Raw genomic sequence first — 57,671 nt, forward strand, 5'->3', positions numbered from 1 at the left:
CGGCAATCGAGCCGGCTCCGCCAACCGAGGAAACACCAGTGGTGACGCAAGCCTCCGGCAGCATCTATCTGTATGGTGAAGCACATGGCAATGCCAAGATTATGGACAAGGAATATGAATTGTGGTCTGAACATTATCATAACGAGGGTATGAGACACTTGTTCGTCGAGCTGTCCTATTTTACCGCCGAATATTTGAACCTATGGATGCATTCGGACAATGACGAACTTCTGGAGCAGATTTATGAGGATTGGGAGGGAACCGCAGTTCATAGTCCATATACCAAGGCATTTTACCAAAAAATAAAAAGCGAGTGTCCTGAGACGATTTTCCACGGCACAGATATCGGGCATCAGTATGATTCGACCGGGAGCCGATTCTTGTCTTATCTTGAGGCAAACGATCTGACAGGATCGGAGAGCTATACTTTAACAAAAGAAGCGATTCGGCAAGGGCAGTTATTTTACAGCAAGGATGACGGCGAATATCGGGAAAACATGATGACTGAAAACTTTATCCGCGAATTTGAAAAGCTGGGCAGTGAGAGCGTCATGGGTATTTACGGCTCAGCACATACCAGCCTTGATGGAATGGACTATAGTACCCAATCCACCCCATGTATGGCCAATCAGCTACAGAAGCACTATGGTGGCAACCTTCATTCAGAGGACCTAAGCTGGATTGCTAAAGATATTGAACCTACCAGAGTAGATTCCATCACCCTACAGGGCAAGAAGTATGCGGCATCGTATTTTGGAAAGGAGGACTTGAGCGGGTTCAGGGATTACGCCTATCGGGAGTTTTGGCGGTTGGAGGATGCGTATGAAGATGTCAAAGACCTGCCACTGGAGGGAAATGTCCTTCCTTACGATCAATACCCGATGCTGATTGAGACAGGCCAGGTCTTTGTGATCAGCTACACCAGAACAGACGGTTCAGTGGAGAGAGAATACCATCTGTCTAACGGCAAGGTTTGGGAAGGCATGCATTCAACACAACAATTCATTGCAGACTGAGCAGTTAGGAAGCATTTCCATAAACATTGTTTTCATAAAATATTAGATAAATCTTAAAATTTATATTCAATAGTGATACACTAAGATCAGAATTGATCCCAAGCAGGTGTGTGGCCAAGTTATGCGTGCCAGAGCAGGAGTGCCTGCATCCTTCCTGCAAATCGTAGGGTAGAAGGACGGTAGAATATGAGCAACCAACAGACCAAAACAGACGTGATTTTAATTGGTGCCGGAATCATGAGTGCAACACTGGGTTCACTGCTTAAGGAATTAGTGCCTGATTGGAGAATCACTGTGTTTGAGCGGCGTGCAGGTGCCGGGGAGGAGAGCTCCAATGAATGGAACAATGCGGGAACGGGGCATTCTTCATTGTGCGAGCTTAACTACACCACGGAGCAGCCGGATGGATCTATCGACATTAGCAAGGCTATCAAGGTGAATGAGGAGTTTCAGTTCTCGAAGCAATTCTGGTCTTATCTGGTGAACAGCAGACGCATACAAGATCCGCAGGAATTTATCGTACCCGTACCACATATGAGCTTTGTAGAAGGACAGACGGACGTAACCTTTTTACAAAAAAGATTTGAAGCGCTTTCAGGGCACCCGCTGTTTCAAGGCATGGAATTCTCCAATGATCCGGTGCAGCTGATGAAATGGATTCCGCTGATGATGAAGAACCGGACACTAGGCCAGCCTGTGGCGGCAACCCGGATGGAGTCGGGAACGGATGTTAACTTCGGCGCGCTGACACGCATCCTGTTCGGCCACTTGCAGAGCAACAACGTCGATATCCGGTTCAACCATCAGGTTGAGGACCTTAAGCGCACGAAGGACGGCTCTTGGGAGCTTAAGGTGCGGAATGCCGGCAATGGCGCTGCTGAGCGGCATACGGCGAAATTCGTCTTCATCGGGGGCGGGGGAGGAAGCCTGCATCTGCTGCAGAAATCCGGTATCCCGGAGGGCAAAGGGATTGGCGGATTTCCGGTAAGCGGACAGTTTATGGTGTGCCGGAAGCCGGAGATTGTGGCACAGCATCATGCCAAGGTATACGGTAAAGCAGCGGTTGGTGCGCCTCCAATGTCTGTTCCGCATCTGGATACAAGGGTGATCGACAAGCAAGAATCGTTGTTCTTCGGACCGTTTGCCGGCTTTTCGCCCAAGTTTCTGAAGTACGGTTCGATGTTTGATCTGGTCACCTCCGTTAAGCCGGGTAATCTCGTCACGATGCTGGCGGCGGGCGCCAAGAATATGCAATTGACCAAATATTTGATCGGGCAAGTCATGCTGTCGAAAGAGCAGCGGATGGAAGCCTTGCGGGAATTCGTCCCGAACGCCAAAAGCGGGGATTGGGATCTGGTGGTGGCGGGCCAGCGTGTGCAGATTATTAAAGATACAGCTGCCGGCAAAGGTACGCTTCAATTCGGTACGGAGGTGATCAGCAGCGCCGATGGCTCGATAGCCGCATTGCTTGGTGCTTCTCCTGGGGCCTCTACTGCTGTTTCTGTCATGCTGGAGGTCATCAGCAAATGCTTCCCGCAGCATATTGAAGCCTGGGAGCCGAAGATCAAACGAATGATCCCTTCCTACGGCCTGTCTCTGCAGGGCAACACAGAGCTCTTGAACAAAATCCATACTTTAGCAGCAGAGTCGCTAGGTCTGACGAATGGACCAGGGGAGCCTGTGCAGCAGATTAAGGTAAAGCATTCATAGAGCAGGTGAGAACTTTCCCGGTGCGGAAGGTTCTTTTTTTGTGCGCGGAATTATTCCCTCGAAGCGTTGAAGGGTTTTTCTATTATTTATGGAAATATGTGAGTGCCTGGAATCAAGGTATTGAGGGAAAGAGGGAATGTAGCTGATGTCCAAGATTCAGTTAGGCCGTACCCGGTTAGCAGGAGCGGATGGCATTCGTGCGATCGCCTGCCTGTCCGTCATCCTGCATCATCTGTCACAAAAGCTGGCGATGCCCGCACAAAAGCCCTGGCTTCAAGAAGTGCAGTCGGTTCTCTTGCTTGGAAACAGCGGGGTCAGCTTGTTTTTCCTGTTAAGCGGATTTTTGCTGTCGTTCCCCTTTTGGAGCGCTTACCTGGAAAATAAGCCGTACCCGTCCATCCGGACGTATGCTGTACGCCGCGCTGCAAGAATTATGCCCGGCTTCTATGTATCATTCCTGGTTTGTCTGTTGCTCGTATGGAGGCTGGACATTCCTACGGAGTTCTTGTGGCGGCGAATCCTAACGGGGTTCACGTTTACGTCAGGCTTCCACTATACAACCTTTTTCCCGTCTGACTTGAATGGGCCGTTCTGGTCGATCAGCTTCGAGGTGTTTAGCTACTTGCTTATGCCTTTGTTTATGGCTGTATTGTTTGTGCTCGGCAAGCGGCGTTCGTTCGGAAAAGCGATCTTGTTCTGGGTGGTCACGTTTGGGTTGGTGCTTGCCATAAACTCCCTCGTCCATCAGTGGTTTACGCCAAGCGGGCAGGGCCGGGGCTGGGATTATGGCCAGATTGGCGGTGCGAAATACTGGATGCCGAATTACAATCCGGTTGGATTCTTCGGCCACTTCGCTATTGGTATCCTGGCCGCTGGTATAACGACCGTGTTCATGCAGCTTGGTGCTAAGGTGGAGCGGCTATGCAAGCTTGGGGTGTTCGACGCAGCCGGAGCCGCCGCTTTGGGTCTTGCCGGTCTACTGATCTGGCGTATGCGCCACCAGGGCGAATTTGACTTCAGCCTCCAGCACCAGCCTTATTACTTCCCGGCTTATGCCATTTTGTTCGGAATCGTGCTGTTGTCAGCACCGTTCAGCGTGATCGTAGGGCGTTTACTGGATAACCGCTTTTTCCGGTTTACCGCGCAGATTTCGTTCGGCCTGTATATTTGGCACTACTTGTTCATCACGCTACTCGAGAAGTATGGCATAGCGGATTATCACTATTCCGGGGTTAGGGATGTGTGGCGCTGGCTCGGCATCAGTGTAACCGTCCTCGTCATCTCGTATGCGGCGGCGGCAGTCTCTTATTATGTCATAGAGCGGCCGTTCATCCATTGGTCGAAAGGCAAGCCGTTCTTCCGGCGCAAGCGCAAGGATGCACCATCGGTTAGTGCCGCATAAGTTTGCTCTCATGCTGTGCTGCTTATTGTGCCCGTTGACTTTTGCCAAAGTCTCGTGATACATTGTGTATATACGGAATACACAATTTATTGAGGAGGTAGGGTATGCTGGCATTAGATATTCGAAATTTAAATAAAAAATATCCGCACTTTCAGATCAAGGATGTATCTTTTCAATTGGAGAAGGGCTACATTATGGGGTTCATCGGGGCCAATGGCGCCGGTAAAACGACCACGATCAAATCAATCTTGAACATGGTTCATGTGGATAGCGGCGAGATATATATTCTTGGCAAGAATATCGCTGATCACGAGATTGAATTGAAGCAAGAAATCGGATGCGCATTCGGTGATATCGATTTCTATACACGCAGCAAGATCAAGACACTGACCGATATTACCAAGAAGTTCTATAAGAATTGGAATGATGAAACTTACTACAATTATCTCAAGCGATTCAAGCTGGATGAGAACAAAAAAATAGCGGAGCTGTCCCGAGGGATGAAGGTAAAGTACAGCTTGGCCCTTGCTTTATCGCATGGCGCAAAGCTGCTCATCCTGGATGAGCCGACCAGCGGACTCGATCCTGTCTCCAGAGATGATCTGCTCGATATCTTTCAGGAGCTCATCATCGGCGGCGAGATCAGCATTCTTTTCTCTACTCATATTACCTCCGACTTAGAACGATGTGCGGATTATATAACCTTCATTGAACAAGGGCAAGTTATTGCCAGCTCCGAGAAAAACGAATTAAAGGAGTCTTACCGTTTGCTCAGCGGCAGCGAAGCCCAATTAAGCGAAGTGAAGGAGCAGTTGATTTCCTACAAAATCAACTCGTTCGGTTTTACCGGACTGATTCATACCAAAGACATTGATCCATCCTCCAGCCTGAGGGCAACCACGCCGAGTCTTGATGAAATCATGATCTACTTTGCGAAAAAGGAGAATGTATATGTATAATTTGGTGATGAAGGATTTGAAATTAGGCGTAAATCCCTGGTTCTTCGCTTTACCCTTTATTTTAGGCGGCTTAATGCTTATCCCCGGCTGGGTCTATTTTCTCGTGCCGCTGTATTTCTGCTTCTTAACGGTACCGAACATGTTTGGCGGATTCAAGAGTCAGAATGATCTGATGTTCAGCACGATGATGCCAGTGACCAAAACAGACATCGTAAAGTCCCGGATAACCGTTGTTGTTATTCTTGAGCTTATGCATCTTGTCATCGCGATGATCTTCAGCATATTTACGTTCCGCTTGTATCCTCATCTGACTTACATTTTCTATCCGCCGCATATGGGTTTTTGGGGATTATGTTTCATCATGCTGGCGATCTTCAACATCCTATTTATATCCATGTATTACAAGACGGCGTATAAGTATGGAGCGGCAACGACCGCATCCACTACAGGCGCTATCCTTTTTGCCGGAGTGGCCCAATGGGCCGGAATCCAACGGCCTTGGGTAAACGACATTTTCTATGGCTCAGGGACGGATAATACGGCACTGCAGCTTTCCATCCTGATCGCAGGTATCGTGATTTTTATACTATTTACCCTAGCTGCCTATCGGATTGCCGTAAAGAGATTTCTGAAAGTGGAGATATTATGAATGTAACAATTTCGAACACATCGGAGAAACCGATTTATCAGCAGCTGTACGAACAGATTAGCGCGCAAATTCTGAAGGGAGAGCTGGAAAGCGGCTATTGTCTGCCGCCCATCCGGCAGGCAGCCCTGGAGCTGCATGTTAGTGTCATCACCGTTAAGAAGGCTTGGGAGGAACTTGAGCGGAGCGGTTTGATCAACACGGTAACAGGTAAAGGATGCTTTGTAGCCGAATTCTCGCGGGGTGAGATGCTGCGGATACGCAACGAGATGGTCCTGAAGCAAATGGAGAACGACACCTCCTACTACAAGTCCTTTGGCCTCACCCTGGATGAAGTGATTGGGCTGCTGAAGAAGATTTATTGACAGCTTAGGCCGGTATAAGCAAACGCACAAGCCATTCGCTTGTGCGTTTTGCTGTAGCATGGCTGGACTGTAGCGCTTAATCTATGATTAAGGGTAGCAGGCTGGAGCTATTATAACGGAGGTGAATTCATGAGCTTCAAAAAACTTCTTCTTATACGCAGTGCCGCGATAGTATTGATTGTGGCGGCAGGGTACGTCTCTACCGATAGGTATTACAGGGCGAAATATGATATTTTTAAGGAGCATTCACAGTTGTTTGAGATATTGTGTATTGCGAGAGTCGCGATATACTCGTAAATGATTATGACAGTGATGCTACTGATTACGTGCTGGATAAGCTGAAGGGTAACTGGTATGGGATGGCGCTGAAATAGCAGGCTGCTCATTGCTTCAAGCAGACATCATTCATGGATTTTGACATTGTCCAGTATAGTATTTCCCCAAACAGGTAGCAGGCCAGCCTCTCCCGTAAAGCGGCTTCCGGCTACCGAGCCGTCCTGAAAGAAAGCTCCATCAAAGCTGCATTCCTCGAACCGGCAACACAACAATAAGGCACCGCGAAAATTAGCGTTGGCAAAATGGCAGCGTGTAAAGGATACATCGTTCGCTATCACTTTACTTAAGTTGCAGCCTGTAAAATCGCAATTGTTAAACTCCTTGCTGATCCTGGCATTATTCAGCTTGGCTCCCCGGAAAGAACAGTGGCTGAAGGTATGAGTCACATATCTGCTATCCAGTTTAACCCCGTCAAAGCAACAATTTGTAAAGGTTGAAGTGTTCAAGCTTGCAGAGTCATCGAAACGTGCATAAGACAGATCGGCACCCTGTACTGTAAGGTATTGTATGGTCTCAGTCAGGGTAACTCCCCGGTAATCCTCAAGCCCAGCCTCATTTTGTCCATAGGGGGAGGATGGAAAAGAGCGGTCTTTTTGATGCAGGTTAGGTTTGCCTGTAACAGCGGCGAGTAGCCGGTTCACTTCATTAAGCTGGTCATCGTTCCATCTTGCAATGAGTGATTTCTTGTTCAACATAGATCCTCCTCTGATGCATAGCTCTTATGACGATTATATGTAATAATGCCGCCTTTGCCAAAAAAGGTGAAAAGAGCTCCATACAGTTTATATAATTAGTATGACTGTAGCCAGAGGCGCGAATCTTACCTGTGGCTGGAAGGAGATTATCTATGAAGGATGCGTTAATGAAGCGATTGGAAGTTTTTCTCCACCGGGAGGATAACAGATCATTACTAGGTATTCCGGCGAGCCCAGAGGAAATCGTTAAAGCACAGCAGCAGCTGAATGTAAGCTTTCATGAGGACTACATAGACTTTATCAAAATGTTTGGGGGAGCATATGCAGGTCTTGCAATACATGCATTTTCGAATGGCTCTAGCCTCGGGAACGAAACCGTTGTTGATTTGACGCTGGGGTTCCGGGAGCAATTCGAGAACCATCCTTTTGCAGAGCTTCTAGCAACCTGTTATGTTATTTCCATGGATGGCTCCGGCGATCCGATACTCATTGATCCGGCAGGAAAGGTTACTATCTGTTATCACGATAGCGGGGAGAGCAAGCTATTAGCAGACTCTTTCGAGGAATTGATCGAGGATAATTTCTATGAATGGTGATAACCAAGCTCGTCCTCCTGCCGGTTCGCTTAGAGAAGCTGGCCGTTATCCCATCGACCTGACAGGCCCGCGCAGTCACACTCTCGCCATTCAGCCCGGTGTGGGCAGTCTTTCCATCGGACCTGCGGAATTGGGGAAGAAGGCCGAGCTTCATGTTGAGCCTGACGCGCAGATTGATTGGACTGTATTCGATGCCTTCGCCACGCCGGCCGGCTCGCCCTGGCCGCGATTTCTACACTATACAGGAGATAATACGGGCTTCTTTGACTGGGCGCAGGAACGTCCCGTTGAAGAGCTGACATGGAATCCAATCCTGTCTGAAGACATGGCAGCAGACGCCAGCAAGTCCTCTATTCACGGCTTGCATATCGTGCTGAAACCGTCCGGGGGGCACCTGAGCCTGCGGCTTCCGGAGCGGGATTTCCGCCTGAGTGTGTCCGGTAATCTATCACACTTGTCGGCCACGGGCGGTGTACCATCTTCTCTGACACTGGCGCCACGCACTAGCCGGCGCAAGAATGATGCTCCGTTCTTGCTGCCCGGCCTGGGTGAATTGCACCAAGTGACAAGCCTGACGCTACAGAATGCGCCGCTGGGACAGCCCATTTCGCTGGAGTGTCTGAACCGGTTCCCGAGCCTTGACTCACTGAGTTTGTGGGGGAACTTCTGCGGCCTGGACCTGTTGGCCCGTCATGTCCGGTTAAGAAATCTGGAGCTGCGTTTCATGCCGGATTTGGGGGATTTGCCTCCCTTGAATGCCTGGCCGCAGCTGGGCAGGTTTATCGCCTACAATGTGGAAGAGCTTGCGGGCAAGCGCCTCAAGCAGCAAATGAAAGCACGCGCTAACACCCGCCCGTGGACCGAACATGCTTCGGTGAGCCAATTGCGAAAGCCGGAGTGGTGGACGGCCGAGTATGGCCGCCCATTCTCATCCTGGCCTAAACGTCTGGCCAAGCTGGCTAACGAAGCTTACAGCGCTGCCCAGGCAGCGTTGGCCCAGGCCCGCAGCTTCCACGATGCAGAGGCTGCCATTACTGCTTTTACCGTACGCTTCAATACCCTCAAGGGCATCGAAACCACAGAACGCGAAGATCTTAGCGAAGCGGTATGGCAACTCAGCCAGTCTGAACATCTAATTGGCCAGCCTATCACAGAGGAGATGGCCCAGCGCTGGTTCGATGCAGCGCGCGATTACTGAACAGATGAGGAAATGAAGGAGGGGTTCACCCCGTGGGGAGATCATTTGCAAATTTGCATATCAAGTCGAACAATCTTGAGAAGACTGTTGAGGCACTAAGAGGGCTAAGCGAAGGGCATGCTTCAGCATTAGGCAAGTCAAATGACGAGGCTCCAGAGAGCAAAGTTGCCATGTATGTAAGCAAAAGCAACGAGAACTGGATTAGCGTGCTCCATGACTATTTTGTATGGGGTACGGTGAAGGAGATCGGCAGAACCTTGTCCAGGCTTACCCGCGAGCCGGTGATGACCGCCGGATATATAAATGAGGAGATATTCGAGTTGTCATTGTTCGAGTATGGGGACATTCAGGCTGAAAGAATCTTTTGTGAGCAGTGGACGAGGGATGATTATGAACAACTCCAGGAAGAGCGCATCGATGATGACTACTTGCAGAGGGCGCTGGATATCCGCAATGAGGATTTTGACGGCTTTATTGGGATAACCAGCCCGGAACAAGCCGTAGATAAGCTGTCAGAGCTCGTAGGCATGTCTTTATGGTGCGATTGGGAGTGGGTCCCGTACGAAGAAACGCTCGGAGAACGCTTCAAGAAATATGAATTTTGAAGGAGTGACGGTGAATCAGAAATGGACAAATTAAAGCATAGCGGATTTTATAAATAGGAGGATTCACGTGTGCGGAAAATATGGAAAAAACGGATTCTGATCAATAATCCGGCTACGCTGGACCGGATACAGATGGAGCAGGATTTGCGCAGCGGCAACCAGGTTATTGTTCAGTTCTCACACCCCGAGTTCTATGGCTCTATATTGGAAGAAATGGATGAGCTTTGTGCGCGCTGGGATGAGAATTTCGGAGTTCGTTTCTATGCCCACTATTCGCTGTCTTTTGATTGTCATACGCTCTTGCGGGTCCCTAATGTCAAAATGCTGCACCTCGATAGCCTTACTCAGGCCCATCACACCGATGCCTTGGACCACTTGGAGCACCTGCGCAGTCTAAGTATAGGCATATACGAGCTGGAGAACCCGGAAATTCTGGGGCTTGATACGTTGCGCACTCTGAATAAATTAACCGTTATGTCGGATAAAAAGACGCTCAACCTCCAACATTTCAAAGAGTACTCCGATCTGGAGGAGCTTCATGTAGGGGGCAAGGTTAAAAACCTTGAGGCTATAGGTGATCTGGAGGACTTGAATTATCTCGCGCTGCATTCGGTCAGCAAGCTGCCCTTGCATTTCGTTAACCGGCTGAGGAAGCTGGAGCATTTGCGCATTCTGCTTGGAGGCCGGGAGAATATTCAGGAAATTGAAGAGAATACCATCGCGAACCTGGAGATCACCCGGGTCCGGGGCTTTCATGATCTGACTAATATTACGGCCTTTCAAGGACTGAAGAGACTTGTGATTGAGGATCAAATTCAGCTGCAGACAATCAGCTTTGACCAGCAAATGAATGAACTGGAGGAGCTGTCGATCAGGAATTGTAAAGGCTTAACCCGTTTGACGGGAATGGACCAGCTGCCTTCGCTGCACACCCTTCGCATTCTCGGAACAGCAATCGATTATGATTCCTTTATCCAACAGAAACTTCCGAATTTTTTATCTTCAGTGGAGTTTGCAACGTTCAAAAGTAAAACAGACCGGGAAATACAACAATCCTTAGCGGCACTGGGTTATCAATAAAAGGGGGAGTATTTATGTACATCGTATCCCGGCCAAAACCGCTGTCTGAGGGCCAGAACCTGGTGCTTGCTAAGGGAGCTGCCACTGTGTATCCACCAGCCTACCTTCAGTTCTTGCAGCGATTCGGTGAAGGGACTTATAGAGGGTGGATGAATGTCCAGTTTCCGGATGCGGAGGTGCTTAAGCCTTTTGCGGAGTACGGGTTATGGGAGCATGACGAAGAGAGCCCCATTACTGAAGAGCAGATCGGCGAGTGTATTGTTATAGGCACAACGGTGGACGGTGATTTTCTGGCCGTGCATCCCCGGATGGCCGGTCTGCTCTGGCTGCCCCGGCATGCGGAGCGCGTAGAGGCGATTTCCCTGCAGGCACGGGAGCCGGATGACGAAGCGATGTACGCCTTGGTGCTGGACGAAATATATCGTCAGGTGTATGGGAGAAGCCAGGAGGAGCCCGTCTATTATGAACCGTGGACGGGTACCCGGAGCCATCTCTTTTTGCGTTTGCCCCAAGGGCAGGGACTGCTTACGCTGCCCGGACTGGCCGAATTATGCCAAAAGGAATTTCCGCCGGATTTGTCCATTGAGAATGCCTATGCCTGCTTCCTGTTCTACCGGCAGCTAGGCGGCTATGTACGATTAAATTATGCCTACCAGCAAGAGGTGGCCGTCTTCTATGAACAGGATGCAGAGCAGGCGTTTGCCGTTATGGAGCAGTGGCTCTTGTTGAATGGGTGCGAAGCGGTTTCAGATAATAACTGATAATCTGGGTGCTGCCCGGCTAACGGAAAGGAGAGTCATGTCATGAAGCCGATGCAAGAAATGGAGTCGCTGGCGTTAGCGATTGCCGATGCTGCCAGAACGTCTTTTCGGACTCTTTTTGAAAATGGTGAACGTTACTATTACTGTACGCTATATACTACCGGCGAGGGACATGCGCCAAGCCTCTCCGCCTGGTCATGGGAGGCTTTGGAGCGGGAAGCAGCCAGACAAGGAGAAGAAAGCGGTGCGCCGGAAGCAACGATTGCCGAGTTCATCAAATGGTCCTACGCCGATTCACCCTATTGTAGCTACGGGGATGAGAACTTTGGCGGCGTCAAACAATTGTTTATGGAGCGCCCTTCCATCTGGGAGCTTGAAGAGGACGAAGGTAACCGCGAGTTTGATATGAGGCTGAAGGCGATGGAGCTGGCTATGAAAATGCTCGATGATCAAGGTGTGTTTACCTTGAATCAACCGCGGGAGTCCATATGCGTCCTTGTCGAGGTCATGCCGCCGGATAAGATCAATACTGAAATCGCCCTGCGCTTGAACCATGCGGATTCTCCGGCTATGCAAGCCTGGCTGGCGGAAGCGGCGGAGTAGCAGCATCCGCTTCCGGCAACTCTAACCGACCCCAAAGGAGGAAACGTAATATGAGCCAAAAGCATGGAATAGACATGCTTGAGGAGCTGCGCTCTGAACTAACCGGATATTGTTACCGGATGATGGGGTCCATCTTTGAAGCAGAGGATGCTGTGCAGGATACCTTGCTCCGCGCCTGGCAGAGCTGGGATCAGATCCGGCAGGATTCTTCCCGTAAGGCATGGGTGTACCGGATAGCCACTAATGTTTGTTTGGACAGGCTGAGGAATGCCAAGCGGCGGGCACTTCCGATGGATCTCTCTGAACCCGCGGCTATTATTATGGAGCCCAGTGACAGCTTGCCCCGGAATTCTTGGATATGGCCGGCCCCCGATAACGCTATCGACCCGGCCAACATCGTGGTCAACAGAGAAACCGTCCGGTTATCTTTTATTGCGATCCTGCAAATACTGCCGCCCCGGCAACGCGCTGTACTGATCCTGCTTGATGTCTTCCGGTGGTCGGCTAACGAGGCAGCACATGCGATGGGAATGACCACAGCAGCCGTCAACAGTGCTGTGCAACGGGCCCGGTCGGGTATCGCCCGGTCCAATCTCCGGTCCGAGGAGTTACAAGGGGGAGATGCCCAGGCAGATCAACAAGTGCTTGCAAGTTATATGGAAGCCTTCGAACAGTATGATATTGATGCCTTGTTGGCCTTATTCCACGAGAACGGCAGCTTGTCGATGCCGCCATTTACGATGTGGGTTCGCGGCAGCTCTAATCTGTCGTCATTCTACACTATTACACGCAGCCATTGTTTGGGCTCCAGATTGCTGCCGGTTCGGGCTAACGGGGATTGCCCCGCTTTAGCCCAGTATGTCCCCGCCGGACCGGATGGACGGCTGGTTCCGTGGAGCATTCATATTCCAGAGCTGGAAGTGGGGAAGATCGCTCATATCCATCATTTCATTGATCCTGAGTTATTTGTACGATTTGGATTGCCGGCAGATTTGGACGCGAGGCAGAATTTTTCAATAGACCGATGAGTTTGCGGCGGCCGGATCGTCTATACTAATGAATCACAAATGCGGGTTCAATCCAAACTCAAGGAGGAACAATCTTATGACGGTAAAACTTACCCCTTACATTACTTTGGAGGGCCGGGTAAAGGAAGCCATTCAGTTCTATGAACAAGCCATCGGCGCACAAACCCTCTCTATGATGACTTACGGTGACATGCCGGAGATGCCGGGCACATTCACGGACGATCTGAGGAGTCTTGTAGCACACGCCAAGCTAAAGGTTGGAGGTACGGAGCTTATGTTATCCGATGCTCCAGGCGGTTCGCCTGCTGGAAACGGGAAACGGGTTACTATCTGCATTACAACGAATGATGTAGAAGAATCCAAGCGGATCTATGAAGCCTTGCGGCAGGAGGGTCAGGTCAATATGCCGTTTAAAGAAGAACCCTTCAGCCCCGGGTTTGGTGATGTAACGGACAAATTCGGCGTGACCTTTCAAATATATACGGAGCTTGAAGACTAATTTACGGATAATGAGCTGCACCCGATGAGGGTGCGGCTCTTTTTTGATAGTTGTGGGGTTATTTTGTGTGAAGTCTGAATTTACGTCAGGCGCATGTACACTGGGCATCCGCCCAAGCGCCTTCTCCGCGAATGCATATGATGATTATGCCTACTCACTTGAAAGGAGCGATCATATATGGGATTTTTTCCAACACCGGGAACCGGCGGCGGATTTCCGGGGATTCCGGGAGGACCAGGAGGACCTGGGTTTCCAGGTGGAGGTCCCGGCGGATTTCCGGGGACTCCGGGACCTCCGGGAGGCGGACCGGGAGGCGTTCAGGCGCCGACGTCCCCTCCGCCGCAATTCGTGCCGCAAATGCCGATTACCACATTCGCCATCGACCCCGGAGGAATTAGACGCTGCCTGTTCCGCAACACATACATTTGGCTGAACAATGGCGAGCAATTCTGGTTCTTCCCGATATTCGTCGGGCGCAGTTCAATTGCAGGGTTCCGATGGACCGGTTTCTTCTGGACGTATTTCGGCATTGATCTGAACCGGGTCAGCTCGTTCACCTGCTTCTGAGGCAGACCGCGGAAGAGAACAGCATAAGGGCTGTTCTCTTTGTTGCGGTACTTATATAATTGGCATATATATCTATAGCAGCAATGACCAGGAGGACGGTATGCAATTTCAACCCATGTATGAGGACGGGGAATTATTCCTGCCGAAGATCGAATTCAATATGACACCGGGCCAGCCGGTTGGCATTATAACGGACTTGAAGCGGAAGCAGCTTGTAATGAATCAATTAGCGGATCATGCCCATTATTATTTATATCGGGCCGGGCAACACGAGTATATGCGTTTAACAGTGGAGGAGCTAATCACATTTTTAATTCATGTGTCGGAGAGGAAGGAGCATACCGCTTCGCTCATGGAGTATTTTGCATTAAAAGAAGAACGGAAGGTAAAAATCAAGGATCTCAGCTCGTCCAAAAGGATGTATGTAACCTTGCTGCGTGTCTTTTTTGCGTATCAGCCTGCACTTGTTCTGGAGGAGCCCTACTTTTACCTGGAAGAACAGGACCGCCGTCAATTGAAACGGATTCTGGATGACTTGTCGGGAGAAAAGCAGCTTTTAATTCTAACTTCGAATTTAGAGGATGCCCTGATTTCCTGTGATGTCATTTACCGGTTGAACGAGTCCGGATTCCATCCGCTCGATATCCGGGACTCCGAAGAGGACAAGCAGGACGTACATAAACAGGAGGAGCCCAATATCACCTTGCAGAAGATCTCTACCAAACGAAATGACAAGGTGATTTTATTTAATCCGCCTGAAATCGATTTTATAGAAAGTGTAGAGGGTTCGATTCTTGTTCACGTGGGCGGGGAGAATTATGACTGTGCGCTGACGCTGACCGAGCTGGAGCAGAGGTTATTGAATTTCGGGTTCTTCAGGTGTCACCGCTCCTACATCGTTAATCTGCAGAAAGTAAGAGAGATTATTACCTGGACGAAGAATAGCTACAGCCTGCGGTTAAACACAAGCCAGGATGCCGTGGTTCCGTTATCCCGTTCCAAATTGCAGGAATTAAAGGCACTTCTGGGCATTTAATGGGTACCATTCAGCCGGTTACAGCTACATTTCGGCGGGTTTTGATGGCAGGAAGCGGGTATTCCTTATATATTTATGCCATCAACGCTAAGGATGTGGAGTTAATGGAGGTTATCCAGGTAGAACGTGTCCGCAAGAGCTTTGGACAGAAGGACGCGTTAGCAGATGTGTCTTTTTCCATTCCTAAGGGGGAAATTTTTGGGTTCCTCGGTCCGAGTGGCGCAGGCAAAACGACATTAATCAAGATTCTTACGGCGCAGCTAAATCCGACTAGCGGACAGGCAAGTGTATTTAACCAGCCGGCGGAGAAGATGCAGCAGTCTGCCCAGAAGATGCGCTTTGGCATTCTGACGGATAACAGCGGCCTCTATGAGCGGTTATCGGTTGAGGAGAATCTGGAGCTGTACCGTAAGTTATATGATCTTCCCAAAGCTGCGGTCGATAAGGTGCTGCAGTTTGTGAACTTAAGCGGGGAGCGCAAAAAGAAAGTCAATCTCTTATCGAAGGGGATGCGTCAGCGTGTTATGCTGGCCTGCGCGATTATCCATGAGCCGGAATTATTATTCTTAGATGAGCCTACCTCGGCTTTGGACCCGGTGAACTCCGCACATATTTATAAAGGCTTGCGTTACCTGAATGAGAAAGGGACAACGATTTTTCTGACTACGCATGATATGGCGGAAGCAGAATTGATGTGCAACCGTGTAGCCATTCTGTATCAGGGACAAATTCAGGCCATTGGCTCACCGAAGGAGCTTAAACGGCAGCACCGGAAGAATGCAGTTAGTGTTGACTTAACCAATGGGGAAGCCTATGAGCTTCCAATCGGTGAGGAGACGGCGGATCAAATCGCGGATTGGATGAAGCGGGGGCTCATTGACCGGATCGAGACGAAAGAGCCCAGCCTCGGTGATATTTTTATTAAAATGACAGGAAGTGAGCTGCTATGAGTATCTCATTGAAACGTGCCCGGGCGATATTTGTGAAGGATTACAAAGAGTTCTCGCGCAATTATGCGGTCTCCATTATGCTGATTTTTCCTATTATTATCGCTCTGTTTTTCAGGGGTGCAGGGGCGTCTTTGCCCGGAGCCAGCGGTTTTCTTTTTAATAGTTCGTTTGTGCTGCTAACCTGTTTCGCACAAGCCTGCCTGATTGCAGAAGAGAAGGAGCGTAACACTTTACGGTCATTAATGATGACTCCGGCTACGACCCTGGATGTACTCATCGGTAAAAGCAGTTTAGTCTTTGTCATGTCTGCTGTTGTTCTCGCTATTTCCACATTATTATTCGGCTATGAGCCAGCTAATATTTGGACGTTTGTGGCCGCAATCTTCCTGTCGATTATTCTGTACACAGCAGCCGGGACGATCTGCGGGTTATTCTCCAAGACGTTGCTTGAAGCCTCATTATCTATACTCCCTGTGGCGTTTATATTTATGGGTGCCCCGTGGGGCGCAGTACTAGTGAAGGATTATCCGGTCTTCAAAGTGCTGGATTACATGCCAAGCAGCCAGCTTGTGCATTTGCTGGGTCTAAGCGATACAGGATATACGACGGGCGATGTCTTGAAACCCCTTCTCATTATTTTGGCATGGACGGTTGTATTGACGATTGTGTCGGTTGTTCTGTATATGCGGCGGCTGAAGGACGAGTAGGGGACTGGACGGGAGGGACTTTAGCCAGCCTCCGGTGGGTCTTTGGTAGGGCCGAAACAAGCGGCCGGCTGAGACTATAAGACGATTATTGTCCAATCGCAGCTCTGATGTTGTCATAACGGGGCCTGCGGGGTAATAAAGATGATTAGAACTTACGAATTTGGCTGAATTTGGAGCGGGAGCCAAGGAAACGGAGGAAAGATCATGGCGGCACAGACAGTATCAGGCATCAGCTCCGTACAGCCCATAGCGGCCTATGGCGGTACACAGAGTGATGTCAGTTCCCTGGAGAAACAGCGCAATCAGCTGATGATGGAACTGGATAAAGTGAATGCGGCACAGGGAAGTCAGATGCAGACTCCGTACCGGCGGGAGCAGCTGCAGCGGCAAATCCGGCTGCTGGAGTCCCAGCTCGTACTGAAGAGCGGAAGCAGCACCCCTGCCAATTTCGTACCGGCATCTCCGCTTCAGGATCACCTCCCCCTTTGGCGAAATGAAGGAACGGGAGGCTTCAAGGGTATCGGTCTCACCGATCCCCGGACGGCGACGGTAGACTCGGAAGGGCATTTCAACGCATTAATTTAAGTTAGAGAGTGAAGGTGCGGCGAGCGTCTGGTGATGAACCGGGCTTGTCGCACCTTTTTTGTGTGAAGAGGCGGCAGAGTAGCGTTTGATAGGGCTATAGGAATGGGAAAAAAGAGCGCAATAGACCGCGCTTCCTTGGCGGAGACGTCAGCCTGCCAGCGGCAACCGGATGAAGCTCTTCATACGTGGTGAGGGATTTACTGCCGGGCTTCTGCATCGTTTCCAGCGTTGCGGATAATTGCTTAATCATTACACGCATATCCTCAAGTTCAGCACGCTGCTGGAGCAACTGAATCGAAACTACCTCGTTTGCTTTCTGATCCAGTGCGTGTTCAATATACCCGATCCGGGACCATATTTTATTCATAGGGTCACCGTCTGTATCTGGGCTTAGATTCTCTTGCAGCGGGCTCGCTGGCAGGTTGCCATTCGTGAGATACAGATCTATGCCTTCCAGTGCTTCGCCCTGATTAATGCGGTCTTTAATATGATTGAGCTGGCTGATTTGCCGCTCCGAGAAGGTATAATGTCCAAGACGGTCCTTTGGAAAGAAATCAGGGAACATGGCCGCCCAGCGTTTGATCGTAGTCTGGCTAACGGACAGCAGCTCCGCAGCTTCCTTGGTTTTCAGAATTTCCATTTCAATCCCTCCAGTTTAGTAGTCCTTCTATGAGTAATTCGTTGTTCTTTGGCGGCTCCCTGCACAGGTGACAAAGGAAGTGCTGATTCGCTAAGCAAAGTGTTATTACGACTTTTCCTGCTCTACAGAGAGCAGTGTATTTCATACAGCACAGTATAATTGTATCCCTGGAGAGTGGGCCTGCCACGCTCCTTTCTTCATGGACCAGGATTATAGTAAGGAATAACTCCGTATGTGAGGTTGTGAAGGAGCCAATATGGATCTAGAGGAGGTATTTATGCTTACGAGAAAAGTAATAAGTCTTCTACTAGCGCTTGCAGTCACATTCACAGGTTTCATCCCGCAGACAGCCGGTGCGGCCGAAAGCCCTGCCAACTACGGGGTGTCTTCAGCGGATACCGCAGAGGCGGCTGATCCTGCATCTATGCCGCAGGCAGCGGCCGGACCCGCGGTCATACAGAACTACCCGATGCCCTCGATCTATACCGCATCCAGCGCCTTTTCACTGAAAGTCAATAATGAAGCGGTTCCCGTCATTAACTATCAGTCTGAATACGATTACGCCGAGTTCTCGTTTGACGGAACAGTCAGTATTGAAGTTACGATGCTGGGCAATAAGCCGATTGAATCGTATTCGATCAGCCCGCTGGCCAAGAACATCCAGGGGACCGTCAACGGGAGTAAGAACAAGCTGACCTTTACCCTGTCTGCCTCGACCTATGTCATTGTAGATATCAATGAAGACCCTAATGAAAATTACGATGAAACCGACCGGACGAAGCATCGGAAAAGACTCGTCATCGCTGCCGATCCGCTGGAGACGAATATTCCCGCGTCCTCCGGTCCGGGAATCTACAATGTAACTGCTGCACCGTACAATGCAGACAAAACGGGGGCAACGATAACCTCGAATGCGATCCAGCGGGCGATTGACGACGCCAATCAAGCCGGGGGCGGTACGGTGTATATTCCGGCGGGCGTGTATAAGAGCAGCAATCTGACCCTGAAAAGCAATGTTACCTTCTACCTGGCTGGCGGAGCTGTCATTGTCGGCACGGGCAGGGGCGAGGATTACCGGAATGACTTCCGCAAGGATACGATCTCCGATGGAACGTATTTCATCACCACGGCGGTGAATTCCAGCAATATTACGATGCGCGGACGCGGCACCATTGACGGGAAAGGGATCGAGATGCGCAATCGCAAGATGGTGAATCCGCCGAGGAAGGAGGGCTTGCCGGAGGAGCGGCAGCACAAGAACGGTGAAGTGTTCATCAATAATCTGCTGGTACCGATGCAGACCAGCAACTTCACCTTCGACGGATTAATTCTGCGCGATGGCGGCTTCTGGGCGTTCATGGTCGTTCGCTCGGACCATGTGAAGATCACCAACTACAAGGGATTCCAGAGCGTGTATGGCCATATTGAGGAAGATGCTATGGATATCAATGAAAGTCAGGATGTGCTGGTGAAGCATGCCATTGCCATCTCCAACGACGATACGTATTCCACCAAAACCTGGCCGCAGAAAGGAATGTCCAAGGATTGGCCGGGAGCGATTGAGCAACTGGAAAGGGTGACCTTTGACGACAGTCTGGCCTGGACCCGCGCTGCGGCATTCAAGATCGGCATGGGCGTATGTACACCGCAGATCGGTGTAACCTTCCGTAATTCGTACGTGTATAATAGCGCCCGGGCTTTCTTCGTGGATCATGGCTATTCCCTAAATACACTTCCGGTGGAGGGCTATGCCAAGGATATTACGTATGAGAATATTGATATCGAACGGGTCCGTAGCATGCAATTCGGCAATTTCTGGCTCTATGTCTCCACTGTCACTGCCGGCGATGTGAGCAATGTCTTGTTCAAGAATATTAATGTCCGGGAAACAGGAACGCAGACGTCGTTTTTGCGGGGACAGCCCCTCAAGGGCGGAATGGTGAGCGGGGTGACGTTTACGGATGTCGTGGTCAAAGGCAAGCTGGCGCAGAATATGAGCGACCTGAAGGCAACCATCCGCAATGATTATGTGAGCGGCGTAGTCTTTGCGAACTCTGAGCAGCCGCTGTTTAGCGATAACTTTACAGATGGGGATATTTCGGATTGGACGACCCATTCAGGCACAACCAGCTGGGCGGTGACAGCGGACGGAGGGAATCAGGTTCTGTCTACCAGCAAGACGCAGACGGCGCTCATTACCGCGAATGCCGGTGCTCCCTGGACGGATTACACGTATGAAGCCAGAACACGGTTACCCTTCAATAACACAAGTGAGAACGCAGGCATTGTCTTCCGGGTGAAGGATCAGGAGAATTTCTATATGTACCGGATCGATGCAAGCAAGAGCCAGCTGCAGCTGTACAAAGTTATAGCTGGAACGCTGACACTTGTATCCGAGACTTCTTTTACCCCTGTGAAGAATCAATGGTATACGCTAAAGGTAACGGTGCAGGGGAATACGGTCAAAGGGTATGTGGACGGACAATTAAAGACTACATGGAGTAATCCGAACACTGAACTCACCTCCGGGGGAGTCGGCTTCCGCACCACCTCTGCCGGTATCTGGTTTGACGATGCCAAGGTGACAGAGATTCATAATCCGCCAACCGATATTGCGCTGAGTGCTACCCGTGTTGCGGAGCTTACCACTCCGGGAGGCGTAGTCGGAACCTTCGCTACAACCGATCCTGATTTGGGAGATACCTTTACTTACGCACTTACTCCGGGAGAAGGGGATGCCGATAACAGCAGCTTCTCCATCCCTCCGCTGGGGAACACGCTGATTCTCCGGACCACGCCGGATTATGAAGTCCAGAGCAGCTACAAGATCCGGGTGAAGAGCGTTGACGCAAGCGGACTGTCTGTGGCGAAGAGCTTCACGCTACAGGTTACAGATGTGGATGAAACGCCTATCGATTCTAATCCGAATTCTGTCCGGTTCAGCGACAACTTTGAAGATGGGGATACCGCAGGGTGGACGGCTGCTGCGGGTAACTGGAATGTGGCAACAGACGGTAACACGAAGGTGCTGATCCAGACGAAGGGGAATACTACGGCGCTCAATACAGCCGGGGATTCGTGGAAGGATGTTGCGGTGGAAGCCAAAGTGAAGGTTCCCATCGCGAATGCCAATGCGGGCATTCTCTTCCGGGTGCAGGATGCCAATAACTATTATATGTACCGGATTAATGTGAACGACAAGAAGCTGGAGCTGTTCAAGGCGGTAGACGGAACGCTGACTTCTGTGTCCAGCACGATGTTCGCCGATGCGGCCGCGAATCAGTGGTATACCCTTAAAGCGGTCATCAAAGGAAACCGGATCATAGGGTATGTGGACGGCCAGTTAAAGCTCGAATGGACGAACCCGCTAACGGAATTAACCGCTGGGAGAATCGGCTTCAGAACAACATCCCAGAATGCTGTGTTTGATAATGCCCGCGTTACAGGTATACAGAAGGTGCAATCCGCTGCGAACAAGACGGTGACCCAGGACGTATATACGGCGGTCAGCGCTGAAGGAAATAGCCTTAGTGTCAGTCCAAGCAGTGCAGTGGCGGGGCAGACGATTATTCTGACAGCGGAGGGCTATAATCAGAGCAACATCCCGCCAATCATCGGCGACGAGCGGTATCAACCGTTAGCGTGGAGCTCCACGGAGGCGGGCAAGTCGGGAACGTTTACCGTTACTGATGTGGTATATGAGGCCGAGTACCTTCCCTCTGTGACAGGTGATTTCAAGATAACGGTGACCTATCTGAAGCAGATATGGGACGGAACGTCCTGGACGGATACCGCTATAACGGATGCCCTGACTGTAGACATTACTGTAAGTCTGGCACCTGAAGCCAGTGAGGAGGATGACACGCTTACGCTGAACGCGGAATGATTATCTTTTAATTTGCTCTAAAGAGGCTACAACCTATAGATAACTTCACAATCCTGGACAGTAAGAAGCTTATCACTTCTTATATGCCAGGATTTTTTATGAGAGAATTATAGTATACGTGCAACCCATTCTACGAACTGTCTACTATATAGATAAGAGCTTTTATAAGGAGAATAGCAGATGGAAGATCAGGGAATAGTCCACCTATACTTACAGCGTTCACAGCAGGCCATTGTAGAGACCAAGAATAAATACGGGGCTTACTGCAGAGTGATTGCCAGAAACATCATTTCCAATCTCTCAGATATTGATGAATGTGAGAATGATACATACTTGGCAGCGTGGAATGCAATTCCGCCAACGATGCCCAGGAAGCTATCTGTATTTCTAGGGAGAATTACACGTAATATAGTGCTCGATAGATATAGCTATAATACAGCCAAGAAACGCAACCGTCAGTTTGATGCCATTCTAACCGAACTGGAAGGATGCATAGCTTCCCCGGATACGGTAGAAGGAGAATATGAAGCGGGTGAAACCGCAAGCTTGATCAATGAATTTCTATATGGCATAGAGGAGCAAGCCAGAAATATATTTATTAGGCGGTACTGGTATTCAGATTCTATAGAGGAACTTGCTATGAGATTTCAGATGAGCAGCAGTAAGGTGAAGTCCATTCTTTTCAGGACAAGACATAAGCTCAGAGCTCATTTAGCCAAGGGGGGAGTTCACCTGTGAAAAGAGAAGAGTTATACCGCGAGATCGGACTCATTGATGAAGATTTAATCGAAGCAGCCGGATCGAGCGGAGCGGAGAAAAGGAAAAAAGGCTTTTCTAAAAAGTGGGTGGCTCTGGTTGCCTGTCTTGTACTCTATAGTTCAACCGCTTCCGCTTTATTAGCAACCGAATATTATAAGAATCAGAACGCAGAGCCGTATATCCGTTATCTGAGAGCTGAAGACATGGAGTTACTGCCCGTTCCTAAGTATGATGGGATGAAATTTCTGCAGGCCCTCAAAAGTGACAATGAAGAACATGTATATATTGCTATTAACCGGCTGGTGGAAGGCTTCAATGATCCAAGCTTAAGAGCAAAGGCATTGAATAAACTTCAGCCGTTTGCACGAAATGAGAATCCCAAAATCGCCGATGCGGCTGCTTTTGCTATAGATATTCTGTCCCAAAGTTACCGGAGTCCGTATATTGTTAAACTGGCAGACGGCAGTATGTTATTTACGTTATTTAATAATTATTCGGATTATGGAAGTCAGAATGTCCTATGGAGGATCAAAGACAATAAGCTGGAGGAATATTCAAGCTTCTCTGCACCCTCTATGTATATAACAGATATGATTCCTTCACCCGATAAGAAGTTAGTTGCGGTCGTCACCTGCTCTAATAAAAGTGAATTTGTGCAGATTATTAATGTGGAAGCAGGAAGAACCAGTCCGGAATTAATAGAATCCGCAAGAGTCAAATATGGGGCGGAGCAAGAAATAGACACATGGATCCGCCCGGATTATGAAAATTATAGTGATGCCAGTAACATCGTCTGGAAGGACAATGATACCTTGGAGTTCGAGGGTTCCCTGGCCTATCAGGATACGGAGATTATAGAGAATGTCAGTGTAACTTACCAGTTTAGCAGCAAGGTAATGGAAGTGACCAAACTTAACTAGTCTGCGCAATGCACAGAATATAAGAGAGCCGTGAGCCGCCTGTAAGGGCGGCCTTATATTTATCTATTTAAGGCGGCGGGTTAATGCCCAGAATAGCAGAGCCAGGGCACTGACGATTGCGCCTAACAAGCATACTCCGTTCCAGCCTGAGTGGGCATAGATGCTGGTAGATGCGATTGACCCGGTGGCGCTGCCTATGGAATAGAAAATCATGTAACCGGCAGTAAGCCTGCTGCGTGCCTCCGGGTGCAAATTAAGAATCATGCTCTGGTTGGTGACATGTACAGCTTGTACTGCCAGATCAAGAAGGATAATGCCGGCGATTAATGCGGGAAGTGAATGCTGAGTATAACTTATGGGCAGCCATGACAGAAGCAACAGAATCAATGCCGCGCCAGTAGTTCTCTGCCCTAAACCCCGGTCGGCAAGACGGCCTGCCCGCGCTGCTGCCAATGCTCCAGCCACTCCGGCGAGTCCAAACGCGCCAATCGCAGAATGTGAAAGAGACAGCGGCGGGGCGCTGAGCGGCAGCACCAGGGAAGTCCATAATATACTGAACGCGGTAAAAATCAGCAGAGCCAGTACAGCGCGGATGCGCAGAATTCGCTCCTGTGCGAATAACGTGAACAGCGAACGCAGCAGCTGCAGGTAGGATAAGGATTCTCTTGAGGGCTCATCCTTGGGCAGCACCCGAAACAATACGCCAGCCATGATTAGCGTTAATCCCGCAGAGACCAGGTAGACAGAGCGCCAACCGGCTATATCCGTCAATACACCGGCGAACGTCCGTGCGAGCAGAATTCCAATAACGATTCCGCTGGTTACCACGCCCACGGTACGTCCGCGCTCAGCCGGGTCTGCCAAAGTTGCCGCGAAGGCAACCAGTGTCTGTGTTACTACGGCAAGCAATCCAACCGCAGCTATGCTTATGAATAACACCTTGCTGGTATGGGCTGTACCAACCACAATCAGAGCCAGGACGGATATTAGCATCTGTCCGGCGATCAGCCAGCGCCGGTTCAACAAATCTCCGAGGGGCACCAGCAATATCAGTCCAAACGCGTAACAAACTTGAGTAATGGTAATAACAAGGCCAACGGAGGAATGAGTAATCCCGAATTCGTGTGAAATAGCATCCAGCAGGGGCTGCGCATAATAGATATTGGCGACTGCCAGTCCGCAGGCGATGGCAAATAAGAGTGCAACACTCCGGGACATTGGGGATGCCGGAGCGGATTCGGATGCTATAAGCGGTTGTTCGACTACCTTTTCCAAAGAGACGCCTCCTTAAATGAATGTATAACGGATCGCACAATAATATACTGAACGGTATGAAATATGACCTGATAAATATAACTATAAACAAAGATAACTGTCAATACATTGACATGACAGCCTGTTAAACATAAAATTATAATATACTGAACGATATGAAAAGAGGGGTTATATTGGCCCGGCTACGTGAATTTGATGAAGACAAGGTGTTGGATGCAGCGATGCAGCTATTCTGGGAGAAAGGATTCGAAGCTACCTCTTTGAGCGATTTGACTTCAAGAATGGGCATTCAGCGCCCCAGCCTATACTCCGCCTTTGGAGATAAAAAAGGACTATTTGAAGCTGCGCTTCGCAAATATACGAGTGCTCACGCTGCCTCTATCCGGGGCAAACTCCAGACTAATTCTTCTGTTAAAGAGGCATTCCGCAGTTTTTTTGAGAATCTAGTGGTAAAGGAATATGGGAAAGGCCCGAACTGGGGATGCTTTTGCCTCAACTCGATGGTGGAGCTTGCCCCTCATGATGAGAAATTTGCAATCCTGACCAGAGAACATCAGATGTATCTCTCGGTAATCTTCCAGGAAACGGTTGAACGGGGGTTGCATTCAGGTGAGCTTGATCCCGGCATTAACGCAAAGAGTCTGGCGCAGACACTGGTCATATCATTAATCGGACTGACTGTGTTCATGAAATCCCGGCCCGAGCGGGCCTTTGTTGATAATTCTGTCAGAGAAATATTGACATTGTTGAGATAGAATCATGAATAGGGGAATCTGATTAGAGGGGTTGGCTTAGAATGCTGCTGACGACTGAGGACCAATTAATTGGGGAGATCGCAGGCTGGCTGAAGAAGCATTTTGAGGCTGAGCTGCTGTCTGCCGGGCGTGTGAATCGCGGGCTGATGAACGAGAAGTGGATTATCGGGACGAATAAGGGGCGGCTGTTCGTCAAAAGCTATCACCCCGGGCGGTTCAAGATGGAGGATCCGGAGTTTCGCGGCAAGATTGAGAATGCGCTGCAGCTGCAGCTCCTGTGGTATCAGTCGGGAGGACCGTGTCCTGAGCCGTTAACGCTGGAAGGGCGCTGCATGCACATCCTGCCCTGCGGAAGATACATGACCGTCATGACATGCTGTCCGGGTGCTATGGTGCCTGCCGGTATGATCGGTGAGCAGGCGATGCATTCACTCGGACGGGCTGCCGCGGATATGCATACTGTCTGGGATTCCGCAGCGGCATCAGGATTGGGAGCAGCAGTGCCGGCGGGTGAACCGGCCTGGCAGTTGTCGCGCGAGGAGATGGAGCTCGCCTGGGAGGTAAGCTGGGAGGCAGCCCGCAGCTCGTCCGGGCGTGTCCGGAACGCGCTGCAATTACAGAAGGCGGTTGCTGATTCACTTGGAGATAAGGACTTTACGCCTCTGACAGCTGGCTGGGCCCACCTTGATCTGTGGGCAGACAACCTGCTATTCGAAGGGGACGCGCTGGCAGCCATCGTTGACTTCGACCGGGCACGCTACTCGTTTCCGGCGCTGGACCTCGGGCGGGCAGTCCTTTCCGGCACACTCAGCGGGAGCGGATTCCACAGGGATGCGGTTGCTGCTTTCGCTGAAGGCTACCGTAGTGTACACCCGCTGCCGCCGGGCACTCTTTTGCGGGCAGTCAAGTATGTCTGGTGCATCGAGTCGCTTTGGTGGATCAAGCCGCCGCTCGATTCGTCGAGCAGGGTCCCTGCCCGTTTTGCCGAAGAAATGATTCATACTGCGGAGCATTGGGATCAGCTTGATGCACTTCTTGGGGATATTTAGCTGGATGCAGGTTAACCCGGTAGGATTAACCTACACCGTCACTTTCCAACAAGGAATAGAAATTATCGCGGTCCTCGTCATCAAATTGGCCAAGCGTCCGTACCCGGACAAGCTCGTGACCCCCATACAAATCTAATTCCTCACCAAAATTATTGTAGAGTGCAATCATATGGCCCTCATGATTCAGCTCCATGTATCCGTAACATTCATGCTCAGGCTTTTGACCGTAAAGGACCACAAATCTGATTATATCCACGCTGTTCATGCACAGCACTTCCTTTCTATGGTACATAATTAGGCTTGTAGCAAATTTTACGTGAAGCCGGACGAATAGGAAAAAGCAGTCACGGTCCTCATACCCGCAAATTCATTCATACTTGCTAAGTTTAGGGGGGCATACCCCGCAATGCGGCTCCCACACAAATTATTTCTTGACAGGATGGGATTAGGGGATTAATATATCGTGCCAGTTCACTCTGTTACTCTGCTATGGCTAAACACATAAAAAAGCTTTCCACAATCCCCTTCCGGGCGATTATGAAAAGCTGCTGTGCAAACAGTGTTTATTACGCTCCCTAGAATTTCTCCGGGAACTGCTTGATAATGCCCATTGTCAGAACATCCGCTAAATGAATCATATGGACCTCATTCTTGTCGGTTGCGGCAATATCTGCTGCCCAGTCTCCCTTGAGGCAGCTCAGCACAATGTCTGTAACTAACTGAAGGTGCTCATACAGCATCTCTTGCACCACTTTAAACGGCCAGTTCGGATTCAGTGCGCTCAAAAAAGTTGCAATCTCATCGGCATTCTTATGCCAATCGGCCTGCAGCTTCTTCAGATCAGCCTGATTGCCCGCTTTGGCGGCTGCTACAATCTTGCCTGCAATCCCAATATGCTCTTTCAACAGCTCCGCCAGCTTATTGCCGGCAGCCTCCCCGTAATACGGTTTGAATACATCGCCTATGTCCTGCTGGTTTCTCAGCAGCCGGTTCAGCACATCCTTCTGGTCCGGGTTATTAGAGATGGCACTGACAATATAGCTTCGCGTCCATATGGTATGGTCAATCCATACCTTCTGCATATCGCTTTTCAGCTGAACCATCTTGGGGCTGAAGCAAACCGCTTCTTGCTTGCCGCCAGCCTGTGCCTGTAGGGGTCCTGCTGCTTGCGTCAAGGTGAGCATGAGCACCAATGTTAACGCCAGCAGCCATTTGTTTTTCAAATTCATCTGCTCCTTTATGTGTGCGTATGAAATGGCTTGTATTATTATGGCTGAAGCGGGAGGTTATATGCAGAATAGGACATTGTGGTTTTGTCGTTCTTCTACTTTTCTTCCATTTGTTGTTGCCTAATCCTCTATTTGCAAATATCATAGATTCATAATACTCCATGACATTACATCAGTATTCGAACTATTATTTGTAATCATATGAGGAGGAACGGTAGCGATGTTCAGGAAAAGCATTATGAAACGAAGCTTTGCTCTATTAGTAGCTCTAGTATTGGTATTATCATTCATTCCGCTCAAGCCTGCCCTGGCTCAAGAGAACTCAACGGGCGGCCAGCAAGAAACGGTCTACACGGGAGAGGGTTACGAGGTAATCTACACTATTTCTTCTAAGTGGGAGGGGGCATTCAATGCGGATGTCACCATCAGGAATACGGGCGACCGGACGATTGAGAATTGGACACTGGGCTTTAACCAGCCCTATGAGATCACTAATATCTGGAACGGGATTGTGCAGGCCTATGTGAATGGTGCTTATGTAATCAAGAATGCAGGGAGCAACCAGGACATTCCTGCGGGCAGCAGTGTGAACTTTGGCTTCACGGCGAAGTATGACGGGGAACTGGTCCTTCCGTCAGCGTTTGATATGCAAGGCAGCGAACAGATTGTGCCGGCAGGAGACTATGAAACAAGCTTCACAGTGACGAGTGATTGGGGAAGCGCTTTTAACGGTGAAATTGCCATTAAGAATCTATCGCAGACCACCATTGAGGACTGGAAGCTGAGTTTTGATTATGAGGGGAATCTGGAACGGTTCTGGACGGCCGAAATCACCGGGCATACCGGTAATCATTACGTCATACATAATGCAGGCTACAACGCCAATATTCAGCCGGGGGAGACGCTGACACTCGGGTTCTCCGGGAATCCGGGAAATGTAGTCAATGAACCTGCGGGCTATGAGCTGACGCAGATTGCGGCCCGGCAAGAAGTACCTGAACTGGAGGAAGTCTCCGTGCAGCTGGATACGTACGGTTTAGAACTTCAGAATAGCGCAGACGGTGACTATTACTTCCTGAGAACGAAGCTGGACAAGCTGTCGGGAACACTGGGAGGGACATCGCGCATCAAGACCTTTACCTATCAGACTTCTGATAAAAATAAAACGGTCTTGCAGCAAGGAGCTATTCCTGTAAATGAGGTCTGGTCCGTGGAAGGCATAGGGCTGGGTGTCGGCTATAATCTGCTGAAGCTAAGTGCGCAATTAAGCGATGGTTCTGAGGTTGCCAAAGAGTATATCATTGTGAATTTCGACGAGAATAATCTGGATAACTTAGGGATTGACCGGGAGCAGGACAGCGACGGCGACGGAATTAGCGATTATTACGAAGAACATTATGGCCTTTCCGTTACCAGTAAAGATACTGATGGAGACGGATTAAGCGACCGGGATGAGATTATCGTATTGAAGCTGAATCCGCTGGAACAGGATAGTGATCAGGACGGGATTCTGGATGGTGACGAAGACAGCGATAACGACGGATTAACCAACCTGGAAGAGTTGTCCTATCAGACGAGCCTGATCAGCGCGGATACGGACGGCGATGGTCTTTCGGATGGCGAAGAGGTGCAGAAGTACCAGACGGACCCCCTGAAGACGGACACCGATGGCGACGGGCTGTCGGATGCCTGGGAGGTGAAGATCGGAAGCAATCCGCTCGTAATGGAGGCGAAGTTCTCAAGGACGGTTGTGGTTGAAGCTGCGGATGCCAAGGTAGTTCCCAGCGTTACCGTTGAAGGGGTCAGCGCGGAACAGGTGGGCAGTTTATCTGTAGATCCTGTTCAGGACGGCATTCTTAATGATACAACGATCCCCGGCTATATCGATCAAGGCTACAATTTCTCAATAAACGGAGCCTTTGAGAAGGCGACGATTTCCTTCGAACTTGATGATAGCTTGTTGAATACAGCGAACTTCGTCCCGCGGATCTACTATTTCAATGAAGCAGCTCAGTTATTTGAAGAGCTACCTAATCAGAAGGTTACGGGTAATGTGGTTTCGGTTGAGACTGCACACTTCTCAAAATATATTTTATTAAACAAAACCGTATACGATACTGTATGGCAGTATAAGTTCCTGTATGATGAGGGAGAAGAGCAATATTCGGGGATGGACATTGTCTTCGTCATCGACTCCTCGGGCAGCATGTCGAGCAATGATGGAAGCAATGTGAGAACCAGCGTAACCAGACAGTTCATCAACCTGCTGACAGGAAGTGACCGGGGCGCTATTGTTGATTTTGACGACACCGCCAAGGTATTATCCGCGTTCACCTCTGATAAGGCAGCTTTGAATACAGCCGCAGGGAAGATTGACAGTAACGGCGGAACGAGCCTGACTAGCGGAATTGCAAGTGCGCTTAATTTGTTCACCGCCAGCGGCAGAACAGATGTCCTGAAGTATATTATTATGCTTACAGATGGAGACGGCACTTACAATACATCGCTGACCAAGCAGGCCGCTGATAATCAAATCGTTATTTATACGGTAGGGCTCGGCAGCAGTGTATCGACGAGTGTCCTGACAAACATGGCGCAAGGCACCGGCGGCAGCTACTATCATGCGAGCAACGCCGATCATTTATACGGGATCTTCGATACGATCGCCGAGACCTCGGACTTATACAAAGATACAGACATGGACGGCATTAGTGACTATCACGAGAAAGAAATGCAGGCAGGCCGATTGCGTCTAGGTACAGGCGGTGCGGTGGTTAGAGTGAACTACCTGGATACGGACAGCGATGACGACGGGCTCAAGGATGGTGAAGAGGTCCGCATTCTGAAAGCCGGCGATAAGGTCTATGCCTATATGTATTCTAATCCTAATCTGACAGACACGGACGACGATGGTCTGAACGATGCGGTGGATCCCAGAAGGCTGACTCCAGATGTTAATGAAGCATTGATCCTTCAGTCAGATCACAGAGAGGGAGTACTCAAGGATGCTCCGCGAGGAGATTATACCGTATCGGATGACCTGACGTTCAATGACTACACCTATAGTGAATTATTCAAGCTGGGCCCGGTGTTCTCTGTGGCCAAGATTACGCCGGAAGCCATGATCTGGGGCGAAATGGCATTCCTGTTCTCCGTCGGCAAAAGCGGTGCGAGTGACGATATGAGCTCCGTTCTGAGCGATTTGATCTCAACGTTCAGATACAATAACCGCAGTAATGAAGGTACATCGGTTTCCGACGGTGACACCTTCAACACGGACAAATATATCAAGTATCATAACAGCAAGCTGGATAATGCAGTCATAAGTGACTCCAGCACCCAGAATTATGTACAATTAATCCGTGATTTCGTTGTCCAGGAGCTGCGCAATAGTAATGGTGACCTGTCTAAGCTGGAGTATGACCCAAGTGCGAACAAGGAAGTTGTTTATGATTACGTGGGCGGATTCTCACACAGCCCGTATCCGGTGTTTACGGAGAAGACCAATCTGGCGTTATCTCTGGCGATTCACGCGTTCCATGGCAATAATATTACCATTAAGGATTTCAAGATTGCCGGAGACCAGTTCAGCGGGAAGCTGGTGTTCCATTTCTATGATCATTTCGGCCTGGACGCAGATGATGAGATTAATTGGCCGGGATTTGTCGATTGGTTCACGCTGCAGCACTACGACCGTTTCAACGGCAAATATGTGCCGTTTATTACAACGATTGATTACGAGCTGTATTTCAGCGGTTCTGTTAACTAATTCAAAGCGTCTCATTCTGAAAGGGTCAGGCAGGTGGAGCAATGGGCCGCACTAGAATCGTCTTTATAGGCATTGCAGCTGCAGTGATAATTGTGGCGTTAGGGGTGATCATTAACTATAATCATTCCAGCGCGAAATATAATATTTACAGGGATCATCGCGAGCTGTTTGAGGCTGTGAGGGATGAGACCGAGCTTCTTATGACCAGCCTGGATAACCGGAGTGATATAGGAAATACCTTTATCTACTCCAATAACGGAAATGCTGTGGGCCATCAGTTCCTGGATGGTGTAGATACGGGCCTGCAGGGCAATGTACAGCAGATTATTGCGGTATCAGAAGACAAGTTGAACTTTCTTAGGTACAGCAGACAGAACGGGAAGAGCCTCCTAAGGTTCGTGTTTGACTGGGAAGGCGAGAACGGCAACACCTATCATATCGTGTATTGTGACAGTCAGGATCTGGTCGAGAAGGCTTATAGTGAGGAGCCTGTTAAATACAAGCTGGATACCCTGGCGGACGGCTGGTACGGGATAGAGATCGAGTGATCTGAGCGATGGCTGCATAACGGAGCAGGCCCTGTCCCTTAAGGGACGGGGATTTTTATGGGGTAGGGTTAAATCCGGACCTGTCAAAATCAACCTCTTCAATAAATTCGATAATTTCCCCGTTAGGGCTGTGAATGAGTGCGTTCTTCACCAGCAGCGGCGGTTCGCCAAGTGACAGGGTATCCGGTTCTACGAAAGTCCTTGCTCCGTGAGCAAGGGCTTTTTGATATATTTCCTCCACATTATCTACATAAAAGGCAAAATGCAATAACGCTCCGTGGGCTATCTCTTCTTCGGATGAAGCTTTCTTTCCCTGAGCAGGAATCACGGCATCGTTATCAAAAATTTCAAGGCAGGTTCTGCCGTCCGGTGAAATCAGCATCGAAGCTTCCTGGATGTGAAATGAGGGCAGACTCCAGTGATGGCCCCGCTTAAACCCCAGAACTTCGGTATAAAATGCAATAGTCGCTGTATAATCTCTAGCTTGGATCGCTACATGTGCCAGACCTTTTACGCCCATCTAATTACCGCCCCCTTATCTGATATAGGTTAATTATAGGTATAACAAAGGTTGAAATACATGTGAATAACAAGGGATTTATAGTAATATAGGCTTATATTATGAGGTATTTCAGATAATTTGGTTTATTAACTAAGGGGGTGCTCTGGATAGATAATCCTATGGATGACATTGATACAAAAATCATGACCTTACTGCAGTACAACGCACGAATGTCAGTAGCTCAAATCAGTAAAGAGGTGGCCATGTCGCAACCTTCGGTGAAAGAAAGAATGATGAAGCTGGAGGAAAAGAATATCATTTCCGGCTATGTCACTACGTTTAGTCTGCGGGAGCTGAACCGGGGGACGACAACTTTTATCCTATTAAAGACGGAACATTGCCACGAGCTCACTGACTTTTGCCGGGAGGCTATTGAAGTAACGGACTTATTCCGTATCAGCGGAGAATATAATTATCTCATGAAGGTGCAGACTGCATCGATTGAAGAGCTTGCAGAATTTCAGGATTCGCTTATTAAGTTCGGTCCTTCCAAGTCGCATATTAGTCTGAAAAATATACTGGAGAACAGGGTTTTGCTGTGAGAATTATTAATATTTCCGGATAAAACGAAAAGGTGGGATTATGGCATGAGGATGAAATTAGAGGGGATTACTGTATTGGCGCTGGATGTTGCCGTATTAACCGGCTTTTATCGGGATGTGCTGGGGTTTAAGATTGTTGTAGAAGAGGAGCATTATGCTGAGTTTGAGAATGACGGAGTTCGTCTGGCGGTCTTCTCGGCACCCTTAATGGCAGACAACACGAATGGCCATCCTTCTTTCTTGGAAGAGCGTAAGGGACAAGCCTTCGAGCTGAATTTCGAATGTGATTCTCCTGAGACGGTCCGCGTAAAGTATGATGAATTTGTTGCAAAAGGGGCTACAGGGATAACTGCACCGAAGGTGATGTCCTGGGGGCACACTACGGGATTCTTTGCAGATCCGGAAGGCAATATTCATTCCCTCTTTGCGGTTAACCCCGTTACAGCAGAGAATACCTGAGAGACTCGGCTTGGAGAACCATAGCAAAGCAGACCGCTAATGACGGACTCGCTTTTGATCACGGGAAAATCATTGCCCGCGCCATCGAACGGCTGCGCCAAGAAACGGAGCAGACCGGCATCGCGCTGCACTTAATGCCCAAGCTGTTTACCTTAACGGAGCTGCAGCAGGTGTACGGGGTAATTCTGGACAAAGAACTGCCGGAGGCTGTCTTCCGGGACAAGCTTGCGGGTCTGGTGGCTGAGACTGACCACTATACGGAGAATACGCTGCAGCATGCTTCCCGCTTGTACCGCAGGAATTGGGAAGAGGACTATTCGTTGTGATCACAATCCCGGTTACAGCAGAGGATCTTCCTTGCTGACTACATTCGCTTTTTTATCGGGCAGCAGCTTGCTCTTCACCGGCATGAATAAGGTGATTACAAACGCGGCGGCAGCTAGAATCATCATGAAGTAATAGGCGTCACTTGCCCCCAGCATCGAGGCCAGGGATTTAAGGTGCTCGGCTGTAGTAGAAGGGTTGCTGTGCATGACTGTTGCTGCATGACTTGTTGCCTGCACGGTGTAGATCGTAATGACGACAGCTGTACCAATGGCTCCGGCGATCTGGCGCACGGTATTATTCACGGCGGTGCCATGCGTACCCAGCTGCCTTGGCAGTGCGTTGAGTCCGGCCGTATTGAGCGGCATGGTAATGAAGCTTAGGCCAATCCGCAGGCCAATGGTACGAATCATCAGATACGTATAAGTTGTAGATTCCGACAAATCGGTTACCGCCCACATTGCCGGAATAATAAACAGTAAACCAATGATGAACAGCGGCTTCGCGCCGAACCGGTCATATAATTTGCCGGTAACGGGGGACATGAACGCATTGACAAGCGCGCCCGGCAATAATAACAGTCCTGCATCAAAGGGGGTGAAGCCGCGTCCCTTCTGCAGATAAATCGGCAACAGGATCATATCCGCGTACATCATCATGGTGATTAATACGTTAATCAGGGAGGTTAAGGTGAAGACTTTATTCTTGAAGACGGCCAGGTTCAGCAGCGGATCATCCGACTTGATTTGCCGGACACAGAATAGGGCCGTTACAGCGACTCCAACCGCCAAAGTCAGGATTACCACCGCATCGCCCCAGCCTTTACTGCCTGCGCTGCTGAAGCCGTATAGAATAAGGCCGAACCCGATCGTTGATAAAAGAACACTTACTACGTCAAGCTTCGACTTGGCCGTATCGGATACATTCACCAGATACTTGAAGGCCAGTACGATAACAATGAGGACAAGCGGGATAAGACCGATAAATAACCAGCGCCAGGAGTGATATTCTACAACAAATCCCGAGAGCGTCGGACCAATCGCAGGAGCGAAGATCATCGCCAGCCCGAGCAGTCCCATCGCACTGCCGCGCTTCTCAACCGGGAAGATGGCGAGCACAACACTCATCAGGAGCGGCATGATAATCCCTGCACCGGCTGCCTGAATCATCCGCCCGATCAGGAGCACACTGAAGCTTGGTGCTGCTGCACAAGTTATAGAGCCCATCAGCAGAAACAACATGGCACTCAGAAATAACTGCCGCGTTGTGAAACGTTTCATTAAATAGGCGGTGACCGGAATCAATATCCCGTTGACCAGCATGAAGCCTGTTGAAATCCATTGTACGGTGGTTGCCGTGACATCGAATACATCCATCAGACTGCTTAAAGCGACATTCAATAACGTCTGATTAAGGGTAGATAAGAAACAGCCAAAGATTAAGATGGTCAGTAAGATCCCTTTATTTATGGTCTTGGATTCTTCTTGCATAACGTAGGCCTCTCTTCATTGCTTTTTCAACACAGTGTCAATAAAATGAATCATATCAGGATTTAGGCGTTAATCCTATTTGCAGTTTCCACGGAAATGTCGACTAATCGACAGTCTGGGCGAATGCGTTGATGAAGTGCCAAATAAACAAGTTAGAGGGATGAAATGCCAGAACACAAAAGGGTTGATCCAAGAACCATCCGTTCGAAAAAGATGCTGAAGGATGCTGTTTTTTCATTGTTGGCCGATAAGGTGGAGATATCTCAATTGACTGTCAAAAGAATTGCCAGCCGCGCCGAATTGAACCGGGCAACGTTTTATTTGCATTATGAGGATATTAATGATCTGCTGCGCCAGCTGGTTCATGAGATCTTTGATGAGCTGTCCAAGAAGGTGGAGCCGTTATTACAGGTGAAAGGCAGCAACGAACAGCAGCAGCTGGTTATCTTTTTGAATTATTTCTATGAGTACCGGAAGGTTCTTGCTGTATTAGTGGAGCATAAGGGCTTCGCGGACCACTTGAGCAGCCTGCTCAAGAATACGATCGAGAAACGGCGGAACGCCAGAAATATAAGCACCGCCAGGGAAGTGGCTTCGGTTGATATTATTACAGCTTCCTTGCTGGGGATTATAATGTGGTGGATTAAGGAGGGTACAGAGTATAGCGCGGAGTACATAGCGGGGCAGATTACTCTGGTGTATAAGAGAAGGTACATTTGACGGGCGGCTGGCGGCTAAAAAGGGGATTAAATCAGGCAACCCTAATTCTCTTAAGGAGAATCAGGGTCGCTTGGTTGCTTGATTTGTGAAATGCTCAGGGTCACCTTCCCTCCGCCGGAGGGGGATACATTATCCAGACTAAGGCTGCCCCTGTGCTGCTCGGCCACAGACCGGGCAATGTAGAGCCCCATCCCGTGATGGTTGCCGGGGCTTCGGCTCTGGTCGCCCCTGTAGAACTGATGGGTTGCTTCTTTCAGATCGGCCTGCGAGAAGCCGCGGCCTGTATCGGTGATAACGAAATGAACAGCATCAGCACCGCCTTCTACGAGCAGACCGATACTTCCCTGCGGAGGTGTATGCTCTGCCGCATTCGCGAGCACGTTAACAATCCCCCGCAGCAGCAGTTCTTTATGGATGAAGAGGAACTCAGGCAGGTTCTTCTTCTGGACAGAGGCATGCAGGTTCTTCCCGGAGGAGAGGGCCTTCAGCTGCAGCTCCAAGGCTTCAAGAATTTCCGCTGCAGGGACAAGGGATTCCCGGCGGGCCGAGCCAGCCTGCAGGCTGGACAGATCAATAACCTCCTGTACGAAGGCTTCGATGTCCCCGGCGCTGCGGAGAATATAACTGTTATACTCCCGCTGGGCATCATCCTGTGAGGTCTCCTGCAGCAGCTCTGCGTTTCCCCGGATGATGGTGAGCGGTGTCTTAATGTCGTGGGCCAGCGCGGAAATCTGTTCTCTGCGGGAACGTTCCAGCTCCCACTGCCGCTTAAGCGAGGTATTCAGGGCTTCCTTCATCCGGTCCAGGGAGGCCAGCACCTCATCGATCTCGCGGATTCCGCAGGGCTTAATGGTGAACTCCAGATTCTCACGCTGGATGTGCCCGGTCGCTTCCTGCAGCCCGGCCATTTTCTTCGACAGTCTGCTGCCGAACAGAGCGGCGAGCAGGGCGGCCTGGAGCAAAACACCGAAGATGAAGAGCAGGATGGCCAGCAGCTGAGGATTCGGCAGATAGCTGCGCAGCAGGGAAGAGGCGTACTGCGGCGTTAAGCTATACCGGAATATCCAGATTTCCTGCCCGTGCCGGGCGGTTGTATAGAAATGAGAGCCCTGATTATCCCCATGCTGCACGATCTCCCAGGCATGTATTGCTTCCTGGCGTTTCAGATTACCGGCGAGCAGCTCTCCATCCCCGGTGAACACGGTATAATCCACCCTGTCCGGAACCATCTGCGGCGTTACTGCTTCGCTTGAGGCAAGCCGTTCCTTGAACGCTGCAATCTCCTTCTCGGCATAGTTTGCGGGCAGCACGGCATCCCAGGCAAAAGCCAGCGTGAACAGGCCGAGCAGCACGCCCAGCAGCAAGATCGTTCCCAGGCTTAAGAACAGAAGGTATTGCAGAAAAAAGGTGCGAAGGCGTACGGTTTTGGTTAATTTTACAGCTTCCACTTATATCCGATCCCCCAGATGGTCTCAATGACATCCATTCCATATTTGCTTAGCTTGGCACGGATATTCTTAATATGCTCCGTAATAGCGCTGCTGTCGCTTTCCCCGTCATACCCGAAGACTGCTTCATAGATATGTTCCTTCGAGAAGACCTGTCCGCGGCTGCGGGCCAGGAATTCGCAGATTTCATATTCGCTTTTGGTCAGAGGCACCTTGTCCGCTTGAACGAACAGCTCTTTGCCGGAGAGGTTGAAATGTACGTTCTCCAGATACAGAACCTTCCGCTTCTCCCTGCCCTCCCGCCTGAGGTGGGCATCAATCCGCGCCCGCAGCGCCCCTATACCAAAGGGCTTTACAATATAATCATCTGCCCCGAGGCCCAGGCCGTACATCAGATCGCTTTCCTGTGTTTTGGCCGTTAAAAAAAGAATGGGGCAGTCCACTGCCGCGCGGATCTCCCGGCAAAGGGTAAAGCCGTCCACCCCCGGCATCATGACATCCAGCATAATAAGATCATACGCGCCAAGGTCGGACTGGCGTACCTGGGTGGAATCAGAGATCACCGTCACCAGGTGCTGATCCGTACGGAGTGCATTGCGAATCAGCGACAGGATGGCGGGCTCATCGTCTACTACGAGTATTTTGGCCATATTCATTCCCTCAATGTATAAGTTGTAGGTCTAATTCTCCGTTGATCGTCCTTCCCAGCGCCTGAACCATAAGAGGCATAGCAGGGAAGCGGTGATTGTTCCCGGTATGCAGACCGCAATTCCGGTATTCAGGCCGGATACGGCAGGGGATAACGTGATACCGGAAGCGTGGATTGTCCATAAAGAGATGAAGCGGACACCCCAGGCGAAGGGGATATAGGGCCAGATCGAATCGCCCAGTCCGGTGAGCATTAAGGCGGACACCAGACTTCCCGCCAGCCCCGTTCCAATAGAAGCCCCCCGGCCAAATTGCAGGCTGGCTGTCAGGTGAAGCAGGTAAAGAAATATATTGCTCCCGAACAGAATAACTGCCCCGGTGAGGTAAAAGGGTAATCCCAGTCTGTCCTGCTGCAAAATCCTGCTAAAGCCCAGACCAAAGAGGCTGTAAGCAAACAGGACGGCTCCGAGGCCAAAACACAACAGGAGCAGCAGCTTACTTATATAGGTTGTGATTCTGGCCGCAGGCATAGCAAGCATTCCTTGATACTGTCCTGCATTCGCTTCCTGTTCCGCCGCCATGGAGCAGACGAGCCCGATCAGGGCAGGAAGGGCACAGCCCAGAGACTGCATGAACGCCAATGCCTTGTCTGAGGCGCTCCATGGGGAGTAAGAATAGTAGGCCAGGAACACAGCAGCTCCGGTTAAGGGGGCCAGCAGATGAATCAGCAGAAACGGTGTGTGCCGGGTTTTGAGCAGATCCGCCCGCAGCAATCCCAGTAGTGTGGCCATGTTACTTCGCCTCCTGCTTATGGAACCATAGTGCAGTAAGCAGGAACAGTAATCCGAACCAGACCAGGGAGACCAGCACATCTGCCAGGATCATGTCTGTGCTTCTCAGCGGACTGTCCGCCGGTACCGGAAGGCCATTCGGCAGGATGGACAGCACCGGGCACATGAGTCTGAAAGTAATCGTATACGGGATGTAATCCCACAGTCCTCCGGTATCGAAGGTAACCACACCCACGACAGTACCGAACATATTAAGCAGAACAGCGGCGAATAATCCGAGCCGTGCGGCCAGGAACAGACACAGTGGAATCTGCCACAGAAACGTAATGAAGATCAGCGCGCTGCCGGCCAGGCTGTTCAGCAATGGAATGGTCTGGCCAAATAGCATTCCCCCTGCTGTAATGCCAATCAGGAACAGGAGAAGAGCAGCGGACAGCCACTGCGCACAGGCGATGATTTTCCCGGCCCAGAGGATCTTCGGATCTACGGGAAGTGCCAGCAGTCCGCGGTATTTCATCTTGGCATCCTTATGCAGAGCCAGTGAACAAGTGAGTGTCAACGCCCCCGGCAAGAGCATGGTGTACCACCAGTTATAAGCCCCGGTCTGAAAATAGCGTCCGCCCATTAGAATGGCACACAGCAGCATCGTGAATACAGGGGCGATCCAGACCAGACTGGGGATGAAGGTGCGCCGCCATTTTAAACGTTCAGCCCTAATATGATTAAGCATGCGGCGCAACCTCCCTCCGGCCTGCTGCTGCCACCTGCATGAACAAGGCTTCCAGCTCTTGGCCGTGAGGAATGGCACCCTGATATCCCAGCACTCCGCCGGCGATAATTCCGATCTGATCCGCTACCTGTTCGACCTCGGAGAGCATATGACTTGAGAGAATGACAGTGATTCCCTGCCCGGGGAAGGAACGGATCAGCTCCCGCAGCTCCTGAATCCCGATAGGGTCAAGCCCGTTGGTCGGTTCGTCCAGAATGAGCAGCTCCGGCTGGTTCAGGAGTGCAATCGCGATGCCGAGCCGCTGCTTCATCCCCATGGAGAACTGTCCGGCACGTTTCTTCCCCGTCCGGGCCAAATCCACGGTGGTGAGCACCTCTTCGATCCGGGACTGCGGCAATCCGAGGGCAAGTGTGCGCACCTTGAGATTCTCCCGGGCGGTCAGGTTCTCATATAGCGGCGGCGCCTCAATCAGTACGCCAATTCTGCGTAAGTCCTTCCGGGTCCAATCATGCCCTTGAATGCGGATGCTGCCCGAATCGGGGCGCAGCATGCCTGCGAACATTTTGAGTGTTGTTGATTTGCCGGCGCCATTCGGACCAAGCAGTCCATAGATAGAGTTGCGCGGTACAGCAAGTGATACATTGCTCACGACGGTTTGGTGCTTGAAGCTTTTACATAGATTCTCGGTTTCCAGAATAATGTCCCGCATATTATATCATCCTTTCTATCTCCACAGTCTAAGAGGAGATTCTAAGGATTCTATAAGGATAACGGAGGATTCCCCGGCAGAATGAAGGTTTATGCATGACAGAGACCCTCCCCGGTACTGCAGGAGGGTCTCTGTCTGGAGGTTGAAGCTAGAGCCGGCGGGATTCTAACGTTTCCGGAATGCGCCCCCGCGGGCCAGTGCAAAGAATATCAGTAAGGCGATAATTGAACCAACAATGGCTGGAATGATATGGAATCCTCCAACAACGGGACCCCTCGGCCCCAGCAGCTCGGTACCCAGCCAGGAGCCGACAAAGCCGGCAATGATATTTCCCAGCACGCCCCCTGGAACGTCGCGTCCAATCAGATTGCCGCTTAGCCAGCCGATAATTCCGCCGATAATCAACACCCAGAGCAGATACATTGATTTGTCCCCTTTCCAGTGGTTTATTCAAGGTATGTTAGGAAAGGGAATAGGTGAACTGCTCATTGAATAATTTTTGAAAAGCCTGCTAATCCAGCGCCCTTACCGTCTCCCCCTCAATCAGCACAGGCTGATAATAGGTGCTGTTCCGCAAATCCTTCTTCCCCTGCAGCTTTTTAATAACCCATTCAGCGGCATCACGGCCCATCTGCTCCTGCGGATGGGTTAAGGTCGTGAGCTTGATGCCCGCATTCTTGGCGATATAAGAATTATCCTGGCCAATAATTGATAAATCCTCCGGAATCGAAATCTCCAGCTGTCTGCACACATTTACGACTTCCAGGCCAACCTCATCGTTATAGCAGACAATAGCTGTTAATACCTCTCTGTTATCGGTCAGGAACTGCTTCAGGTTCTCTGACAGGGCTTGCTTCGACTCGGTATCGAAGGACAGCACCTGCTCGGGGTGAAAGCGTAATTTGGCTTCTCCAAGCGCTTTGATATAACCCTTCATGCGGTATTTGCCTTGCAGGTCATCCATTTTGGCAATAATACCGATCTGGGTATGGCCCTTGGAGATCAGCTCTCTGGTCGCCAGGTAACTGGACTGCACATCATCAAGGCAGAAGAAAGGCACCTCCAGTTCTTCATAATAAGCATTAATCATGATAAACGGGACATCCTGTTCTTTGAACGACAGATAGTAGGCGATATTGGGGTTGTACAGATTGCTCTTCGTAGGCTCAATAATCAGACCTTCGACGCCAAAGGACAGCATCATTTCCAGCGCCTTCTTCTCCTGGGCGACATCATTATTGGTACTGGCGAGCAGCAGCGAATAATTATCCTCATTCAGTCTACTCTCAATCCCGCGGATGATGGAAGGGAAGATGTAATCTGAGAGGTAAGTCGTGATGACACCGATGGTTTTATTGCTCTGATTGCCCCCCGATTTGGACCGGAACTGGTTGCTTACATAGGTGCCCGAGCCTTTCTCGCTCCTTAGGAAGCCCTCATTGGATAGCTCCAGGATAGCCTTCCGGACGGTTTGCCGGCTCACACCATAGGTGTCCTGCAAGGCTAATTCTGTAGGAATCTGCTCGCCCACACTATAGGTTCCTGACAGTATATTGCTTTTTATATCATCAAAAATAATCTGGTATTTGGTTTTCACCCGGCTCACTTCTTTCGTGGTTGTTCATATACGAATCGGTATATCCGCAATAGTTGTACGTACACATTATAGTATGAATATATCGTTATTATAATCCGATGTCTACTATGTATAAGCGTTTTAAGGGAAATGCGGATTTCTCACTGTAAAATTTGTATGTATATCTTGTGTGTAATGTTGACAAATGTACGAACAAAAAATATACTAAGTCTGTTAATAAAGGAAGCGCCTTCTTTCCATTTCTATTATAACAGTTAGGTTCAGAGAGGAGTAACGTGGGCATGGATCAGAACATCGGGCAAGCGGTACTTAAGGGAGAAACTTCACTGGGTATCGAATTTGGATCCACACGTATCAAGGCAGTACTGATTGATCAGCGGTTTGAGACCATCGCATCCGGAAGCTTCGAGTGGGAAAATCTGCTTGAGGGCGGGTACTGGACGTATCATTTGACAGACATTATCAAGGGCCTGCAGGAGGCTTACCGTGAACTGAAGCAGGTAGTCCAGCAGAAGTACGGTGTTACGCTTACGACCGTCGGTTCTATCGGGTTCTCGGCAATGATGCACGGATATATGGCTTTTGACAGCGCAGGCGGGCTGCTGGTTCCGTTCCGGACCTGGCGTAATGCAACAACCGGTGCTGCGGCCAAAGAATTAACGGATGTCTTCCAGTTCAACATCCCTGAACGCTGGACCATAGCGCACCTGTATCAGGCGATACTGAACGGGGAAGAGCATGTGCCTCAGGCGGAGTTCGTAACAACGCTGGGCGGGTATATTCACTGGCTGCTGACCGGCAGCAAGGCGATCGGGATCGGCGATGCTTCGGGGGTTTTCCCGATAGATGAGGCTACGCAGGATTACAATGCAGCGATGGTTGCACAGTTTGATGAACTCATTGCAGACAAGGGCTATCCTTGGAAGCTGAAAGATATTCTTCCTAAAGTCTATACTGCGGGCGAGCAGGCTGGGTTGTTAACGGAAGCGGGTGCGTTAATTCTCGATGCGTCCGGGGATCTGCAGCCGGGTATTCCGCTGTGTCCCCCGGAAGGTGACGCCGGAACAGGAATGGTCGCTACGAACAGTGTGCGCAAACGGACCGGTAACATCTCCGTAGGCACTTCCGTGTTTGCAATGATCGTGCTGGAGAAGGATCTTACAGCCGTATATCCGGAGATTGATATGGTAACGACTCCAGACGGCAGTCCGGTCGGCATGGTTCATGCCAACAACTGTTCCAGTGATCTCAACGCCTGGATCGGCTTGTTCCGTGAATTCTCGGAGGCGATGGGCTTTAAGTCTGACCCCGGCCAGCTGTTCAGTGTCCTGTTCAATAAGGCACTGGAGGCGGATGCCGATGGCGGCGGTCTGCTGAGCTACGGGTATTTCTCCGGGGAGAATATTACCGGGATTGAGAAAGGCCGGCCGCTGTTTGTACGCTCACCGGAGAGCCGGTTCAATCTGGCCAACTTCATGCGGACGCATTTATTCTCCGCTTTTGGCGCGCTGAAGATCGGAATGGATATTCTGACCAAGCAGGAGCAAGTGTCGATCGACAGTATTCTGGCTCACGGCGGATTATTCAAAACTCCTGTTGTCGGGCAAAAAATCGTTGCCGCTGCAATGAACGTCCCTGTCTCTGTCATGGCAACAGCCGGAGAAGGCGGCGCATGGGGGATGGCGATTCTGGCCTCCTACATGCAGAACAAAGCACAGCAGGAGCGTCTTGATGACTTCCTTGACCACAAGGTATTTAAGGATGTGGAAGGACAAGTCATCCATCCGGATGCGGCTGATGTGAAGGGCTTTGAGCTGTTCATGGAACGTTACACTGCAGGGATCGCGATCGAGCAGGCTGCTGTAGATCATCTGGTAGAAAACGGGAGGGGTTAACCTATGTTGGAGCAACTGAAAGAAGAGGTATTCGAGGCCAATCTGGACCTGCCTAAGCATGGACTCGTCAAATACACCTGGGGCAATGTGAGCGCAGTTGATCGTGAGAAAGGCGTATTCGTCATCAAACCAAGCGGCGTCAGCTATGACAAAATGAAACCGAGTGATATGGTCGTAGTGGATTTCGACGGTAACGTGGTTGAAGGGGAGATGAGACCTTCCTCGGATACACCGACACATGCCGTACTCTACAAGCATTATGCAGAAATCGGCGGCATCGTGCACACGCATTCGACCTGGGCGACCATCTGGGCGCAGGCCGGGCTTGATGTTGCTGTAATGGGAACGACACATGCGGACACCTTCTATGGCGCGGTACCCTGCGCCCGCTTCCTGACGCAGGAGGAGGTTGACCGCGGCTATGAAGCGGAGACCGGACGCGTGATCATTGAGACTTTTGAACAGCGGGGCCTTAATATTATGGCAGTTCCCGGCGTCTTGCTGAAAGGTCATGGCCCCTTCACCTGGGGGAAGAATGCCCATGATGCAGTGATGAACAGCGTGGTGCTGGAGGAAGTGTCCAAGCTGAACCATTTTGCCCGCGAGCTGAACCATTTCGCTGAAGAATTGCCGCAGCGGATTCTGGATAAACACTATCTGCGCAAGCATGGTAAAGGCGCTTATTACGGTCAGAAATAATCTGATTTATATATTATCCAAGAGAAGAGGATGAAAGAATATGTCAACAGTAAGTGCTAAGCAATTCTGGTTTGTTGTAGGATCACAGCATCTGTACGGAGAAGAAGCCCTCGGTGAAGTTAAAGCTCATGCACAGGAGATGACGGATGCCCTCAATAACAGCGGTGTGCTGCCTTATCCGCTGGTGCTGCAGGATCTGGCGGTCAGCGCAGACAAAATCACTTCGATCATGAAAGAAGTCAACTACCGTGACGAGGTTGCCGGTGTAATCACCTGGATGCATACCTTCTCCCCGGCCAAAATGTGGATCCGCGGCACGAAGCTGCTGCAGAAGCCGCTTCTGCACCTGGCTACGCAGTACAATGAGAGCATTCCTTGGGCCACACTGGATATGGACTTCATGAACCTGAACCAGGCTGCCCATGGCGACCGTGAATACGGGTTCATCAATGCCCGCCTGAAGAAACAGAACAAAGTGGTAGTAGGGTACTGGGAACGCGCCGAAGTCCAGAAGCAAATTGCCGAATGGATGGACGTTGCCGTTGCGTATAACGAAAGCTTCAACATCAAAGTGGCCCGCTTCGGCGACAACATGCGTAACGTGGGCGTTACCGAAGGCGACAAGGTAGAAGCCCAGATTCAGTTCGGCTGGACCGTGGATTACTTCGGGATCGGCGACCTGGTTGCGTATGTAAACGAAGTGAAGGAAGAAGAAATTGATGCGCTGTTCGCTGAATATGCAGAGCAGTATGATTTCGATTACGGTTCATACAGCAAAGAAGCATGGGAAGCCAGCGTGAAGGTACAGGCCAGCTATGAAATTGCCCTCAAACGCTTCCTGGATGCCGGAAACTACAATGCGTTCACTTCGAACTTCGAAGACCTGCACGGCATGAAGCAGCTTCCGGGTCTTGCCGTTCAGCGTCTGATGGCACAAGGCTACGGCTTCGCCGGCGAAGGGGACTGGAAGACAGCAGCCCTGGACCGCCTGATGAAGGTGATGAGCCACAACCTGAACACCGGATTCATGGAAGATTACACCTACGAAATGGCTGCCGGCCAGGAAGCGATTCTGCAGTCCCACATGCTTGAGGTTGACCCGAGCCTGGCCAGCAACAAGCCGAAGGTGCTTGTGTCTCCGCTGGGTATCGGCGACCGCGAAGATCCGGCCCGTCTCGTATTCGACGGCAAGGCTGGCGAAGGCGTCGTGGTATCGATGGCTGACTTCGGCACGCATTACAAGCTGCTGATCAATGAAGTTACTGCCTTCGAGCCGACGGTTCCGGCTCCGAATCTTCCAGTGGCCCGTGTACTCTGGCAGGTGAAGCCTAACTTCCAGGATGGAATAAAAGCCTGGATCGAGAACGGCGGCGGCCACCATACTGTGGTGTCGCTCAACTTGACTACAGATCAGATCGTAACCTACGCCAAGCTGGTTGGCCTGGATTATGTAATTATTAAGTAAATAGTGGAATATTCTTGGATCAAATGAGCGGATGGGCTATTGCCTGTCTGCTTTTTTTTAATGCAGAGCCAAGGTATTACCGGCAAACTCATCCTCCGTGCCCGTGACTTTCTAAAATCCTGTACAAAATACAACTTTCGCTTCATTAAATTGGACTAAATCGAAAATTGTTGTACAAAAGGCAGCATTTCTCCTCCTGCATGCGGTTTAGCGTGGAAATTCTTGTATTTCATACAACAATCCATCAGAATAACCGGGTATCTGCGCATCCAAGTTGCAAAACGTACAACATTTATGCCGCTGCAGTGCAGGAGCGCACCCTAGAGATCTAGCCATAGGTAGGAGACTTTTATCACTGTTCAATACTCACATGCCGAGTAATATGTTAGAATATCAGAATGCATTAACGCTTCACCAATTTAATACATCACACGGGCTATGATTGCTATGGATCACACTATAGCAGGAGCAGCTTCTGGAGAGACTGCGGGAGACCGCAGCGCCGAAGGGTTCACAATCTCAGGCAAAAGGACAGAAGAGTACGGAATTTGTATTTGTTATGCTGATTAATTACGGTCAGCAGCGCAGGTAGCTTATTTTGATATTCTTATGAACCGGGAGATTGGATGATATCCAATCTCTTTTTGTTTTGGGGTCCCCGCAAAGTACCTGAGTAATCATCGAAGCTGAATCTCCACTTTGTGGGGGTATTTAGTATTGTTTCAGCAGCATAGCGTTTACACATTAAGGGGGAAAAAGGCAATGGCACAGACAGAATTAAAGAGAGATTTGGCGAACCGGCATGTACAGCTGATCGCTATCGGCGGCACGATTGGTACAGGGTTATTCCTGGGATCAGGCAGAGCGATTCAGCAGGCCGGCCCGTCCATTATGATCACGTATTTACTCGTGGGGATTGCCGTGTTTTTTGTGATGAGGGCGCTGGGTGAGCTGCTGCTCTCCAAAGCGGGATATCAATCTTTTACGGACATTGCTGAAGACTATCTGGGGCCGCGGGCTGCGTTCATTACAGGCTGGACCTACTGGTTCTGCTGGATTATGACGGCGATGGCGGATGTGATTGCAGTGGGCGTCTATGTGCAGTACTGGTTCGATATCCCGCAGTGGGTACCGGCCGTCATCTGCCTGATTATTCTGTTAGGACTCAATCTGCTGACGGTCAAAAGCTTCGGCGAACTCGAATTCTGGTTTGCTCTCATCAAAGTCGTCACGATTCTTGCCTTAATCGGCCTGGGAATCATTCTGCTGGTCATCGGGTTCAAGACGGATGCGGGATCGGTGACGGTCCGCAATCTCTGGGAGCACGGGGGCGTGTTCCCGAACGGTGTCAAGGGCTTCTTATTTTCCTTCCAGATGGTTGTGTTCGCTTATGTCGGTGTGGAGCTTGTCGGTGTATCAGCCGCAGAAACAGCAGATCCGGAGAAAAATATCCCCTCGGCGATTAACAAGATTCCTCTGCGGATTCTCTTCTTCTATGTGGGCGCGCTCTTCGTCCTGCTGTGCATTAACCCGTGGACCCAGCTCAGTGCGGCTGAAAGTCCTTTTGTGCGAACCTTCAGTTTGGTCGGGATTCCAGTTGCTGCGGGTATTATCAATTTCGTCGTCTTAACCTCAGCGGCTTCCGCCTGCAACAGCGGGATGTTCTCGACCAGCCGGATTTTGTATAATCTGAGCAGAAGGAATCAGGCATCCCCGCAGCTCGGCAAGCTGAACCGAAATCATGTGCCTGCTAACTCTTTATTTATTTCTACAATAGTTATATCGGCCGGGGCGCTGCTCAGCAAGCTTATTCCGGGTCAGGCTTTCGGCATTGTCACTACAATCAGCGCCATTTGCTTCATCTGGGTGTGGGGCGTTGTGCTCGTATGTCATATCAAATATAAGAGGAACCGCCCGGACTTACATGCCTCGTCCAAATTCAAAGCACCGTTCACGCCGGTCATCAATTATGCGGTATTAACGTTGTTTGCTGCTATTCTGATCATTATGCTGTTCGCAGATGATACCCGTCCGGCGCTGCTGTTTACGCCCCTATGGTTCATTCTGTTGTTCGTCCTGTACTCCATGCGGAGCAAGAAGGAGAAAAGTGATGCGGATGTTAGTATAATCAATACATGAGTGCAAGAATGTTCAAACGCTACTGACACGTTGTCAGTAGCGTTATAAGGAGGAATCCGAAACATGAAGCATAGATTACTCCAATATATGACCCGGCTGACCTCCCTCAGTGGAGAGCAGCAGCAGGCCATTCTGGATGAGATTCTTGTTGAGGAATACAGCAAGGGAGCCACGCTGCTTAGGCAGGGGGAGGTTCCCGGTCATTGCTATTTCGTGTTAAAAGGATGTGTGCGGCAGCATAGTGTTGATGTTACAGGCCGCGACATCACCTCCAACTTCTACACAGAGGAGCAGGCGATCGCTATCTTCAATGCGCATAAAGAGGAGGCCTCGTCGGAATACAGACTGACTTGTCTGGAGGACTGCGTACTGGTTGTCGGTGCGCTGAATACCGAGAGGGAAATGTACGCCAGACACACGCAGCTGGAGCTGATGACACGCCAGATGATCGAGGAGAATTTCGGACAGGTGCAGGCGGAATTCGCCGCCTTCATTGCGGCATCCCCCGAAGACCGCCTCAAGGCACTGCTGCATCGGAGGCCCGGACTGATCAGCCGCGTCCCCCAGCATCAGCTGGCCAGCTATCTCGGGATGACACCGGAGTCGCTCAGCCGGATTAAGAAGCGGCTTGAGCGCGAACACGCGCAGCCGGGACTTTGAACAGCAGCCAGATGCCAAGCCCCAGCTCCCCTGCGGTCATCGGCAGAATGAACACCCATTTGATGATTTGGAGGAATTCTCTATACCCTGGCACAAGTGTGCCGCACAGATGAACCACAATATAGCCGAAGCCTGCCAGCAGCAGCAGCACACTGATGGGCTTCGGAATATTCTCCGACCATACCGCCAGCACACCAATAATCAGCAGATGCCCCCCGAACAGAATTAAACCAGCCGACCATACCGCTTCAAAAGCATGAAGATTAAGCATGACCTCGGCCTGCAGCTCCCCTCGTGTGAAGCCGGAAAGCGCAACCTCCCTGTTACCGGTAAGAAGTGATACCACGATCAGACTGGAGACAGCAACCCCCAACACTGCCGTATAAGCCAGGCGCAGCCATGCTCCCAGCAGGGACAGGCCCGGATGCACAGGCTTCAGCACCAGATATAAGGCCCAGGCAGCTGCCACATCACAGGCCATGATGAGTACCCAGCCCAGAATCCCGGCCCTGAACAGCGACGGAGAGGCCTGAAGATTGGCGAAGGTCCGAGCGGCATCTCCATCCACTACCAGACTCCCATGGACATATCCGTACGAGAGCGCGGCGGCAACCGCCATTACAATGAGCGATATTCCCCCGGTTCGAGCCACTGCAGCAGACATTAGCATAACCCCCTGATTGATTATTGATTGTGGTTATATTGTACTAAGGCGTCTGCAGGGCTTCATTGACTTAAGTTAAGAGGGCATGATTAAATTTTAAATATTGAGTTTTTGAATAAAGGATAGTCATTGGAAAATGTCGAACCTTAATCTAGATATTTCTGTACTGTGTAATGAAGCGAGTCAATAAAGGAGAACCCACATCCATGAAGAACATTATCCGCTCCCTTGAAGATATAGTGAACCTGGCGCCGATCCTGAAAGCTGCTTTTCCCTATGATGTATCTATTGCTGTCTGTGATGTGGAGAAGTTCATCGCTTATTTCCCTGGTACGTCCATTGATCTGGGAATTCGGGCAGGGCAGATAATTCTCGCGGACGAACCTCTGTACCATGCGCTGAGAAATGATGAATTCTCGAAAGCTAATGTCCCTAAGGAGTACTATGGGTATGAATTCGTCGGTACGGTTCTTCCGGTACACGGAGAGGATGGAAGCGTCTGCGGGGCGGTCTGTATCCAGGTCCGCAGACAGACCGAGCTGCGCGAAATCGCTGATCAGATCTCGGTCTCCCTAAATCAGGCTAACGTCCGGATTGGGCATGTGGCAGAGGGCTCGGGACTGCTTGCCGATTTTTCGCAGAAGCTGCTGCTCCAGTCAGAAACGACCGCCGAAAGTGTCAAAAAAAGCGATGAAGTGCTGGCTGTCCTCAGAAAGGTCGCCGACCAGACGAATCTGCTCGGGATTAATGCAGCCATTGAGGCTGCCCACGCAGGAGAGAAGGGGCGGGGATTCGATGTTGTAGCGAAAGAAATCCGCAAATTCTCGAAGGAAACCGAGCAGTCTGCGCAGCGGATCCGGGATACCCTGGGGGAGATCCAAGCCGCGATGAAGCAGATCAGCCAATCCATCCATCAGATTGCGTCAGTCGGGCAGGAGCAGGCTGCTTCAACGAATGAAATCTCCAGCTTCATTGAGGAGATCCGGACGATGTCCGAGCAGCTGAACCAGTTCGCGCAGAAGCTGTGAGGGAAGAGCGGCCATTCTCATAATTACAGATTCGCCAGAATAACGGCAAGCAGAGCAATGAAGGCCGGGAGGCCCTGAACCAATAGAATGGATTTCTTGGCCGTGATGCCGCCATAGACGGCTGCAACCGCAACACAGATCAGGAAGAACAATTGAAGCTGAACACTGAAGGTATCGTTCGGATGCAGCAGGCTCCAGACTAGACCGGCCGCCAGAAAGCCGTTATACAATCCCTGATTGGCCGCCAGCGATTTCGTTTCGCGGGCGAACTGCGGAGTGGTGCCGAACGATTTTTGCGCCCGCGGGGTAGTCCACAGGAACATTTCCAGCACTAGAATATACACATGCTCTAGTGCAACTAATGCCACGAGTATTAAACTCACCATCATCATAGTAAATCCCTCTTTTCATAATTATGTAAGATTGATTGACGGAAAAATTAAATTGCTTAAAATATAATTTTACACTGTCTAAATATAGCCAAATTCTTCAATTTTGTCAATTTGGAATCCATAAATTTCCTTGAGGAGGCAAAACCGTTGTACCTAAGAATGCTGACATCTGAGGATGCGAAGGTTTACCGCGGGCTTCGGCTACAGTCGCTGCGGCTGCATCCGGAAGCCTATCTCAGCACCTATGAATCGGAAAAGAAGCTGTCTATAGTCACCACCCGCATCAGGCTGGAGCCCTCGGAGAATAATTTCACGCTGGGAGCTTTTGATGGTGAAGAGAAGCTGGTGGGCATCGTCACTTTCTTTCGGGAGAGCCGGCCCAAAATTGATCATAAAGCTAATATATATTCAGTATATGTGGATTCGGATGTCCGTAAACAAGGAGTGGGCCGCCGCTTGATGGTGGAGCTGATTGCCCGGGCGAGGCTATTACCGGGGCTCGAAATTCTGAATTTAACGGTAACCTCGAATAATGTAGCTGCCAAAAGACTATACGAATCTCTTGGATTCATCTGCTATGGCACAGAGCCGAAGGCGATGAAGCTTGGGGATGAATATCTGGATGAGGATCTGATGATTCTGATGCTGTAACTCTATCGTTGACAGCGTTCCCAGTAAGAGTAAAATTAGGAATGGTTGAAAAAGGATAATTACTAACTGGGGGCGTTGTTTTGAAGAAGTGGCCGGTTTTATGTATGGTGATGATTATGATATTTAGTCTGGGAGTTCTTCCTGTCTCAGCGGCGGGAAAGGGAGCTCACATTTTTGTGGACGGGCAGCCCCTTCCATCGAGAGCAGTATCGAAGAATAATGTATCGTTTGTCCCTTTCCGGGAATTATTTGAGAAGCTTAAGATGAATATTGATTATAACGCCAAGCTGAAGCAAGTGACAGGTACGAAGGGCGGGCTTAAAATCTCGTTTACTATCGGCAGTAAAACGGCTTATGTAAATGGCGTGAAGAAAAGCCTGCAGGCGGCGCCTTTTTCCCAGAACGGTACGACATTCATTCCGGTCCGTATTGTAGGGGAAGCGACGGGGAATGCTGTCTATTTCTCGCCGGAGGTGAACGTCATTCAAATTAATAGCCCTTCCTTCACAGGGGCATCTTACGATATTGACGGGACTTATATTGCATTTAATGCCGATGGGACTGTTTCGCTCGCAGCAAGCCCGGAATCGGAGGAACTGCGGGAATTGGCAGAAATTCAGGCCATTAAGAACTCCGTAGACAACTTTCCTAAGGTGCGCGTGGTTGGCGTGCCTCCGACAGCGGAGCAAGCTAAGGATCCCGGATTCAAGGGATACCCGGATTACTTTGATGAGAATTATGTGATAGCTGCAGGAAACAATGAGAAGCTGCCGCCGCTGATGAGTGAAGGCTGGATTTCATTGTCGATGCTCTCGGAGATTGAAGGGGTTAACAGCCTTGGCAGCAGTGAGCCTAACACGATAGCGATAGGCAAATATGCTGGAGTAGAATTTATAAGAGTTAGTATTGTTCTGACGGATGAGTATAAAAAAGCCAAAGAAGGCGATTTCCTGCTGAGTGATATTCACGTCAAGAAGTACAAAGGGTTGATGTACCTCAGTATTGAAGATTTGCAAGCGACCGGACTTATTGGGGAGTAGCGAATCATAGAAATGCCAAAAAGCACAAGCCGCTGGCTTGTGCTTTTTGAGCTGATTATAGCTGGCGGGAAATTGGAATGTTCCGGGTATTATTGATTCGTAGCAGCCCGTTAGTATTGAAGATTTGCAAGCGACCGGACTTATTGGGGAGTAGCGAATCATAGAAATGCCAAAAAGCACAAGCCGCTGGCTTGTGCTTTTTGAGCTGATTATAGCTGGCGGGAAATTGGAATGTTCCGGGTATTATTGATTCGTAGCAGCCCGTTTCAGGATCTCCTGAACCTGGCTGACCATAGCGGCCGCGTCTGTACGGGTGATTCCAGCCTGCGGATTGAACTTGCCGTCAGCATCCAGCTTCACGATCTTCAAGGCAATGGCCGTCTGAATGGCTCCCGAGTTCAGGATATTGATCTTGTCAATTATCCTTGATCTCTACCGGAATCAGATTCAGCAGCGGCAGCTGGCCGCTGGTCTGGAGGGTATGCACCAGCAGGTAGGTGAATGATTCGCGGGTCATGCTGGCTGCCGGATCAATCTTGATCTGCAGATCAGCCTTCTCCTTGATCTCTACCGGAATCAGATTCAGCAGCGGCAGCTGGCCGCTGGTCTGGAGGGTATGCACCAGCAGGTAGGTGAATGATTCGCGGGTCATGCTGGCTGCCGGATCAATCTTGATCTGCAGATCAGCCTTCGGTCCTGCGGCTTCCTTGATCAACTGAACGGCTTGCTCAGCCGTGAGAACTTCGCTCTCTGCTGCGGGTGCATGATGAGCCTTCAAGTATTCCACCGCTTTGTTCACGATATCCGTACCGGCGGTGCGTGTAATATCACCCTTCGGATTGAAATTGCCGGACTCATCCAGTGTAATGAAGCCAAGGGCCAGTGCTGTTTGAATAGCGCCCGAATTGGAGATATCCATCTGACTCTCATCTGCCACTTCAACCGGAATAAGCTTGATCATCGGCAGCTGGCCGCTGGTCTGGAGGGTATGCACCAGCAGGTAGGTGAATGATTCGCGGGACATGCTGGCAGCCGGGTTGATCTTGATCTGCAGGTCTGCTTCTCTGCCACTTCAACCGGAATAAGCTTGATCATCGGCAGCTGGCCGCTGGTCTGGAGGGTATGCACCAGCAGGTAGGTGAATGATTCGCGGGACATGCTGGCAGCCGGGTTGATCTTGATCTGCAGGTCTGCTTCCGGACCTACAGCCTCCTTAATCAATTGAACGGCCTCTTCGGCAGTAAGCGTCTCACTCAGCGCGGCCGGTGCCGGATGTGCCTTCAGATACGCCAGCGCATTGCTAATCGCTACAGCTGCTTCAGCGCGGGTGATTTCCTGCTTAGGGTTAAGCTTGCCATTGGCATCCAGCTTCAGGACACCGTAGTTCAGGGCGCGCTGGATCGAACCGGAATACTCTGCCTTAACTTGATCCTGGTCCTTATATTCAAGAACAACCGGCTTGATCATCGGCAGCTGGCCGCTGGCTTCGATCGCATCAATGAGCTGATGCGTGAATTCTTCACGCGTTAACTTCTGGTTTGGCTTCAGGTCAGCGGGCAGATCCAGTCCGTGGACACCGGCAATAATGAGCGCTTCAGCGTACCAGGCGGAATCATTGGCATTCTTGAAATAGTCGGAAGCGTGCGGCTCCTTCACAAACCGGATCAGGTCCAGGTTCAGGTCAAGTGCATTTACGATCATCTGTACTCCTTCAGCCTCCGAGATACTGATATTCGGGCCGAACAGATCTTGGCTGATCCCTTTGATCAGGCCGCTATTCTGCAGTGCGATGATCTTATCTTTATCCTGCACATTATTAATATCCTTGAAGGCTGCTGCGGAAGCGAACTGTTGTCCCGCGAAGCTGAGCGCCAGTGCAGCAGCTGCAGATATAGTAATGATCTTGAATGTATTCTTCATTGTCAGTCACCTCATAGAGTAGTTTGTGGTTTATTTGTGATCTTAGACGTGCCGCCCTGCAAAAAGGTTACAGCAGGATTTATTTCGTCTGAAATTCCTGACGTGACAATACATAAGCCACCCGGTTTCGTGAGCCGGGTGGCTTATTTGCATTCGCTATCTTTTCACGGAAACAATCTGATTGCGGCCCTGATGCTTGGCTGCGTACAAGGCTTTGTCTGCCGATCTGAACAAATCGTTCAAGTAAGTCGTTGTGCTCATGGGCGGGGAGACCTTGAATTCCCCGATGCTAAGCAGTCCTATGCTGATGGTGATGGATATAGGCTCGTCTATATTATCAATTCTGATTTGGTTGGACTCAATGCTTGATTTAAGCTGCTCTGCCAGCACATACGCCTCATCCTCTTCCGTATCGGGCAGGTAGATAAGGAACTCCTCGCCGCCATAACGGGACAGAATATCGGAGTGGCGCAGATTACGCTGCAGGACCTCCACCGTACTGCAAATGACCTCATCTCCGGCCAGGTGGCCGTAGCGGTCATTGACCATTTTGAAATAATCGATGTCGATCAGTATAATGGTCGAAGGGACCCTGGCATCCCGGTCCTTCATTAATTCATTCTCCAGCTGCTGCATGAGATAATGGCGGTTGTAGCAGCCGGTCAGGCTGTCGGTGATGGCCATCTTCCGGAGCTTGGCGTTCGTCTGGAACAGCTCTTCCTGGACTTTGATTAAGGCGGAGTTGCGCTCCTGCAGAATGGTGTTCTGCTGGTTCGTCTCATCAATGAGGCGCCGAAGCTCGGTTATATTCTGGAAGGTGACAATCCGGCCCACCCTCACACCGCTCACCATAATCGGTGCAGCATGAATGCTGATGTACATTTGGAGTGCGGGATACATTAGTTCTGTCTCGGTTACCTCAAGCGGATGGTCACGGTAGGTTTGCAGGAACTGTTCAGTCTTCACGATATTGCCGCCGGGCAGGTGGCGGGCCATATCGAACCTCTGCCCGGGATTCAGCCGGATCTGGGGAAGCAGAGCCTGGTTGATTTCGACCACCTGTTCTTGATCGTCGAGGACAAGAATTCCGTATTCCATCGTATTGATAATATCCTGGTGGGCGATAGTTACAATATCAAACACTTTGTCCTGGTGAATGGTAATCACGAAGAAGGTAGCTGACACCACAATGCCGAGCGAAGTAAAGCCCGGAATGACCGGCAGGTAATCGTCCAGCACTACGTTCAGGAACACATCGATCATCAGGAAGACACAGACGGCAACGATCCCTTTTAGCATATACATGATCTGATTCTTGATTCGCGGTGCCTGATCGGACACCAGAGCTACATAAATGATGTACAGCGACACGATGGCATGAAGAATAAGAATAGACATGTTGATCCAGAAAATAGGTCCGTAGATCCGCTCAACATATCCGCCGTTTACCGGGAGAACAAACCAACCGTTCGGATTCAGCACCACACCCAGCGACGACAGGAATGCCGGAACAAGCAGGGCGATTAATATTTTGCGGTTAAGAAATTGTGATTGGCCAGAGAGCAGAATGGTGAAGAAGATCCAGCCCGTAGTCAGCAGGGAGGCATCGATAAAGGCAAGCTTCACATAGAATAGCTGATAGATTGGATCATCAACGGTTCGGATGGCAAACTGGCAGTAAGGCCAGATCATCATGGAGAAATGAAAACCCAGGTAGACTTTGTGCAAATTGGTTATCGTACCCACAGAAGCAAATATGTATATAAACAAAAGGAACAAGACAAAGCACATCGTCAGATCAATCCAAGACTCCAAGGCCAATATACTACACCTTCTTGATATATTTAGTGTTTTATTGAATTTTCTGGGTCAAAGGTCTTATATATTGATTTTAATATATAATTAGCGTGTGCAGATTACAAGATTTTTAAGTGATTCTATCGGAAGAAAATGGTTGGGAGGAGAATAATATGAAATCTATCACCGTTCAGAATCTTACGGACAAGTTTCATTTGGAAGTGCTGGCAGGGGCAGAGCGCATGGACCGCGTCATTACCCGTCCACGGACGCACAGACCCGGGCTTGAGTTCGTCGGTTATTTCGATTTCTTTCCGATGGCGCGGGTGCAGGTACTCGGCCGCAAGGAGATCAACTATTTATTAACGCTGAGTGTAGAGGAACGTATGCTGCACATCGGCAATATCGTCAAATATCATCCGCCTTGTTTCATTGTAACGAGCGGCCAGCAAGAGATCCCTTATCTTACCTTATACTGTAATCAGGAGGGCATTCCGCTGCTGCGGACACCAGAGGTGACTACGGAGTTTATTGCCAAGCTGGACAGCTATCTGGTAAAAACGCTGGCGCCGGAGCTGTCGATTCACGGGGTATGTGTCAATGTGTCGGGCATCGGGATTCTGCTTCGGGGCAAGTCCGGGATCGGTAAAAGCGAAACGGCGCATACGCTCATCCGGCGGGGCCACCGGTTCGTGGCCGATGATATTGTAGTGCTCAAGAAGCTGGGGCCGGCAACGCTGCTCGGGACGCATAATGAGACGACCCGCGAATTCCTGGCGCTGCGCAGCATCGGCCTGATCAATGTCGTACGCCAGTACGGGCGCAGGGCCTTCCAGGATGAGACGCGGATTGTATTAGACATTGAGCTGGCACCGTGGCAGGAGAATTCACTCAACAACGACCTGGAACTGGTTCCCCAGTTCACGGAATATCTCGGCGTTCAAATCCCGCATATCGAGGTTCAGCTTCAGCCGGGGCGCGATGTGGCCGGCCTGATCGAAGCTGCTGCGAATAATTGGTATCTCAAGCAGCTTGGATACAGCGCGGTAGAAGACTTCATGAAGCGGATTGAAGACGGAATGCAGTCTTAAGGCGGGATAATCCCATACACTCCAGGGCAACTTAGA

General features: G+C 50.2%; 58 protein-coding genes, 1 pseudogene and 1 riboswitch (1 of these 60 only partly in view). Of the genes and pseudogenes, 39 read left to right on the forward strand and 20 right to left on the reverse strand.

What is annotated here, in order from left to right; genetic code table 11:
- The 6 genes from QW71_RS08285 to QW71_RS08310 all read left to right on the forward strand — a co-directional run.
- Window positions 1-1,016: the 3' portion of a hypothetical protein gene (locus tag QW71_RS08285; protein ID WP_063776435.1), read on the forward strand. 130 nt of this gene lie to the left of the window's left edge; 1,016 of the gene's 1,146 nt are visible here — the last part of the coding sequence; the start codon falls outside the window, past its left edge; the stop codon is at window positions 1,014-1,016.
- 186 nt (window positions 1,017-1,202) lie between these two features.
- Window positions 1,203-2,726 carry a malate:quinone oxidoreductase gene (locus tag QW71_RS08290; RefSeq protein ID WP_039296026.1) on the forward strand — a complete coding sequence of 508 codons (1,524 nt, stop codon included), beginning with the start codon at window positions 1,203-1,205 and terminating at the stop codon, window positions 2,724-2,726.
- 145 nt (window positions 2,727-2,871) lie between these two features.
- A complete protein-coding gene (locus tag QW71_RS08295; RefSeq protein ID WP_039296028.1) occupies window positions 2,872-4,128 on the forward strand; it encodes an acyltransferase in 1,257 nt (418 codons plus the stop codon).
- A gap of 104 nt (window positions 4,129-4,232) precedes the next feature.
- Window positions 4,233-5,087 carry an ABC transporter ATP-binding protein gene (locus QW71_RS08300; RefSeq protein WP_039296030.1) on the forward strand — a complete coding sequence of 285 codons (855 nt, stop codon included), beginning with the start codon at window positions 4,233-4,235 and terminating at the stop codon, window positions 5,085-5,087.
- Entirely contained in the window at window positions 5,080-5,736 is a 657-nt protein-coding gene (locus tag QW71_RS08305) for an ABC-2 transporter permease (protein ID WP_039296032.1), read from the forward strand. Before QW71_RS08300 ends, QW71_RS08305 begins: the two co-directional genes overlap by 8 nt.
- On the forward strand, window positions 5,733-6,098 hold the full coding sequence (locus QW71_RS08310; RefSeq protein WP_039296034.1) for a GntR family transcriptional regulator: 366 nt from the start codon (window positions 5,733-5,735) through the stop codon (window positions 6,096-6,098). The genes QW71_RS08305 and QW71_RS08310 overlap by 4 nt, the downstream gene beginning before the upstream one ends.
- 401 nt (window positions 6,099-6,499) lie before the next feature.
- Here the strand turns inward: QW71_RS08310 and QW71_RS08315 are convergent, their stop codons facing one another.
- Complete coding sequence (locus QW71_RS08315) at window positions 6,500-7,129, reverse strand: pentapeptide repeat-containing protein (RefSeq protein WP_235441422.1); 630 nt, start codon at window positions 7,127-7,129, stop codon at window positions 6,500-6,502.
- A 152-nt stretch (window positions 7,130-7,281) separates the two neighbouring features.
- Here QW71_RS08315 and QW71_RS08320 point away from each other — a divergent pair, with 152 nt between their 5' ends.
- The 13 genes from QW71_RS08320 (at window position 7,282) to QW71_RS08380 (ending at window position 17,344) form a co-directional block, all read left to right on the forward strand.
- Window positions 7,282-7,725, forward strand: a complete 444-nt coding sequence (locus QW71_RS08320; protein ID WP_039296038.1) for an SMI1/KNR4 family protein — start codon at window positions 7,282-7,284, stop codon at window positions 7,723-7,725.
- Window positions 7,715-8,923, forward strand: a complete 1,209-nt coding sequence (locus QW71_RS08325; RefSeq protein ID WP_039296040.1) for a hypothetical protein — start codon at window positions 7,715-7,717, stop codon at window positions 8,921-8,923. The genes QW71_RS08320 and QW71_RS08325 overlap by 11 nt, the downstream gene beginning before the upstream one ends.
- A gap of 32 nt (window positions 8,924-8,955) precedes the next feature.
- On the forward strand, window positions 8,956-9,528 hold the full coding sequence (locus tag QW71_RS08330) for a hypothetical protein (protein ID WP_039296042.1): 573 nt from the start codon (window positions 8,956-8,958) through the stop codon (window positions 9,526-9,528).
- Between the two features lie 69 nt (window positions 9,529-9,597).
- Window positions 9,598-10,608, forward strand: a complete 1,011-nt coding sequence (locus tag QW71_RS08335; protein WP_039296044.1) for a hypothetical protein — start codon at window positions 9,598-9,600, stop codon at window positions 10,606-10,608.
- Window positions 10,609-10,622: 14 nt separating this feature from the next.
- A complete protein-coding gene (locus QW71_RS08340) occupies window positions 10,623-11,369 on the forward strand; it encodes a hypothetical protein (RefSeq protein ID WP_039296045.1) in 747 nt (248 codons plus the stop codon).
- 42 nt (window positions 11,370-11,411) lie between these two features.
- Complete coding sequence (locus tag QW71_RS08345) at window positions 11,412-11,972, forward strand: DUF4303 domain-containing protein (protein WP_039296047.1); 561 nt, start codon at window positions 11,412-11,414, stop codon at window positions 11,970-11,972.
- The gene (locus tag QW71_RS08350; protein WP_268794608.1) at window positions 11,948-13,000 is read left to right on the forward strand and encodes a sigma-70 family RNA polymerase sigma factor; all 1,053 of its coding nucleotides are present in this window, start codon (window positions 11,948-11,950) and stop codon (window positions 12,998-13,000) included. Before QW71_RS08345 ends, QW71_RS08350 begins: the two co-directional genes overlap by 25 nt.
- Window positions 13,001-13,076: 76 nt before the next feature.
- Complete coding sequence (locus QW71_RS08355) at window positions 13,077-13,499, forward strand: VOC family protein (RefSeq protein WP_039296049.1); 423 nt, start codon at window positions 13,077-13,079, stop codon at window positions 13,497-13,499.
- Window positions 13,500-13,676: 177 nt separating this feature from the next.
- Entirely contained in the window at window positions 13,677-14,066 is a 390-nt protein-coding gene (locus QW71_RS08360; protein ID WP_039296051.1) for a hypothetical protein, read from the forward strand.
- 100 nt (window positions 14,067-14,166) lie between these two features.
- Window positions 14,167-15,102 (forward strand): LytTR family transcriptional regulator DNA-binding domain-containing protein, encoded by a 936-nt coding sequence (locus QW71_RS08365; RefSeq protein WP_039296053.1) that lies wholly within the window; start codon window positions 14,167-14,169, stop codon window positions 15,100-15,102.
- Window positions 15,103-15,206: 104 nt separating this feature from the next.
- Window positions 15,207-16,052 carry an ABC transporter ATP-binding protein gene (locus tag QW71_RS08370; protein ID WP_039296236.1) on the forward strand — a complete coding sequence of 282 codons (846 nt, stop codon included), beginning with the start codon at window positions 15,207-15,209 and terminating at the stop codon, window positions 16,050-16,052.
- Window positions 16,049-16,759, forward strand: a complete 711-nt coding sequence (locus QW71_RS08375; RefSeq protein ID WP_039296055.1) for an ABC transporter permease — start codon at window positions 16,049-16,051, stop codon at window positions 16,757-16,759. The genes QW71_RS08370 and QW71_RS08375 overlap by 4 nt, the downstream gene beginning before the upstream one ends.
- A gap of 204 nt (window positions 16,760-16,963) precedes the next feature.
- On the forward strand, window positions 16,964-17,344 hold the full coding sequence (locus QW71_RS08380; protein WP_039296057.1) for a hypothetical protein: 381 nt from the start codon (window positions 16,964-16,966) through the stop codon (window positions 17,342-17,344).
- Between the two features lie 94 nt (window positions 17,345-17,438).
- On the opposite strand, the gene QW71_RS08385 is transcribed toward QW71_RS08380, so the two are convergent.
- The gene (locus QW71_RS08385) at window positions 17,439-17,984 is read right to left on the reverse strand and encodes a MerR family transcriptional regulator (protein WP_039296059.1); all 546 of its coding nucleotides are present in this window, start codon (window positions 17,982-17,984) and stop codon (window positions 17,439-17,441) included.
- A 277-nt stretch (window positions 17,985-18,261) separates the two neighbouring features.
- On the opposite strand from QW71_RS08385, the gene QW71_RS08390 reads away from it, so the two are divergent.
- From QW71_RS08390 to QW71_RS08400, 3 genes are all read left to right on the forward strand, one after another.
- Complete coding sequence (locus QW71_RS08390; protein WP_063776436.1) at window positions 18,262-21,870, forward strand: family 16 glycoside hydrolase; 3,609 nt, start codon at window positions 18,262-18,264, stop codon at window positions 21,868-21,870.
- A gap of 180 nt (window positions 21,871-22,050) precedes the next feature.
- A complete protein-coding gene (locus QW71_RS08395) occupies window positions 22,051-22,608 on the forward strand; it encodes an RNA polymerase sigma factor (RefSeq protein WP_039296061.1) in 558 nt (185 codons plus the stop codon).
- The gene (locus tag QW71_RS08400) at window positions 22,605-23,549 is read left to right on the forward strand and encodes a hypothetical protein (RefSeq protein ID WP_039296062.1); all 945 of its coding nucleotides are present in this window, start codon (window positions 22,605-22,607) and stop codon (window positions 23,547-23,549) included. The genes QW71_RS08395 and QW71_RS08400 overlap by 4 nt, the downstream gene beginning before the upstream one ends.
- A gap of 63 nt (window positions 23,550-23,612) precedes the next feature.
- On the opposite strand, the gene QW71_RS08405 is transcribed toward QW71_RS08400, so the two are convergent.
- Entirely contained in the window at window positions 23,613-24,767 is a 1,155-nt protein-coding gene (locus QW71_RS08405; RefSeq protein WP_083442473.1) for an MFS transporter, read from the reverse strand.
- A 230-nt stretch (window positions 24,768-24,997) separates the two neighbouring features.
- Here QW71_RS08405 and QW71_RS08410 point away from each other — a divergent pair, with 230 nt between their 5' ends.
- Complete coding sequence (locus tag QW71_RS08410; RefSeq protein ID WP_039296067.1) at window positions 24,998-25,579, forward strand: TetR/AcrR family transcriptional regulator; 582 nt, start codon at window positions 24,998-25,000, stop codon at window positions 25,577-25,579.
- 41 nt (window positions 25,580-25,620) lie between these two features.
- Window positions 25,621-26,628, forward strand: coding sequence for a phosphotransferase (locus QW71_RS37830; RefSeq protein WP_052769930.1), 1,008 nt, complete (start codon window positions 25,621-25,623; stop codon window positions 26,626-26,628).
- A 25-nt stretch (window positions 26,629-26,653) separates the two neighbouring features.
- Here the strand turns inward: QW71_RS37830 and QW71_RS08420 are convergent, their stop codons facing one another.
- Both QW71_RS08420 and QW71_RS08425 read right to left on the reverse strand, forming a co-directional pair.
- Window positions 26,654-26,893 carry a hypothetical protein gene (locus tag QW71_RS08420; protein ID WP_039296070.1) on the reverse strand — a complete coding sequence of 80 codons (240 nt, stop codon included), beginning with the start codon at window positions 26,891-26,893 and terminating at the stop codon, window positions 26,654-26,656.
- A 310-nt stretch (window positions 26,894-27,203) separates the two neighbouring features.
- The gene (locus QW71_RS08425) at window positions 27,204-27,857 is read right to left on the reverse strand and encodes a hypothetical protein (protein WP_039296074.1); all 654 of its coding nucleotides are present in this window, start codon (window positions 27,855-27,857) and stop codon (window positions 27,204-27,206) included.
- 220 nt (window positions 27,858-28,077) lie between these two features.
- Between QW71_RS08425 and QW71_RS37835 the strand changes: the two genes are divergently transcribed.
- The gene (locus QW71_RS37835) at window positions 28,078-31,626 is read left to right on the forward strand and encodes a DUF3289 family protein (protein WP_052769931.1); all 3,549 of its coding nucleotides are present in this window, start codon (window positions 28,078-28,080) and stop codon (window positions 31,624-31,626) included.
- Window positions 31,627-31,667: 41 nt separating this feature from the next.
- Window positions 31,668-32,174: a hypothetical protein gene (locus QW71_RS08435; protein ID WP_039296078.1), complete on the forward strand. Its 507-nt coding sequence runs from the start codon at window positions 31,668-31,670 to the stop codon at window positions 32,172-32,174.
- 55 nt (window positions 32,175-32,229) lie between these two features.
- On the opposite strand, the gene QW71_RS08440 is transcribed toward QW71_RS08435, so the two are convergent.
- On the reverse strand, window positions 32,230-32,694 hold the full coding sequence (locus tag QW71_RS08440) for a VOC family protein (RefSeq protein ID WP_039296081.1): 465 nt from the start codon (window positions 32,692-32,694) through the stop codon (window positions 32,230-32,232).
- A 161-nt stretch (window positions 32,695-32,855) separates the two neighbouring features.
- Between QW71_RS08440 and QW71_RS08445 the strand changes: the two genes are divergently transcribed.
- The 3 genes and pseudogenes from QW71_RS08445 to QW71_RS08455 form a co-directional block, all read left to right on the forward strand.
- The gene (locus QW71_RS08445; RefSeq protein ID WP_039296084.1) at window positions 32,856-33,278 is read left to right on the forward strand and encodes an Lrp/AsnC family transcriptional regulator; all 423 of its coding nucleotides are present in this window, start codon (window positions 32,856-32,858) and stop codon (window positions 33,276-33,278) included.
- A 45-nt stretch (window positions 33,279-33,323) separates the two neighbouring features.
- A complete protein-coding gene (locus QW71_RS08450) occupies window positions 33,324-33,737 on the forward strand; it encodes a VOC family protein (protein ID WP_039296085.1) in 414 nt (137 codons plus the stop codon).
- A gap of 35 nt (window positions 33,738-33,772) precedes the next feature.
- Window positions 33,773-34,063, forward strand: a pseudogene (locus tag QW71_RS08455) (ADP-ribose pyrophosphatase); the annotation flags it as partial.
- Between the two features lie 12 nt (window positions 34,064-34,075).
- Here QW71_RS08455 and QW71_RS08460 read toward each other — a convergent pair.
- Complete coding sequence (locus QW71_RS08460) at window positions 34,076-35,551, reverse strand: DHA2 family efflux MFS transporter permease subunit (RefSeq protein WP_039296087.1); 1,476 nt, start codon at window positions 35,549-35,551, stop codon at window positions 34,076-34,078.
- Between the two features lie 165 nt (window positions 35,552-35,716).
- Here QW71_RS08460 and QW71_RS08465 point away from each other — a divergent pair, with 165 nt between their 5' ends.
- Complete coding sequence (locus tag QW71_RS08465) at window positions 35,717-36,271, forward strand: TetR/AcrR family transcriptional regulator (RefSeq protein ID WP_039296089.1); 555 nt, start codon at window positions 35,717-35,719, stop codon at window positions 36,269-36,271.
- 50 nt (window positions 36,272-36,321) lie between these two features.
- Here QW71_RS08465 and QW71_RS08470 read toward each other — a convergent pair whose 3' ends face one another.
- The 7 genes from QW71_RS08470 to QW71_RS08500 all read right to left on the reverse strand — a co-directional run bounded on the left by QW71_RS08470 (window position 36,322) and on the right by QW71_RS08500 (window position 42,194).
- Window positions 36,322-37,719: a HAMP domain-containing sensor histidine kinase gene (locus QW71_RS08470; RefSeq protein WP_039296092.1), complete on the reverse strand. Its 1,398-nt coding sequence runs from the start codon at window positions 37,717-37,719 to the stop codon at window positions 36,322-36,324.
- A complete protein-coding gene (locus QW71_RS08475; protein ID WP_039296094.1) occupies window positions 37,707-38,369 on the reverse strand; it encodes a response regulator transcription factor in 663 nt (220 codons plus the stop codon). Before QW71_RS08475 ends, QW71_RS08470 begins: the two co-directional genes overlap by 13 nt.
- Before the next feature lie 30 nt (window positions 38,370-38,399).
- A complete protein-coding gene (locus QW71_RS08480) occupies window positions 38,400-39,158 on the reverse strand; it encodes a lantibiotic immunity ABC transporter MutG family permease subunit (RefSeq protein ID WP_039296097.1) in 759 nt (252 codons plus the stop codon).
- 1 nt (window position 39,159) lies between these two features.
- On the reverse strand, window positions 39,160-39,888 hold the full coding sequence (locus QW71_RS08485; protein WP_039296099.1) for a lantibiotic immunity ABC transporter MutE/EpiE family permease subunit: 729 nt from the start codon (window positions 39,886-39,888) through the stop codon (window positions 39,160-39,162).
- On the reverse strand, window positions 39,881-40,597 hold the full coding sequence (locus QW71_RS08490; RefSeq protein ID WP_039296104.1) for a lantibiotic protection ABC transporter ATP-binding protein: 717 nt from the start codon (window positions 40,595-40,597) through the stop codon (window positions 39,881-39,883). The genes QW71_RS08485 and QW71_RS08490 overlap by 8 nt, the downstream gene beginning before the upstream one ends.
- A gap of 165 nt (window positions 40,598-40,762) precedes the next feature.
- Window positions 40,763-41,020 (reverse strand): GlsB/YeaQ/YmgE family stress response membrane protein, encoded by a 258-nt coding sequence (locus QW71_RS08495; RefSeq protein WP_039296107.1) that lies wholly within the window; start codon window positions 41,018-41,020, stop codon window positions 40,763-40,765.
- 88 nt (window positions 41,021-41,108) lie between these two features.
- On the reverse strand, window positions 41,109-42,194 hold the full coding sequence (locus QW71_RS08500) for a GntR family transcriptional regulator (RefSeq protein ID WP_039296110.1): 1,086 nt from the start codon (window positions 42,192-42,194) through the stop codon (window positions 41,109-41,111).
- Window positions 42,195-42,475: 281 nt separating this feature from the next.
- Between QW71_RS08500 and QW71_RS08505 the strand changes: the two genes are divergently transcribed.
- The 5 genes from QW71_RS08505 to QW71_RS08525 all read left to right on the forward strand — a co-directional run bounded on the left by QW71_RS08505 (window position 42,476) and on the right by QW71_RS08525 (window position 49,052).
- Window positions 42,476-44,089, forward strand: a complete 1,614-nt coding sequence (locus QW71_RS08505) for a xylulokinase (RefSeq protein WP_039296113.1) — start codon at window positions 42,476-42,478, stop codon at window positions 44,087-44,089.
- A gap of 3 nt (window positions 44,090-44,092) precedes the next feature.
- Entirely contained in the window at window positions 44,093-44,788 is a 696-nt protein-coding gene (locus QW71_RS08510; protein ID WP_039296117.1) for an L-ribulose-5-phosphate 4-epimerase, read from the forward strand.
- A 40-nt stretch (window positions 44,789-44,828) separates the two neighbouring features.
- Window positions 44,829-46,253 carry an L-arabinose isomerase gene (gene araA / locus QW71_RS08515; protein ID WP_039296120.1) on the forward strand — a complete coding sequence of 475 codons (1,425 nt, stop codon included), beginning with the start codon at window positions 44,829-44,831 and terminating at the stop codon, window positions 46,251-46,253.
- 465 nt (window positions 46,254-46,718) lie between these two features.
- A riboswitch (glycine riboswitch) is annotated at window positions 46,719-46,798 on the forward strand.
- Between the two features lie 217 nt (window positions 46,799-47,015).
- Window positions 47,016-48,392 (forward strand): amino acid permease, encoded by a 1,377-nt coding sequence (locus QW71_RS08520; protein ID WP_039296123.1) that lies wholly within the window; start codon window positions 47,016-47,018, stop codon window positions 48,390-48,392.
- A gap of 63 nt (window positions 48,393-48,455) precedes the next feature.
- A complete protein-coding gene (locus QW71_RS08525; RefSeq protein ID WP_039296127.1) occupies window positions 48,456-49,052 on the forward strand; it encodes a Crp/Fnr family transcriptional regulator in 597 nt (198 codons plus the stop codon).
- On the opposite strand, the gene QW71_RS08530 is transcribed toward QW71_RS08525, so the two are convergent.
- Window positions 49,009-49,716 (reverse strand): DUF4386 domain-containing protein, encoded by a 708-nt coding sequence (locus tag QW71_RS08530; protein WP_039296130.1) that lies wholly within the window; start codon window positions 49,714-49,716, stop codon window positions 49,009-49,011. The two genes, QW71_RS08525 and QW71_RS08530, sit on opposite strands and share 44 nt — an antisense overlap.
- Before the next feature lie 206 nt (window positions 49,717-49,922).
- On the opposite strand from QW71_RS08530, the gene QW71_RS08535 reads away from it, so the two are divergent.
- Complete coding sequence (locus QW71_RS08535; RefSeq protein ID WP_039296134.1) at window positions 49,923-50,744, forward strand: methyl-accepting chemotaxis protein; 822 nt, start codon at window positions 49,923-49,925, stop codon at window positions 50,742-50,744.
- A 23-nt stretch (window positions 50,745-50,767) separates the two neighbouring features.
- On the opposite strand, the gene QW71_RS08540 is transcribed toward QW71_RS08535, so the two are convergent.
- On the reverse strand, window positions 50,768-51,136 hold the full coding sequence (locus QW71_RS08540) for a DUF1304 domain-containing protein (protein WP_039296137.1): 369 nt from the start codon (window positions 51,134-51,136) through the stop codon (window positions 50,768-50,770).
- A gap of 147 nt (window positions 51,137-51,283) precedes the next feature.
- On the opposite strand from QW71_RS08540, the gene QW71_RS08545 reads away from it, so the two are divergent.
- Window positions 51,284-51,787: a GNAT family N-acetyltransferase gene (locus tag QW71_RS08545; RefSeq protein ID WP_039296139.1), complete on the forward strand. Its 504-nt coding sequence runs from the start codon at window positions 51,284-51,286 to the stop codon at window positions 51,785-51,787.
- Between the two features lie 176 nt (window positions 51,788-51,963).
- A complete protein-coding gene (locus tag QW71_RS37840; RefSeq protein WP_160311787.1) occupies window positions 51,964-52,827 on the forward strand; it encodes a copper amine oxidase N-terminal domain-containing protein in 864 nt (287 codons plus the stop codon).
- A 243-nt stretch (window positions 52,828-53,070) separates the two neighbouring features.
- Here QW71_RS37840 and QW71_RS38890 read toward each other — a convergent pair whose 3' ends face one another.
- The 4 genes from QW71_RS38890 to QW71_RS08570 form a co-directional block, all read right to left on the reverse strand.
- Entirely contained in the window at window positions 53,071-53,250 is a 180-nt protein-coding gene (locus tag QW71_RS38890) for an S-layer homology domain-containing protein (RefSeq protein WP_083442466.1), read from the reverse strand.
- Window positions 53,243-53,851, reverse strand: coding sequence for an S-layer homology domain-containing protein (locus QW71_RS37845; RefSeq protein ID WP_083442467.1), 609 nt, complete (start codon window positions 53,849-53,851; stop codon window positions 53,243-53,245). The genes QW71_RS38890 and QW71_RS37845 overlap by 8 nt, the downstream gene beginning before the upstream one ends.
- Window positions 53,785-54,747 (reverse strand): S-layer homology domain-containing protein, encoded by a 963-nt coding sequence (locus tag QW71_RS08565; protein ID WP_063776437.1) that lies wholly within the window; start codon window positions 54,745-54,747, stop codon window positions 53,785-53,787. Before QW71_RS08565 ends, QW71_RS37845 begins: the two co-directional genes overlap by 67 nt.
- A gap of 156 nt (window positions 54,748-54,903) precedes the next feature.
- Complete coding sequence (locus tag QW71_RS08570) at window positions 54,904-56,568, reverse strand: diguanylate cyclase (RefSeq protein WP_083442468.1); 1,665 nt, start codon at window positions 56,566-56,568, stop codon at window positions 54,904-54,906.
- Between the two features lie 149 nt (window positions 56,569-56,717).
- Here QW71_RS08570 and hprK point away from each other — a divergent pair, with 149 nt between their 5' ends.
- Window positions 56,718-57,635 carry an HPr(Ser) kinase/phosphatase gene (gene hprK / locus QW71_RS08575; protein ID WP_039296145.1) on the forward strand — a complete coding sequence of 306 codons (918 nt, stop codon included), beginning with the start codon at window positions 56,718-56,720 and terminating at the stop codon, window positions 57,633-57,635.
- Window positions 57,636-57,671: the final 36 nt, after the last annotated feature.

It is taken from the genome of Paenibacillus sp. IHB B 3415 (assembly GCF_000802655.2).
GTDB lineage: Bacteria > Bacillota > Bacilli > Paenibacillales > Paenibacillaceae > Paenibacillus_AQ > Paenibacillus_AQ phytohabitans.

Bases quoted from the DNA above. Each gene is read 5' to 3' on its own strand.
- QW71_RS08290 (WP_039296026.1), top strand. From the start codon at position 1,203: ATGAGCAACCAACAGACCAAAACAGACGTGATTTTAATTGGTGCCGGA.
- QW71_RS08480 (WP_039296097.1), bottom strand. From the start codon at position 39,158: ATGGCCACACTACTGGGATTGCTGCGGGCGGATCTGCTCAAAACCCGG.
- QW71_RS08320 (WP_039296038.1), top strand. From the start codon at position 7,282: ATGAAGGATGCGTTAATGAAGCGATTGGAAGTTTTTCTCCACCGGGAG.
- QW71_RS08395 (WP_039296061.1), top strand. From the start codon at position 22,051: ATGGAAGATCAGGGAATAGTCCACCTATACTTACAGCGTTCACAGCAG.
- QW71_RS08405 (WP_083442473.1), bottom strand. From the start codon at position 24,767: ATGTCCCGGAGTGTTGCACTCTTATTTGCCATCGCCTGCGGACTGGCA.
- QW71_RS08485 (WP_039296099.1), bottom strand. From the start codon at position 39,888: ATGCTTAATCATATTAGGGCTGAACGTTTAAAATGGCGGCGCACCTTC.
- QW71_RS08520 (WP_039296123.1), top strand. From the start codon at position 47,016: ATGGCACAGACAGAATTAAAGAGAGATTTGGCGAACCGGCATGTACAG.
- QW71_RS08300 (WP_039296030.1), top strand. From the start codon at position 4,233: ATGCTGGCATTAGATATTCGAAATTTAAATAAAAAATATCCGCACTTT.
- QW71_RS08435 (WP_039296078.1), top strand. From the start codon at position 31,668: ATGGGCCGCACTAGAATCGTCTTTATAGGCATTGCAGCTGCAGTGATA.
- QW71_RS08445 (WP_039296084.1), top strand. From the start codon at position 32,856: ATGGATGACATTGATACAAAAATCATGACCTTACTGCAGTACAACGCA.
- QW71_RS08315 (WP_235441422.1), bottom strand. From the start codon at position 7,129: ATGTTGAACAAGAAATCACTCATTGCAAGATGGAACGATGACCAGCTT.
- QW71_RS08360 (WP_039296051.1), top strand. From the start codon at position 13,677: ATGGGATTTTTTCCAACACCGGGAACCGGCGGCGGATTTCCGGGGATT.
- QW71_RS08370 (WP_039296236.1), top strand. From the start codon at position 15,207: ATGGAGGTTATCCAGGTAGAACGTGTCCGCAAGAGCTTTGGACAGAAG.
- QW71_RS08460 (WP_039296087.1), bottom strand. From the start codon at position 35,551: ATGCAAGAAGAATCCAAGACCATAAATAAAGGGATCTTACTGACCATC.
- QW71_RS08355 (WP_039296049.1), top strand. From the start codon at position 13,077: ATGACGGTAAAACTTACCCCTTACATTACTTTGGAGGGCCGGGTAAAG.
- QW71_RS08505 (WP_039296113.1), top strand. From the start codon at position 42,476: ATGGATCAGAACATCGGGCAAGCGGTACTTAAGGGAGAAACTTCACTG.
- QW71_RS08305 (WP_039296032.1), top strand. From the start codon at position 5,080: ATGTATAATTTGGTGATGAAGGATTTGAAATTAGGCGTAAATCCCTGG.
- QW71_RS08530 (WP_039296130.1), bottom strand. From the start codon at position 49,716: ATGTCTGCTGCAGTGGCTCGAACCGGGGGAATATCGCTCATTGTAATG.
- QW71_RS37835 (WP_052769931.1), top strand. From the start codon at position 28,078: ATGTTCAGGAAAAGCATTATGAAACGAAGCTTTGCTCTATTAGTAGCT.
- QW71_RS08465 (WP_039296089.1), top strand. From the start codon at position 35,717: ATGCCAGAACACAAAAGGGTTGATCCAAGAACCATCCGTTCGAAAAAG.
- QW71_RS08425 (WP_039296074.1), bottom strand. From the start codon at position 27,857: ATGAATTTGAAAAACAAATGGCTGCTGGCGTTAACATTGGTGCTCATG.
- QW71_RS08540 (WP_039296137.1), bottom strand. From the start codon at position 51,136: ATGATGATGGTGAGTTTAATACTCGTGGCATTAGTTGCACTAGAGCAT.
- QW71_RS08365 (WP_039296053.1), top strand. From the start codon at position 14,167: ATGCAATTTCAACCCATGTATGAGGACGGGGAATTATTCCTGCCGAAG.
- QW71_RS08385 (WP_039296059.1), bottom strand. From the start codon at position 17,984: ATGGAAATTCTGAAAACCAAGGAAGCTGCGGAGCTGCTGTCCGTTAGC.
- QW71_RS08450 (WP_039296085.1), top strand. From the start codon at position 33,324: ATGAGGATGAAATTAGAGGGGATTACTGTATTGGCGCTGGATGTTGCC.
- QW71_RS08525 (WP_039296127.1), top strand. From the start codon at position 48,456: ATGAAGCATAGATTACTCCAATATATGACCCGGCTGACCTCCCTCAGT.
- QW71_RS08420 (WP_039296070.1), bottom strand. From the start codon at position 26,893: ATGAACAGCGTGGATATAATCAGATTTGTGGTCCTTTACGGTCAAAAG.
- QW71_RS08495 (WP_039296107.1), bottom strand. From the start codon at position 41,020: ATGTATCTGCTCTGGGTGTTGATTATCGGCGGAATTATCGGCTGGCTA.
- QW71_RS08565 (WP_063776437.1), bottom strand. From the start codon at position 54,747: ATGAAGAATACATTCAAGATCATTACTATATCTGCAGCTGCTGCACTG.
- QW71_RS08380 (WP_039296057.1), top strand. From the start codon at position 16,964: ATGGCGGCACAGACAGTATCAGGCATCAGCTCCGTACAGCCCATAGCG.
- QW71_RS08295 (WP_039296028.1), top strand. From the start codon at position 2,872: ATGTCCAAGATTCAGTTAGGCCGTACCCGGTTAGCAGGAGCGGATGGC.
- QW71_RS08375 (WP_039296055.1), top strand. From the start codon at position 16,049: ATGAGTATCTCATTGAAACGTGCCCGGGCGATATTTGTGAAGGATTAC.
- QW71_RS08325 (WP_039296040.1), top strand. From the start codon at position 7,715: ATGAATGGTGATAACCAAGCTCGTCCTCCTGCCGGTTCGCTTAGAGAA.
- QW71_RS37845 (WP_083442467.1), bottom strand. From the start codon at position 53,851: ATGTCCCGCGAATCATTCACCTACCTGCTGGTGCATACCCTCCAGACC.
- QW71_RS08510 (WP_039296117.1), top strand. From the start codon at position 44,093: ATGTTGGAGCAACTGAAAGAAGAGGTATTCGAGGCCAATCTGGACCTG.
- QW71_RS08345 (WP_039296047.1), top strand. From the start codon at position 11,412: ATGAAGCCGATGCAAGAAATGGAGTCGCTGGCGTTAGCGATTGCCGAT.
- QW71_RS08440 (WP_039296081.1), bottom strand. From the start codon at position 32,694: ATGGGCGTAAAAGGTCTGGCACATGTAGCGATCCAAGCTAGAGATTAT.
- QW71_RS08490 (WP_039296104.1), bottom strand. From the start codon at position 40,597: ATGCGGGACATTATTCTGGAAACCGAGAATCTATGTAAAAGCTTCAAG.
- QW71_RS37830 (WP_052769930.1), top strand. From the start codon at position 25,621: ATGCTGCTGACGACTGAGGACCAATTAATTGGGGAGATCGCAGGCTGG.
- QW71_RS08340 (WP_039296045.1), top strand. From the start codon at position 10,623: ATGTACATCGTATCCCGGCCAAAACCGCTGTCTGAGGGCCAGAACCTG.
- QW71_RS08535 (WP_039296134.1), top strand. From the start codon at position 49,923: ATGAAGAACATTATCCGCTCCCTTGAAGATATAGTGAACCTGGCGCCG.
- QW71_RS08390 (WP_063776436.1), top strand. From the start codon at position 18,262: ATGCTTACGAGAAAAGTAATAAGTCTTCTACTAGCGCTTGCAGTCACA.
- araA (WP_039296120.1), top strand. From the start codon at position 44,829: ATGTCAACAGTAAGTGCTAAGCAATTCTGGTTTGTTGTAGGATCACAG.
- QW71_RS08475 (WP_039296094.1), bottom strand. From the start codon at position 38,369: ATGGCCAAAATACTCGTAGTAGACGATGAGCCCGCCATCCTGTCGCTG.
- QW71_RS08310 (WP_039296034.1), top strand. From the start codon at position 5,733: ATGAATGTAACAATTTCGAACACATCGGAGAAACCGATTTATCAGCAG.
- hprK (WP_039296145.1), top strand. From the start codon at position 56,718: ATGAAATCTATCACCGTTCAGAATCTTACGGACAAGTTTCATTTGGAA.